The organism is Acinetobacter sp. SWAC5 (assembly GCF_003419885.1).
Lineage (GTDB): Bacteria > Pseudomonadota > Gammaproteobacteria > Pseudomonadales > Moraxellaceae > Acinetobacter > Acinetobacter cumulans.
Map to the genome: position 1 here is coordinate 172813 of NZ_QUWR01000001.1, position 57671 is coordinate 230483.

52 protein-coding genes, 1 tRNA gene and 1 pseudogene (1 of these 54 running past the window's edge) are annotated in these 57671 nt (G+C 40.5%); 30 read left to right on the plus strand and 24 right to left on the minus strand.

Translation table 11 applies throughout. The annotated features are described in order from the left end of the window. The first annotated feature begins 19 nt into the window (after positions 1 to 19). From mhpT to DYI81_RS00830, 10 genes are all read left to right on the plus strand, one after another. Positions 20 to 1237: a 3-(3-hydroxy-phenyl)propionate transporter MhpT gene (gene mhpT / locus DYI81_RS00785; protein WP_117006435.1), complete on the plus strand. Its 1218-nt coding sequence runs from the start codon at positions 20 to 22 to the stop codon at positions 1235 to 1237. Positions 1238 to 1307: 70 nt separating this feature from the next. Beyond that, entirely contained in the window at positions 1308 to 3377 is a 2070-nt protein-coding gene (locus DYI81_RS00790) for a 3-hydroxyacyl-CoA dehydrogenase NAD-binding domain-containing protein (RefSeq protein ID WP_171356283.1), read from the plus strand. 72 nt (positions 3378 to 3449) lie between these two features. Then, positions 3450 to 5105, plus strand: a complete 1656-nt coding sequence (locus tag DYI81_RS00795) for a long-chain-fatty-acid--CoA ligase (protein WP_117006437.1) — start codon at positions 3450 to 3452, stop codon at positions 5103 to 5105. After that, positions 5102 to 6892: an acyl-CoA dehydrogenase gene (locus DYI81_RS00800; RefSeq protein ID WP_117006438.1), complete on the plus strand. Its 1791-nt coding sequence runs from the start codon at positions 5102 to 5104 to the stop codon at positions 6890 to 6892. Before DYI81_RS00795 ends, DYI81_RS00800 begins: the two co-directional genes overlap by 4 nt. Positions 6893 to 6895: 3 nt before the next feature. Then, complete coding sequence (locus tag DYI81_RS00805) at positions 6896 to 7300, plus strand: PaaI family thioesterase (protein WP_117006439.1); 405 nt, start codon at positions 6896 to 6898, stop codon at positions 7298 to 7300. A gap of 214 nt (positions 7301 to 7514) precedes the next feature. Next, positions 7515 to 8777, plus strand: a complete 1263-nt coding sequence (locus DYI81_RS00810) for an OprD family outer membrane porin (protein ID WP_171356284.1) — start codon at positions 7515 to 7517, stop codon at positions 8775 to 8777. A gap of 376 nt (positions 8778 to 9153) precedes the next feature. Further along, positions 9154 to 11274: a TonB-dependent siderophore receptor gene (locus DYI81_RS00815; RefSeq protein WP_117006441.1), complete on the plus strand. Its 2121-nt coding sequence runs from the start codon at positions 9154 to 9156 to the stop codon at positions 11272 to 11274. A gap of 119 nt (positions 11275 to 11393) precedes the next feature. Next, positions 11394 to 11681, plus strand: a complete 288-nt coding sequence (locus DYI81_RS00820; protein WP_117006442.1) for a hypothetical protein — start codon at positions 11394 to 11396, stop codon at positions 11679 to 11681. Beyond that, positions 11647 to 11937: a hypothetical protein gene (locus DYI81_RS00825; protein WP_117006443.1), complete on the plus strand. Its 291-nt coding sequence runs from the start codon at positions 11647 to 11649 to the stop codon at positions 11935 to 11937. The genes DYI81_RS00820 and DYI81_RS00825 overlap by 35 nt, the downstream gene beginning before the upstream one ends. Before the next feature lie 6 nt (positions 11938 to 11943). Next, positions 11944 to 13557 carry a PepSY-associated TM helix domain-containing protein gene (locus DYI81_RS00830; protein WP_117006444.1) on the plus strand — a complete coding sequence of 538 codons (1614 nt, stop codon included), beginning with the start codon at positions 11944 to 11946 and terminating at the stop codon, positions 13555 to 13557. Between the two features lie 223 nt (positions 13558 to 13780). Here DYI81_RS00830 and DYI81_RS18265 read toward each other — a convergent pair whose 3' ends face one another. Both DYI81_RS18265 and DYI81_RS00840 read right to left on the minus strand, forming a co-directional pair. Then, positions 13781 to 14449 carry a guanosine-3',5'-bis(diphosphate) 3'-pyrophosphohydrolase gene (locus tag DYI81_RS18265; RefSeq protein WP_322898810.1) on the minus strand — a complete coding sequence of 223 codons (669 nt, stop codon included), beginning with the start codon at positions 14447 to 14449 and terminating at the stop codon, positions 13781 to 13783. A 754-nt stretch (positions 14450 to 15203) separates the two neighbouring features. After that, positions 15204 to 15398: a hypothetical protein gene (locus tag DYI81_RS00840; RefSeq protein WP_106984439.1), complete on the minus strand. Its 195-nt coding sequence runs from the start codon at positions 15396 to 15398 to the stop codon at positions 15204 to 15206. Between the two features lie 583 nt (positions 15399 to 15981). Here DYI81_RS00840 and sbmA point away from each other — a divergent pair. Then, entirely contained in the window at positions 15982 to 17178 is a 1197-nt protein-coding gene (sbmA, locus tag DYI81_RS00845) for a peptide antibiotic transporter SbmA (protein ID WP_106984440.1), read from the plus strand. A 136-nt stretch (positions 17179 to 17314) separates the two neighbouring features. Here sbmA and DYI81_RS00850 read toward each other — a convergent pair whose 3' ends face one another. After that, the gene (locus tag DYI81_RS00850; protein ID WP_240627316.1) at positions 17315 to 17809 is read right to left on the minus strand and encodes an IS630 family transposase; all 495 of its coding nucleotides are present in this window, start codon (positions 17807 to 17809) and stop codon (positions 17315 to 17317) included. A gap of 47 nt (positions 17810 to 17856) precedes the next feature. Then, a complete protein-coding gene (locus DYI81_RS00855; RefSeq protein WP_000122230.1) occupies positions 17857 to 18162 on the minus strand; it encodes an IS630 transposase-related protein in 306 nt (101 codons plus the stop codon). Positions 18163 to 18382: 220 nt separating this feature from the next. Between DYI81_RS00855 and DYI81_RS00865 the strand changes: the two genes are divergently transcribed. The 3 genes from DYI81_RS00865 to DYI81_RS00875 all read left to right on the plus strand — a co-directional run bounded on the left by DYI81_RS00865 (position 18383) and on the right by DYI81_RS00875 (position 20479). Continuing rightward, the gene (locus tag DYI81_RS00865; protein WP_117006447.1) at positions 18383 to 19336 is read left to right on the plus strand and encodes a hypothetical protein; all 954 of its coding nucleotides are present in this window, start codon (positions 18383 to 18385) and stop codon (positions 19334 to 19336) included. 89 nt (positions 19337 to 19425) lie between these two features. Continuing rightward, positions 19426 to 19941 (plus strand): hypothetical protein, encoded by a 516-nt coding sequence (locus DYI81_RS00870; RefSeq protein WP_117006448.1) that lies wholly within the window; start codon positions 19426 to 19428, stop codon positions 19939 to 19941. Positions 19942 to 20086: 145 nt separating this feature from the next. Further along, a complete protein-coding gene (locus DYI81_RS00875) occupies positions 20087 to 20479 on the plus strand; it encodes a lysozyme inhibitor LprI family protein (RefSeq protein ID WP_117006449.1) in 393 nt (130 codons plus the stop codon). A 242-nt stretch (positions 20480 to 20721) separates the two neighbouring features. Here DYI81_RS00875 and DYI81_RS18060 read toward each other — a convergent pair whose 3' ends face one another. Then, positions 20722 to 21093, minus strand: coding sequence for a hypothetical protein (locus DYI81_RS18060; RefSeq protein WP_240627318.1), 372 nt, complete (start codon positions 21091 to 21093; stop codon positions 20722 to 20724). Positions 21094 to 21118: 25 nt separating this feature from the next. Here DYI81_RS18060 and DYI81_RS18205 point away from each other — a divergent pair, with 25 nt between their 5' ends. Together DYI81_RS18205 and DYI81_RS00885 are read left to right on the plus strand one after the other, a co-directional pair. Then, positions 21119 to 21250, plus strand: a complete 132-nt coding sequence (locus DYI81_RS18205) for a hypothetical protein (RefSeq protein ID WP_276310157.1) — start codon at positions 21119 to 21121, stop codon at positions 21248 to 21250. A 433-nt stretch (positions 21251 to 21683) separates the two neighbouring features. Beyond that, positions 21684 to 22607 (plus strand): hypothetical protein, encoded by a 924-nt coding sequence (locus tag DYI81_RS00885; protein ID WP_117006450.1) that lies wholly within the window; start codon positions 21684 to 21686, stop codon positions 22605 to 22607. 47 nt (positions 22608 to 22654) lie between these two features. Here DYI81_RS00885 and gatB read toward each other — a convergent pair whose 3' ends face one another. The 3 genes from gatB to gatC are packed head-to-tail and all read right to left on the minus strand — an operon-like array spanning position 22655 to position 25975. After that, a complete protein-coding gene (gatB, locus tag DYI81_RS00890; RefSeq protein ID WP_117006451.1) occupies positions 22655 to 24130 on the minus strand; it encodes an Asp-tRNA(Asn)/Glu-tRNA(Gln) amidotransferase subunit GatB in 1476 nt (491 codons plus the stop codon). After that, positions 24130 to 25608, minus strand: coding sequence for an Asp-tRNA(Asn)/Glu-tRNA(Gln) amidotransferase subunit GatA (gene gatA / locus DYI81_RS00895; RefSeq protein ID WP_117006452.1), 1479 nt, complete (start codon positions 25606 to 25608; stop codon positions 24130 to 24132). The genes gatB and gatA overlap by 1 nt, the downstream gene beginning before the upstream one ends. A gap of 52 nt (positions 25609 to 25660) precedes the next feature. Continuing rightward, complete coding sequence (gatC, locus tag DYI81_RS00900; RefSeq protein ID WP_106984448.1) at positions 25661 to 25975, minus strand: Asp-tRNA(Asn)/Glu-tRNA(Gln) amidotransferase subunit GatC; 315 nt, start codon at positions 25973 to 25975, stop codon at positions 25661 to 25663. Between the two features lie 133 nt (positions 25976 to 26108). On the opposite strand from gatC, the gene DYI81_RS00905 reads away from it, so the two are divergent. The 6 genes from DYI81_RS00905 to DYI81_RS17895 all read left to right on the plus strand — a co-directional run bounded on the left by DYI81_RS00905 (position 26109) and on the right by DYI81_RS17895 (position 30870). Further along, the gene (locus tag DYI81_RS00905; RefSeq protein ID WP_106984553.1) at positions 26109 to 27155 is read left to right on the plus strand and encodes a rod shape-determining protein; all 1047 of its coding nucleotides are present in this window, start codon (positions 26109 to 26111) and stop codon (positions 27153 to 27155) included. 16 nt (positions 27156 to 27171) lie between these two features. Then, positions 27172 to 28029, plus strand: a complete 858-nt coding sequence (mreC, locus tag DYI81_RS00910) for a rod shape-determining protein MreC (RefSeq protein ID WP_117006453.1) — start codon at positions 27172 to 27174, stop codon at positions 28027 to 28029. Next, entirely contained in the window at positions 28016 to 28507 is a 492-nt protein-coding gene (gene mreD, locus DYI81_RS00915; protein WP_117006454.1) for a rod shape-determining protein MreD, read from the plus strand. Before mreC ends, mreD begins: the two co-directional genes overlap by 14 nt. Next, positions 28495 to 29061: a Maf family nucleotide pyrophosphatase gene (locus DYI81_RS00920; protein ID WP_117006455.1), complete on the plus strand. Its 567-nt coding sequence runs from the start codon at positions 28495 to 28497 to the stop codon at positions 29059 to 29061. Before mreD ends, DYI81_RS00920 begins: the two co-directional genes overlap by 13 nt. A gap of 38 nt (positions 29062 to 29099) precedes the next feature. Further along, positions 29100 to 30554 carry a ribonuclease G gene (rng, locus tag DYI81_RS00925; protein WP_117006456.1) on the plus strand — a complete coding sequence of 485 codons (1455 nt, stop codon included), beginning with the start codon at positions 29100 to 29102 and terminating at the stop codon, positions 30552 to 30554. Positions 30555 to 30696: 142 nt separating this feature from the next. Next, positions 30697 to 30870 carry a PA1571 family protein gene (locus DYI81_RS17895; RefSeq protein ID WP_165382474.1) on the plus strand — a complete coding sequence of 58 codons (174 nt, stop codon included), beginning with the start codon at positions 30697 to 30699 and terminating at the stop codon, positions 30868 to 30870. 119 nt (positions 30871 to 30989) lie between these two features. Here DYI81_RS17895 and DYI81_RS00930 read toward each other — a convergent pair whose 3' ends face one another. Together DYI81_RS00930 and DYI81_RS00935 are read right to left on the minus strand one after the other, a co-directional pair. Further along, positions 30990 to 32369, minus strand: coding sequence for a wax ester/triacylglycerol synthase family O-acyltransferase (locus DYI81_RS00930; protein WP_117006457.1), 1380 nt, complete (start codon positions 32367 to 32369; stop codon positions 30990 to 30992). A 167-nt stretch (positions 32370 to 32536) separates the two neighbouring features. Continuing rightward, on the minus strand, positions 32537 to 33271 hold the full coding sequence (locus DYI81_RS00935; protein WP_106984454.1) for a phosphoadenylyl-sulfate reductase: 735 nt from the start codon (positions 33269 to 33271) through the stop codon (positions 32537 to 32539). A gap of 211 nt (positions 33272 to 33482) precedes the next feature. Here DYI81_RS00935 and thrH point away from each other — a divergent pair, with 211 nt between their 5' ends. Beyond that, positions 33483 to 34100, plus strand: coding sequence for a bifunctional phosphoserine phosphatase/homoserine phosphotransferase ThrH (thrH, locus tag DYI81_RS00940; protein WP_106984455.1), 618 nt, complete (start codon positions 33483 to 33485; stop codon positions 34098 to 34100). Between the two features lie 85 nt (positions 34101 to 34185). On the opposite strand, the gene DYI81_RS00945 is transcribed toward thrH, so the two are convergent. From DYI81_RS00945 to DYI81_RS00960, 4 genes are all read right to left on the minus strand, one after another. Next, the gene (locus DYI81_RS00945; protein ID WP_117006458.1) at positions 34186 to 35316 is read right to left on the minus strand and encodes an outer membrane protein transport protein; all 1131 of its coding nucleotides are present in this window, start codon (positions 35314 to 35316) and stop codon (positions 34186 to 34188) included. 294 nt (positions 35317 to 35610) lie between these two features. Continuing rightward, positions 35611 to 36870: an outer membrane protein transport protein gene (locus DYI81_RS00950; RefSeq protein WP_117006459.1), complete on the minus strand. Its 1260-nt coding sequence runs from the start codon at positions 36868 to 36870 to the stop codon at positions 35611 to 35613. A 600-nt stretch (positions 36871 to 37470) separates the two neighbouring features. After that, positions 37471 to 37546, minus strand: a tRNA-Arg gene (locus DYI81_RS00955). Positions 37547 to 37632: 86 nt separating this feature from the next. Next, positions 37633 to 38988, minus strand: a complete 1356-nt coding sequence (locus DYI81_RS00960) for an amino acid permease (protein ID WP_117006460.1) — start codon at positions 38986 to 38988, stop codon at positions 37633 to 37635. A gap of 327 nt (positions 38989 to 39315) precedes the next feature. Between DYI81_RS00960 and prpF the strand changes: the two genes are divergently transcribed. Both prpF and DYI81_RS00970 read left to right on the plus strand, forming a co-directional pair. Continuing rightward, the gene (gene prpF, locus DYI81_RS00965; protein WP_117006461.1) at positions 39316 to 40506 is read left to right on the plus strand and encodes a 2-methylaconitate cis-trans isomerase PrpF; all 1191 of its coding nucleotides are present in this window, start codon (positions 39316 to 39318) and stop codon (positions 40504 to 40506) included. 372 nt (positions 40507 to 40878) lie between these two features. Beyond that, complete coding sequence (locus DYI81_RS00970) at positions 40879 to 41790, plus strand: farnesyl diphosphate synthase (RefSeq protein ID WP_117006522.1); 912 nt, start codon at positions 40879 to 40881, stop codon at positions 41788 to 41790. A 94-nt stretch (positions 41791 to 41884) separates the two neighbouring features. Here DYI81_RS00970 and putP read toward each other — a convergent pair. The 5 genes and pseudogenes from putP to DYI81_RS00995 form a co-directional block, all read right to left on the minus strand. Continuing rightward, a pseudogene (gene putP, locus DYI81_RS00975) lies at positions 41885 to 43370 on the minus strand (sodium/proline symporter PutP). A gap of 219 nt (positions 43371 to 43589) precedes the next feature. Beyond that, positions 43590 to 44444, minus strand: coding sequence for an SPFH domain-containing protein (locus DYI81_RS00980; RefSeq protein ID WP_106984461.1), 855 nt, complete (start codon positions 44442 to 44444; stop codon positions 43590 to 43592). A gap of 15 nt (positions 44445 to 44459) precedes the next feature. Continuing rightward, entirely contained in the window at positions 44460 to 44927 is a 468-nt protein-coding gene (locus DYI81_RS00985) for an NfeD family protein (protein ID WP_117006462.1), read from the minus strand. Positions 44928 to 45149: 222 nt separating this feature from the next. Beyond that, a complete protein-coding gene (locus tag DYI81_RS00990) occupies positions 45150 to 46067 on the minus strand; it encodes a patatin-like phospholipase family protein (RefSeq protein WP_117006463.1) in 918 nt (305 codons plus the stop codon). 83 nt (positions 46068 to 46150) lie between these two features. Next, entirely contained in the window at positions 46151 to 46777 is a 627-nt protein-coding gene (locus tag DYI81_RS00995; protein ID WP_117006464.1) for a 1-acyl-sn-glycerol-3-phosphate acyltransferase, read from the minus strand. A gap of 131 nt (positions 46778 to 46908) precedes the next feature. On the opposite strand from DYI81_RS00995, the gene DYI81_RS01000 reads away from it, so the two are divergent. From DYI81_RS01000 to DYI81_RS01015, 4 genes are all read left to right on the plus strand, one after another. Beyond that, the gene (locus DYI81_RS01000; RefSeq protein ID WP_117006465.1) at positions 46909 to 48162 is read left to right on the plus strand and encodes an MFS transporter; all 1254 of its coding nucleotides are present in this window, start codon (positions 46909 to 46911) and stop codon (positions 48160 to 48162) included. 183 nt (positions 48163 to 48345) lie between these two features. Then, positions 48346 to 50007, plus strand: coding sequence for a phosphoethanolamine--lipid A transferase (locus DYI81_RS01005; RefSeq protein WP_117006466.1), 1662 nt, complete (start codon positions 48346 to 48348; stop codon positions 50005 to 50007). A 13-nt stretch (positions 50008 to 50020) separates the two neighbouring features. Beyond that, positions 50021 to 50695 carry a response regulator transcription factor gene (locus DYI81_RS01010; RefSeq protein WP_106984467.1) on the plus strand — a complete coding sequence of 225 codons (675 nt, stop codon included), beginning with the start codon at positions 50021 to 50023 and terminating at the stop codon, positions 50693 to 50695. After that, the gene (locus DYI81_RS01015; protein WP_117006467.1) at positions 50696 to 52033 is read left to right on the plus strand and encodes an ATP-binding protein; all 1338 of its coding nucleotides are present in this window, start codon (positions 50696 to 50698) and stop codon (positions 52031 to 52033) included. 428 nt (positions 52034 to 52461) lie between these two features. On the opposite strand, the gene DYI81_RS01020 is transcribed toward DYI81_RS01015, so the two are convergent. Continuing rightward, positions 52462 to 53169 (minus strand): phosphatase PAP2 family protein, encoded by a 708-nt coding sequence (locus DYI81_RS01020; protein WP_106984469.1) that lies wholly within the window; start codon positions 53167 to 53169, stop codon positions 52462 to 52464. Positions 53170 to 53358: 189 nt separating this feature from the next. Here DYI81_RS01020 and DYI81_RS01025 point away from each other — a divergent pair, with 189 nt between their 5' ends. After that, complete coding sequence (locus DYI81_RS01025) at positions 53359 to 54066, plus strand: HAD family hydrolase (protein ID WP_117006523.1); 708 nt, start codon at positions 53359 to 53361, stop codon at positions 54064 to 54066. A gap of 201 nt (positions 54067 to 54267) precedes the next feature. Here DYI81_RS01025 and DYI81_RS01030 read toward each other — a convergent pair whose 3' ends face one another. The 4 genes from DYI81_RS01030 to DYI81_RS01045 all read right to left on the minus strand — a co-directional run. Next, positions 54268 to 55455 carry an ammonium transporter gene (locus DYI81_RS01030; protein ID WP_117006468.1) on the minus strand — a complete coding sequence of 396 codons (1188 nt, stop codon included), beginning with the start codon at positions 55453 to 55455 and terminating at the stop codon, positions 54268 to 54270. Positions 55456 to 55965: 510 nt separating this feature from the next. After that, the gene (locus DYI81_RS01035; protein WP_171356292.1) at positions 55966 to 56691 is read right to left on the minus strand and encodes an amino acid ABC transporter ATP-binding protein; all 726 of its coding nucleotides are present in this window, start codon (positions 56689 to 56691) and stop codon (positions 55966 to 55968) included. A gap of 14 nt (positions 56692 to 56705) precedes the next feature. After that, positions 56706 to 57389, minus strand: coding sequence for an ABC transporter permease subunit (locus tag DYI81_RS01040; protein WP_106984472.1), 684 nt, complete (start codon positions 57387 to 57389; stop codon positions 56706 to 56708). Beyond that, a protein-coding gene (locus DYI81_RS01045) for an amino acid ABC transporter permease (RefSeq protein ID WP_106984473.1) crosses the window boundary here: on the minus strand, positions 57389 to 57671 show its 3' end. The gene runs 461 nt beyond the window's last position; only the last 283 of its 744 coding nucleotides appear in the window; its start codon lies off the right edge, out of view — the gene reads right to left on this strand; it ends in the stop codon at positions 57389 to 57391. The genes DYI81_RS01040 and DYI81_RS01045 overlap by 1 nt, the downstream gene beginning before the upstream one ends.

The following is a 57671-nucleotide window of genomic DNA, read 5'->3' on the forward strand; positions in this document are numbered from 1 at the left end:
AACAAGAAGGGTACGTTGTATGGAACAACAACAAAATACACAGCGTAATGCTGTGATGACGATTTTAATCTGCTTTCTGATCGCCTTAATTGAGGGGATTGATTTGCAGTCTGCAGGTGTTGCTGCTGCAGGTGTTAGCGCACATTTTGGTTTAGATAAATCAAGTCTGGGCTTATTTTTTAGTGCTGCAATTTTAGGCTTATTGCCTGGTGGTTTAATTGGTGGTCGATTAGGGGACCGTATTGGCCGTAAAAAAGTGCTGATCATTGCTGTTGCATTATTTGGTTTATTTTCAATTCTCACCGCTTGGGTAACGTCATACTCAGGGCTGTTATTTGCACGCTTTATGACAGGCTTAGGGCTGGGCGCTGCATTGCCAAATTTAGTGGCATTGGCTTCTGAATCAGTGAGTGATAAAGCACGTGGACGTGCAATTTCATTGATGTATTGCGGTATGCCAATTGGTGGTATTGCAGTATCACTACTTGCGAGTACGCAATTGGCTGCAGACTGGAAAGTCATTTTTTATGTGGGTGGTGTTTTACCTTTGATGGTCATTCCGCTCATGATGGCATTCTTGCCTGAATCACGTGCATTTCTTGCAACGCAGCAAAGCGCTGATACCGCTCAGCAAAGCAAGTTCAGTGATTTGTTTAACCAGTATTTCCGCATGCCAACGATCCTACTTTGGGTGGGTTATTTCTTCACCATGATGGTGGTGTACATGCTACTGAACTGGTTGCCGTCATTACTTATGGAGCTCGGGTTCCAGAAAAAAGATGCAACCATGGTGCAAATGTTCTTCTCGGTCGGCGCTTTTGTCGGAACGATCGTACTGGGCTTGCTGGTTGACCATTGGAAAATGAAAAACGTCATTTTACTAATGTATAGCGGCATCATTTTAGGTTTGATCGCGCTGAACAGCTTTAGCACCGTAAATGCGATGTATTTTGCTGGTGCATTGGTGGGTTGTTTCACGATTGGTGGACAGATGGTGCTGTATGCATTAGGCAGTCAGGTTTATCCAACTCAAATGCGTGGTACAGGTGTAGGGACAGCAATGACTGTTGGTCGTTTTGGCGCGATGGCAGGTCCTGCAGTTGCGGGTCAATTCCTTGCAATGGGGAATGGCGCAACCGGTCTGATTGCGACCTGTATTCCGGGCATTATTATCGCAGCTGTTCTGATTCTGATCTTACTGGGCACAATGCAAAAACGTGCTCAAGTACAAGCATAAAACAATTTTGTAGTGCAAATTTTAACTGATTTGCACTGCATTTATTCAACTGAAAAAATGGAAGATGAGCATGGGTTCTGTAAATCACATTCTGATTGAAACACACGGCAATGTGGCTGTAGTGAATTTTCAAACTGAAAAATTAAATGTACTTTCACATACATTACGCTCAGATCTCTATCAGGCAATTGAGCAATTGTTAGCAGATGATCACGTTAAATCTATCGTCCTAGCAGGTTCAGCGAAAGTATTTAGCGCAGGTGCAGATATTGCAGAGTTCTCAGCTGGAACTCATCTTAACTTTCCATCATTACATGATTTAATTCATCAGATTTCAGATGCCCAAAAGCCGATTGTGGCTGCAGTTTCTGGTACTGCGTTGGGCGGTGGTTTAGAGTTAGCTTTGGCTTGTCAGCACCGTGTGGTACATGCAAAAGCACAACTGGCTTTGCCTGAAGTGCACTTGGGTTTATTACCAGGTGCGGCAGGTACACAACTGTTACCACGTTATATTGGTGCAGCATTGGCTTTAGACGCTATTTTAACAGCGAAACCTTTAAAACTCGCGACACTAACTGACTCAGCACTCATTGATGTATTGACGGAAACTGATGCTAAACAAGCAGCAGTTGAATTTGCTCAGACATTAACAACTTCGACACATATCAAGCATCAAAACTTAGAACTCACAGAAGAACTACAGGCCTTATTGCAAGCAAAACGTGATGCTTTAGGGAATAAGCCACAACATCTGGTGCAGCACGCTATTCTCTCAGCGGTTGAAGCTGCATTAACTTTAGACTTTGTCGCAGGTTTTGCCAAAGAACAGGCTTTGTTCCAAGAACTTACATCCTCGGATGTTTCTAAAAGCTTGCGTCATGCCTTTTTTGCAGAACGTGAAGCAAAGCATATTCCAGATTTAGACGTGGCGATACAAGCCAAAGCCATTGAGCGTGTAGCTGTGATTGGTGCAGGGACTATGGGCAGTGGTATTGCCATTTGTTTCTTGCAAGCAGGCTTTCCTGTGACCCTCATTGAAAATCAGCAAGCGGGATTAGACCGAGGTTTAGCATTGATTGCTAAACACTTTGCAGGACAAGTGGTTAAAGGTCGTTTGACTGAAGAAAAAGCCACAGCGATTCAAGCCAATCTTGCAACCAGCCTAGAATATTCTGCACTTGCAACGGTGGATTTAGCCGTGGAAGCGGTGTTTGAAGATTGGGATGTAAAAACTTCTGTGCTCAAGCACATGGATACCCATTTACCAGCACATGCGGTTTTGGCAAGTAATACCTCTACTTTGGATTTGAATCAACTTGCGGCGCAAACCTCTCGTCCTGAATCTGTGGTGGGCTTACATTTCTTTAGTCCTGCGCAAATTATGCCACTTCTCGAAATTGTCCGCACAGACAGCACAGACCAAGCCACTTTAAAAACGGCTTTAGAAATTGGCAAACGTCTGAAAAAAACCGCAGTGGTTGCAGGAGTGTGTGACGGCTTTATTGGCAACCGTATGTTAAATGCCTATTTGCGCATTGCAGGACTACTCATTGATGCAGGTGCATCGCCGTATCAAATTGACCGCGCTTTGGAAAATTGGGGTATGGCAATGGGGCCATTCCGCATGTGTGACATGGCAGGTAATGACATTGATTACATGATTCGTAAGCATCAGTTGAAGCTTAATCCAACGAAGAAATTCTCAGGCTTTGCCGACCAGTTATTTGAGCTGAAACGTTTTGGTCAAAAAACACAAAAAGGTTGGTATGACTATAGCCAAGGCAACCGCCGTGGGGATGTCGATGCTGAAGTCATTGCATTGATTGATGCCTACCGTGCAGAAAAAGGCATTCAAGCACAACAGTTTAGCGATGAAGAAATTGTCGCGCGTTGCATCTACGCCTTAGCCAATGAAGGCTTCCGTTTACTCGAAGAAGGAATTGCACTCCGCCAGTCAGATATTGATGTGGTGTATTTGGCAGGGTATGGCTTCCCGCGCTGGCGTGGTGGTCCAATGTTCTACGCGACAGAACAGGGTCTCGACACAATGAGTTTGAACATGCAGCAATTTGCTCAAGACCCAACAACAGATGCGTCTTTTTGGCAAGTACCCGCATTGTTAGCACAATCAGTAGCTTAATTCGCGACGTTATAAAAATATAAATTTGGTGACCCAGTTGGGCACATGACTGGGCACTCAGAGGGTTAAATCATGAGTACATTACATTTTGAACATTGGCCACGCCATCTTTCTAAAAACTTGTCGTATCCACAGACAGGTTTATATGAACATTTGGCCACCAATGCACAGCGCTATCCAGATAAAGTGGCAGTGAATTATTACGGTAGCCAAGTGAACTATGCAGAACTGAATGCACGCGTGGAACGTTTTGCGGGTTATCTACAAGCCCAAGCCAATGTTCTGGCGGGTGACCGTGTTGTGATCAGCATGCAAAACAGCGTGTCATTTATTATTGCCTATTATGCAATTTTGCGTTGTGACGCGGTGGTGGTGCCTGTCAATCCAATGAACAAAGCTTTGGAACTGGAATGGTATGTATCCGATACAGAGTCGAAAGTTGCTGTGGTCGGTTCTGAACTTGTGGCCGAGTTTGAAACTTTATTGGGTAAAACCTGTTTAGGAAAAATTATTGCGGCACGTTATGGTGATGATATTTTCACGCCGACCAACTTTGTAATACCTGAAACAGTGATTCAAGCACCTGCAGTTGCTGAAACTGAATATGTAACCGACATGCGAACTGCTTTACAGCATTCAGCAATTGAAACGCAAGCTGTTCGAGCAGGTGAGGATTTAGCCGTTATTTTATATACATCGGGTACAACAGCACATCCAAAGGGGTGCATGCTGAGTCATCGTGCTTTGGTTGCGCAAATTTTGACGCAAATCAATTGGAGCCCATGGAACAACACGGCAAAAGTATTGTCTGTCACGCCATTCTTCCATGTTACAGGCATGGTGAATGCCATGTGCTTGCCTATTTGGCTCGGTGCAACATCCTTCCTGATGACTCGTTGGGATCGCCTTTGTGCTGCACAAGTGGTCGATTTACATGGCCTAACACATTGGTGCTGTATTCCAACCATGGTGGTGGATCTGCTGGCAATGCCGGATGTGAATAAATTCAATTTTAAATCCTTTACCCACGTTTATGGCGGCGGTACAGGTATGCCACATGCGATTGCCCAAGACTTTGAAACACTTACAGGTATTGAGTTTATTGAAGGCTGGGGTATGACTGAAATGGCAGCCGGTGTGCATCTCAATCCTTATGGTCGTGGTAAGCGCCAATGCTTAGGTGTGCCACTGTTTGATGTGGATACCCGTGTGATTGACCCAGAAACAGGTGCAGAACTAGGCATTCGCCAAAATGGTGAAATTATTTCGACTAGCCCATGCTTATTTAGTGGGTATTGGAAAAATCCCGAAGCGACCGAAGCTTCTTTTATTGAACATGATGGCAAACGCTTCTTTAAAACAGGTGATGTTGGTTATTTCGATGAAGAAGGCTACTTCTTTATGGCTGACCGCTTAAAACGCATGATCAATGTGTCGGGCTACAAAGTTTGGCCATCTGAAGTCGAAAGCATTTTGTATCAAAACACCAAAGTTTTAGAAAACTGCATTATCCCATGCAATAAAAATGACCGTGGCGAAAGTGTAAAAGCCATTGTGGTGTTAAAAGCCAATCAAATGATGACTGAAGATGAATTAAGACAGTGGTGCCGAGACAATATGTCGGCCTACAAAGTGCCAAAAGTGGTGGAGTTCGCATCTGAACTGCCAAAAACGGCAAGCGGAAAAATTAACTGGCGTTTACTGCAAGACAAGGAAATGAGCGCATGAATAGCTACAAAGCCCCTCTCAATGATCTAAGCTTTATCTTTAATCATTTATTAGATCAAGAGCAATTGGCTCAGCTTCCGGGTTTAGAGGACTTAGGCGTAGATCTATATGAATCTATTTTGGATGAAGTAGGTAAATTTGCCACCAATGTACTGGATCCGATCAATGCCAGCGGTGACCGTGAAGGTTTAAAAATAGCTGATGGCGTGGTGACAACACCAAAAGGCTTTAAAGAAGCGTATGCGCAGTACACGCAAGCAGGCTGGAACAATATTTCCTTAGAGCCTGAATTTGGCGGACAAGGCTTACCTTATATTTTGTCGACTGCGGTCAATGAAATCATGATGTCTGCGAACAAATCATTTGTGATGTGTTCTGGTTTAACCATTGGCGCGATTGAAGCAATTAGCCATGCAGGTTCTGATGAGTTAAAGCAAAAGTACTTACCTAAGCTGGTTTCTGGCGAATGGGGCGGCACCATGAACCTGACTGAGCCGGGTGCAGGTTCAGATGTGGGTGCTTTAAAAACCAAAGCGATTGATCAAGGTGATGGGACATACCGTATTAGCGGTCAAAAAATCTTTATCACGTTTGGTGAGCATGACTTTACTGACAACATCATTCATTTAGTGTTGGCACGTTTGCCAGATGCACCTGAAGGCGTGCGCGGTATTTCATTGTTCCTTGTACCGAAGTTTTTAGTCAATGATGACGGTTCATTGGGCGAGCGTAACGATGTACGCTGCGTGTCGATTGAACATAAGTTGGGTATTCATGCCAGCCCAACCTGTGTGATGGCTTATGGCGATAATGAAGGCGCTTTGGGTTACCTCGTTGGCGAGAAAAACAAAGGCTTAATGGCGATGTTCGTGATGATGAACATGGCGCGTTTAACTGTAGGCATGGAAGGTGTTGCTTTAACAGAGCGTTCTTACCAAGCGGCTTTAGATTATGCGCGTGAACGTGTTCAAGGTGCGGATGTCGAAACAGGCAAACCAGTTGCCATTATTGAACATGCAGACGTGCGCCGTCAGTTGCTTAGCATGAAATCCAATGTTGAAGCGATGCGTGCATTGTCCTTGTTTATTGCACAAGCGCAGGACATTAGCTTCCGTCATACCGATGCAGACGTGCGTAAGCATAATCAAGGCTTGGTAGATTTACTGATTCCTGTATTTAAAGCATGGGCAACAGAAACAGCATTAAAAACCACAACCACAGGCATTCAAGTACATGGCGGTATCGGCTTTATTGAAGAAACTGGCGTGGCACAATACTTGCGTGATGCAGTCATCAGCGTGATTTATGAAGGCACAACTGCGATTCAAGCTGCGGACTTAGTTGGTCGTAAAGTGGTGAAAGACCAAGGCAAAAACTTAAGTGTGCTGATTGGCCTGATGAAAGAGACTTTGGCTCAAGTTCAAGCCAATGCTGAGCTTGCAGATGTGGCCAAAGCGTTTGCAGCTGCTATCGAGATTTTGTCTGAAAATAGCCAGCAAATAGCCGCTCAGTTCTTGCAATCGACTAAGCAAGCATTGTCTGTTTCTGTACCGTATCTAATGCTCGTGGGTAATGTCGTGGGTGCATGGCAATTGGCACAAAGTGCAGCCAAAGCTTCTGAATTGCTCGCAGCAGGCGACAGCAATATCAATTTCTTAAAAGGCAAAATTCAAACCGCGCGTTTCTATCACAGCATGGTATTACCAGAAATTCATGGTTTGGCGTACAGCGTAAAACATGCGGGGACTGCTGTGACCGCATTTGATAATGCTTACTTTGGTGAATAAGTCATGAGTTTTGATGTACAAGCTTTTTTAGATCAAATGCAAGCGCCACCGATCCACATCTTTTTGGGTGGAAAGGTGGAGCAGGTTGAGCATGAAAATGACTGGAAAGCCCGTATCAGCTACCAACCACGTGCTGAATTTGCCAACCCGATGGGGCATGTGCAAGGCGGCATGCTGTGTTCCATGCTGGACGATGCCATGGGTCTATTTGCGATTATTGCGCAAGAAGGCCAGCCATCGGCAACGGTCACCATGAATGTTTCATTCTTACGTCCATGCAATATTGCACCTGTTGAGGTGGAAGTTTACTTCGTGCGCCAAGGCCGCCGTATTTCAAATATTGAAAGTGTGGCTTATCAAAACGGTAAAGAAGTGGGTAAAGCCAGCGCTGCATTTACCCTCGTGTAATGGAGTTTTGGAGTATTCATTTTAATGGGTACTCCATTTTTTGCGCATCAGGATGATGTTTTATAGGGGTTCTATGGAGAGTTTAATGAAAAATTATAGCGCACGTTAATGCATTGCCGTGAGGCAGTTCTAACTTTATATCACTCATTTTTATCACTGTTTCTATTGATTATTCATCAATGGAATAGAGGTTTTTTGTCTTAGGGAAATGACAATGAAAACATTCGTACTATCTACTTTATGTATAGCAACAACATTACCAAGCTTGTGTTTTGCAGACTTTGTGAAAGACCGATCTGTCACATTGACGGCACGTAATTTTTATTTGGATCGTAATTTTACCGAGCCAAACGCAGCAGCACCTGCAGCCAAACAATGGGTGCAAGGTTTTATTTTAAATGCCAAATCAGGTTTTACCGAAGGCACGGTGGGTTTTGGTGTTGACCTCTATGCAGGGGTGGGCATTAACTTGTGGGGCGATAAAGACTATGCACCGGGTGTAGTGGGGCTTTCACCGCTCAAAGACAATGGCGATCCTGTAGATACATGGGCAGAAGCGAGCTTAACAGCCAAGGCAAAAATTTCTGAAACAGAAGTCAAAGTGGGTACTTTACAGCCGCTGAATCCAGTCATTGTCGGTTCGCCAGCCCGCTTATTGCCTCAGCAATACCGAGGTGTCGCGGTTGAATCAAAAGATGTAGACAACATTAAAATCGAAGCGGGTTATGTGAACCGCGTGAATCATCGTAACTCGACTGATTGGGAAAAGATTCGCTTATCAGGCGCTAATATGAAGTATAAGTCCGTCGAAACTGATGGCTTATATTATGTGGGTGGTTATTATTATTTAAGACCTGAAACAACCTTTGCTTTATATACTGCAAATTTAGTGGATGTGTATGATCAATATACATTTTGGGTACGCAATACACATCATTTTAATGAATGGGTAAATCTGTTTACCGACTTCCGTTATTTCCGTACGGTGGAATCAGGTGCAGAGCTGGCAGGTGAGGTCGATAGTCATCATGGCAATATGGTATTGGCCCTCGGCGTGGATAACCATAAATTTACCACGGGCTATATTCATAACTCAGGCGATACTGGTTTTCCATATTTAAGTGGTGGTGAGGCCAATACTTATATTGATGCGTGGGCAACGGACTTTTTAAATCCAAATGAAAAAGCATGGTCTGTGCGTTATGACTATGATTTTAAAAATCAGGTTCCCGGTTTAAAACTCATGACGCGCTATACCAAAGGCACAGACATTAAGCTTGAAAACCTAAAACCGGGCGAAACATTGGAAGAGCGAAAGTTTGGTATCGAGTTGAGCTATCAATTGCAAAGTACCAAATTAAAAGGCTTATTTATTCGTTTACGTCATGAAGATTATAAAAATGACTTTGGCCCTAAAGCGACATTCCAGCCAGCGAAAGAGCAACGTGTAAATATTGATTATACGTGGAAGTTTTAATTAATTTGAATTATCGAGAAGAATTGACGGGTACTTTAGAGTCTCCTCAATTCTTCGCTTTTGATCGAGCGATTATAATTAGTAATAATTTTTCTGCTGTTATAACTCCTTATGTTTTTTATTTAATTAAGTTTAAATAAATTAAATACTTATTGTATTTACTTAGCATATTAAGTAGCACTTAAGCACTGATTAAGTCGCGTTAAAACCTTAAGAATAAATTGATGTTGTTGCTTCAAAATCGCTTGCCATAAAGCTATATAAATAAAACTAAAATAAAATATTAAATAATAATGTAAATGAGAATTGTTATTATTATGATATAGTCACCTTTTGCGATTATTAAAATTTAAATTGTTGAATGAGGGGTTTGACTGTGGAACGTAAAATATTAATTTTAGCTTTGCTTGCTTGTCCGTGTTTTGTTGTGGCTGCAGAAGCTGAAAGCTTCTCCATGCCGACCATTGTGGTGAAAGCAGATTCACAAGAAACAGATGTGACGGGAAAGCTCAAAAGAAAGGCGACACTTAATATTTTGGGTGAAAAAGATATTTTAGATACGCCCTTTACGATTCGTAACTACAGCCAACAAGCCATAGAAGATGCACATGCACATACCATTATGGATGTGCTGAAAATTGATCCAAGTATTCGTACCACAACCAACAGTGGACATTTAAACGAAAACTTTAATATCCGAGGTTTTAATGTCAATTGGGATGATCTTAATTTAAACGGCGCTTATGGTATGGCACCATCTGGTCGAGTATCTACCGATATTTTAGGTTCAGTCACTGTTTTAAAAGGCCCTAATGCCTTAGTAGCTGGTATGGCACCGGGTGGTAGTGTGGGCGGTGTCGTTATTGCCAATACCAAGCGTGCAGATAAAGAATTGACTCGTGTTACAGCAAATTTTGAAGAAGAAGGATTTTATAAATCAGGCTTTGATGTTGCACGCCGATTTGGACAAGATCAAGAATTTGGTGCACGTTTAAGTGCCAATTATGGTCAGGGTGAACATGTTGTCGATGGTCTAGAAGATGAAACAGTTTCTGCTGTTTTAGGTCTTGATTGGACAACCGATAAAGCCAAAGTTAATTTTGACGCTTATTCTACGAAAGACAAACGTGAAGGTGGTTCACCAGCGATGGTCTCGTTTGCAAGTGGAGTTCCTGTACTTGATGCACCAGATGGCCGAACAAACCTTTTCCCTAAATTATTTGGTAATCAGTCTGCAACGCATGTTGGAGTTTCTGGGGAATATAAATTATTAGATAATCTAAAAGTGATTGCAGGCGTGGGAACGACTGAACAAAAGTATCAAGGGCATTTGTTTGGAACACGTGTCATCGTAAGTAATGAGCAAGGTGACGTGAAAAATGCGCAGTATTTCCACGTAAAAATGAATCAACGTAATACGGCTGCAAATTTAGGATTAGAAGGCGCATTTGATACTGGATTGGTTCAGCATGTTGTTGGTTTAAGAGCAGATTATCTACATAGAGATACAAAACAGCATGATGCTGCAAATTCAACTAAATTTGACACCAATTTGTATAATCCAAGTCAGTCAGGAGCTATGCCTGTTAATGCACCAGAGATGTACAATATTGGGGATAATACGTTCACCAGCTACTCTTTAACGGATCAAATCTCGTTATTAGATGAAAAGCTACAATTTATTTTGGGTTTACGTTATCAAGATGTAGATGTAAAAAATCCATTCAAAAATACCGAATACAAATCCGATAAGGTTTCTCCAAGTTTAGGCGTAGTGGTTAAACCTTGGGGTGAAGATATTTCTTTATATGCAAGTTATGTTGAAGGTCTTTCTCAAGGCAATACTGTTAACAGCACTATTGATGCCAATAATGGTAAAACTTTTGCACCTTTCGAGACAAAACAATATGAAGTGGGTGCAAAATATCAGCATGGTTCATGGCTACACACTTTAGCCGCTTATCAAATTGAGAAGCCAAGTACACTAACATCTCCATATTCTGATCCAAGTAATTCAACCATCACTCAGATTACAACGGATGGTGCTGAAACTACTTCTAAAGGCGTGGAATATGGCTTCTCAGGTAATGTGACGGATGATGTGATTATTTGGGGTAACCTTGCATATATTGATGTGAAATACACCAAAAATACCACGGCAAATATTGTAGGCAAAACAGTTGAAGGTCAGCCTGAGTTTACAGCAGGTCTGGGTGTGGAATACAAACTCCCTGTGGATGGTTTAAGTATCAATGCACGTGGCAACTATGTAGATAATCAATATCTAAATAATACCAATACCCTAGAGTTACCAGACTATGCCTTGCTTGATGTAGGTGCAAAATATAAAACCAATATTGGTGGTGTAGACACGACTTTCCGTGCCAATGTCGATAATGTGACGAATGAAAAATATTGGGCGGGTGTATTTAACAGCGGATACACAACTATTGGTTCAGGCCGTACCTATAAGCTTGGTGTAAGTTTCGACTTCTAATTTAAGCCTTTAGGGTTTATTAAAATTGGCATGAGACAGTCCCCTCAAGTGGCTGTCTCATGTCTATATCAACCCTTACTGTTTTGACATCACTCGTTCTCTCCATAGGGTTTAGATCCATGAAAATCCTTGCTGTCATTCTCTGTATGATGGGGTGCTTGTTATTGTATTTCAGCCATCGCCATCAAAACCTACTTCAGCAGACGCTGGGCAAACGTTATGTATATGTAGGTTTCTGCTTCATCATCATTTCGCTCATCTTTCTGTTGATGTCTGTTCCTAAGCTGGTTGCCGTGTATATGTGGCTCATGACGCTACTGGTGGCTTGGTCATTAATTCCTTTTGTGGCTTTATTTAAGAAAAATACTTCAAATGAAATTTCTCATTCAACAAAAAATCCAAGCTGATTGGTGGTCGAAAAGCTTTGCAGGCTGGGTTTTAGGTTTAAGCCTATCGATTGCAGGGGCATCTTTTATTACGATTTGGGGACTTCAGCATTTAGACAAAGCCTTAGCGCCACAACTGGGCATGTGGTCTGTACCTTGGCTGTATTTGCCTTTGGTATTTATTGCTTATTTCATTCCCAAAGGTTGGCAAGCTGTTCTAATTTTTAGCGTATTGAATTGTATAGCCTATGGCATTTTATTGGCGCTTCGAGGATAAATCATTGTGAAAGTTCGTACCGATATTATTCGCCATGCCAAAGAATTACATACATGGGTGGGTATTACATCTGGCATTTTATTATTCATCTGCTTTTTTGCGGGTGGGCTGAGCATGTTTCAACATGAAATCAGTCGATGGGCGACACCACCAGCGCAAAGCTTAAATACTATTGAAACGCATCAATACAATGAATTGGTTGAAAAAGTACAAGCACAGCATCCTGAAACTCTGAAAAGTTTTCAGTTGAATCTCGACTCTAAAGAGTTTCACTATGCGCCAATGCAATGGAAAGTCACAACTGAAGTCAAAAATGATGAGCATAGTATTGATCTGCATCAAAATGCGATGTTGGCAACTTTAGAACAAGATGGAATTTTGTATGTTGAGCAGGAAAACTTATCCAAGTTGGGTTGGCTCATTGAACAACTACATGAAACAGCAGGTATTCCAGGTTCTTTGGGCGATCATACCGTTGGTATGTATGTCATGGGCTTTGTTTCGGTTTTGTACTTTTTAGCTTTAATGACAGGTTTAATTGTACTGCTACCTACTTTGGTGAAAGATTATTTTGCCATTCGGGCAGGGAAAAATAAAAAGCGCTTTTGGCTTGATGCCCATAATGTTATTGGTATTACCAGTTTACCTTTTCATATTTTAATTTGCGTCACAGTCATTGCTTTTGCTTATCACGATGTTATTTATGGCGCGATTGGTGGCTTAGTCTCAAAAGATAAGCCTTTATCTGCACGTCCACCCGCAATGAAAGTGGTTGAACCTGTCGAGCCCTTAAATGTAGAAAAAATCTTTGCCAATATTCAGCGTCAAGCACCTGAATATCAAATTAGCTCCATCAGCTTTAACAATTTGGATAAACCAGAGAAAGCTTCGGCACGTGTCAACTTATACAGCTCAGAGCAAATGCTGCGTGGCGATCGCTTTGATGTAATGATGTTTAATCCTTATCAAACTCAGCCGTATAGAACCAATAATTTAAATACGCATGCCACCGCGATGGATCAAGTGATTCGCTCTATGTTTAGTTTGCACTTTGGTAATTATGGTGGCGACTTGACCCGTTGGCTGTATTTTATCTTTGGAATCGGCGGGGCATTTTTATTTTATTCAGGCAATATTTTATGGATTGAGTCGCGGATTAAACGTCAAAAAAATCCACAACTTGCTCCAGTACAACAACGTAAAGATGTGCGCTTTATTGCAAATTTAAGCATTGGTGCATGTTTGGGTTGTGTGTTTGCAGTTGTGGTTAGTATGGCGATTGGGCGCTGGGGCAGTTTAGCGAATTTAGGCTTAGAAAGTATGAACCATCTGCTGGTCTATAGTTATTACCTGATCTTTATTTTCAGCCTAATATATAGTTTTATGGTGGGCGCGGCCAAAGCATTACCTGAGTTGTTATTGGCTATTGCTGTAGTTTTAAGCTTAGTTGCACCTGTAAGTTTTATAATTAGTTTGATCGCTTCAACCCCTATGACTTTATGGTGGATTGATCTAATCGCTATCGTGTTTGCATTGGCATTCTTACGCTTCTATCAACAAGCCAAGATACGACAATACAACGCGGAGGTAGGTGCGATTTGGTCTAAAACGTCGCTGTAATTAGATCAAGCGCTTGCGGATGAGCCGTGAGCGCCCACACAATTGTGAGCATTAAAGAATCGTTACATACCTGTATTTTTATCATCATCCCTTTCTAAATGGTTTGAATGTATATGCTCATACATGCAGTTGAATCAAACTGATTTGAAAGGGAGGGTGGGTATTATTTGGCAGTTGATTTTAAGCGCCTGATTTAAACTTTTTTATGCTTTGGCACTAAGGCTTATGGCTCAAGTATAGCCACCTGAAATTGCTCAAATATCCGTTTAAATACGGCATGGTAATGTGCATCCACAAATTGACCATCGAAAAATACGCGATCCGTACAATGAATTAATACTAAAAAATAAGACAGTTCAGCAGGCTGTTGATGACGCTTACACCAGCTTAAATACTGTGAGGCATCTTCAAATAAAATCCACCATTCTTGAGCTAAGTAGGGAACAGTCTGATCAAACATCAAATTTAACAAATATTGATAGTTTTGTGCTCGTGTTGAATAGTGAAAAGCAGGGTAGTCCGTGCTTGGCTTCAAAGCTTGAATACAACCATAAATTTGATCTGCTTCGAGTAATTGAGCTTTCACAATGTTGTATTGTGCGAGTCGGGCAAGGTCTTTGGCTTGAATCGTGCCTAAGCGTGATAAGTTCATATTGTCGGCCAGATCGGCCAGTTTTACTTTACATGCCAAAGCATTTTGCTTGGTTCTTTGTACTGCTGTAAAACGGTTCTCATGTGGCTGTTTGGTAAGTGCAAGTAGTGCCTGCAAAATTTCAGGTTCAAAGCCCAATTCAATCAGGTCATTGGTACGGACTGAAGTATCTTCTAATAAGTCATGCATGATGGCGACGGTTTTAGCCTGAGTGCCTTCAACTTGATGCATCACTCGCATTGGATGCTCAATATAAGGTTGGCCCGCTTTATCTACTTGAGTCGCATGGTGTTGTTTTGCCAGTGTAATGGCCAGTTCTAAACTAGAAATATCATCACTCCTGCGTGAGATTCACAAAATAAGTTGTTGCTTGATATGGCTGTTATTCGGTGGTTTTTTAAAAAAAATTAAGCAGATGAAACTTTATAGTTTGAATAAGAGAAAAGCAGAACTTTGTGCTCTCTATTACTAGCAACAGATTGCTTTATATGCATATTTTAACAGATGGGTTTTATTTTTAAAGCGTGAAGCGACATAGCTTGACGTTTTTATTATTCCCTTGGCCATGGATCAAAGCATATCCATGAAAATGATCTGCTACAGATCATTTGGTGTAATGATGTCAGATAGCGTTTTAGATTTTAAAGAAAATAATAATGATAGAAATAAGAATGTGTCGATGTGAAAGTTTAGACCAATACAAAAAATATAGGCCTGCCAAAATATGGTAATAAGTCATCTGCTTTAATCTTATTTCGCAGTATATACGAAAACTAGATGAATCTTGACTGAGTGATTAATTCTCTAAATCACGCAAAATAACTTGATGTATAACTGGAATGGGTTACTAGACAGTAGGGAGAGCAGATAAATCTGTTTAATTCAATCACGAGTTAGATGGTTTTTAGAATGTGGGTAAAACGCTGAATGCTGTACCTGAGTGTGTGGAGCTTTGGGGGAAGCTCAGGAAAAGATACAGCAATACAGTTTTAATTTAAATTTCGCGCCAAATCGTGTTTTGGTCTTTCATTGAAATGGTGAAGTTAAAGTTCGAATCATCAGATACCAATAGGCCTTCAGGTGTATGCATGATCACTTTAAGTACTGTACCTGATTCAAAAATCATTGGGTTACAGTTTTCTTTTTTAAGTGTCACAGGTTTAAGCAATTCAATGACAAGGTTTTCCATATATACCTCCCCGAGTGGTGTTGTATTTTTAATAAGCATAACATAATTTTTATTATTTAACCATTTTTGTAAATATTGAGCGATAGTTCAATAAAATAAAACAGCTTAATAATTTGGTCATACTTTAATACATAATTGTGATCATTCTTGAGTTATATTTTAAACAATGATTTTATAAAAATATTTTTAGAATTTAATAATTTTTGCTATTTTATAGGGGTTATAAAAATAATCGTTGTAGGCGTTTAAATATAATCAAAGAGGCTAGTTTTTAGGTTGCCCATAGCGAAACGAGCTGAGCGAAACCAGATTGTTAGACCAAGAGAAGTAAAAAAGGCTTGAATTGAACTGTAGGAAAATAGTTTACTTTGTACTGCTTGCAATGGATGTCTGTTTTTACTTGTAGGGATTGGCTAGATTTATTGGGATATGTAGTCACAAGCAAATACGATGGAACTGAAAATAGACTTAATTTTTACAAACGAATCATCAAAATACTGAAATTATCATAATAAAAATTTGATTAAAGCTTTATGATCAGCCCCTATGCTAAGAGCAATAATAAAAGGAAATTTATTCGCTTATGTTCAAGTCTTTTTTTCCAAATCCAAAATGGTTTTTTGGATCGCTTATTCTGTGGTTTGTCATCAATTTAGCCCTTTGGTATAGCGGTGGCGAAAGCTGGGGAAGTTATCTTGGTTTTGCAGAAGGTTATGCCACCGCAGAGCTTCCAATTGGAATTAGTCGTTTTTGGACAGCCTCATTTTTATGGTTTTATTTATGGTTTTTTATCTCCACTGCGCTATTTGCGCTGTTTTGGAAGTGGAAATCAAATAATCCTTGGCAGGCTTGGTCTGTTTGGGGATCGGCGTTTATCTTGTTTAACATCTGGTTTGGTGTGCAAATGAGTGTTGTGGTCAATGCATGGTATAACCCATTTTATGACCTGATTCAAAAAATGCTCAGTAGTGGTGGAGGTGATGTTAATCAGCTCTATAGTGGCGTATTGACTTTTTTATATGTTGCGATGGTGTATGTGACCACAGCTGTATTTAATCTATTCTTTGTAAGTCATTATGTATTCCGCTGGCGTACTGCAATGAATGATTATTACACAGCACATTGGGAACAGTTACGCCATATTGAAGGGGCATCACAGCGTATTCAAGAAGACACCATGCGTTTTGCCAAAACTGTTGAAAGTTTAGGGGTAAGCTTGGTTGAAGCACTCATGACCCTGTTGGCTTTTTTACCCGTATTGCTGAGTTTATCTTCACATGTGAAAGCATTACCTATTGTAGGTGAAATACCCTACGCCTTAGTGTGGGCTGCGATTTCGTGGGCAGTATTAGGTACAGTCATTTTAATGTTAGTGGGTTATAAACTGCCTGGCCTTGAGTTTAATAATCAGAAAGTCGAAGCGGCTTACCGTAAAGAATTGGTTTATGGTGAAGACTATGAAAACCGTGCCGATCCACAAACGCTGAAAGAGCTTTTTAGTAAAGTACGCTTTAACTATTTCAGATTATATTTCCATTATGCTTATTTTAATTTAGTGCGTATTTGGTATATGCAGTTAGATAATCTCTATGGTTTATTCGTGTTGTTTCCAAGTATTGCTGCGGGTGCGATTACTTTGGGTTTAATGATGCAGATTAGTAATGTATTTGGCAAAGTACGCGAATCGTTTCAATATTTAATTTCATCGTGGCCCACGATTATTGAATTATTGTCTATTTATAAGCGTTTAAAAGCATTTGAATCGACACTCGATAAATAAGCTTAATTGATTGCATGATAAATTTAGCCTGCTTTACGCGGGATTTTTTTTGAAACGATCTGTTCTAGCTTAAGGTTGGTCGTAAAACGTATACGCAGCAAATGTAGGTCGGCATGTAGAGGATTGAATGTTATAGTCAAACTACTTTATTATTCATACAGGATTCGAAAAAAACTCGAAATAACTCATCGACTGAGTCGATCAACCATTCTTTACGCTTATGTTTAACCCATGCCCACATCTGTTCTATAGGATTTAAATCAGGGCTGTATGCAGGAAGCCAAAGAATTTTATGCCCTTGTTGTTCCAATAATTCCTGAATATCTGCTCTTTTATGAAATGCTGCATTATCCATAACCACTACACTATTTTCAGGTAATGCTGGTATCAGGAATTGCTCAATCCAAAAATGAAAAACATCTGAATTGATTTTGCAATCAAATAAACCGACTGAAAATAAATCCCCTTTATGGATTGCTCCAATGGCATTGGTCTGATTCTTTAATTGCCAATTATATTGCCCTAAACAGGGTACTCCTTTTCGTGAATAGCCATGAGGTCTATAATCATGTGACTTAAAACCACTTTCATCCAGATAAATAATCGGGTGGTTTTTTTCTAATTCCTTCACTTGCTGAATAAATTTATCCCTAAGCCTTGTATCTGCTTTAGGATGGCTTAACGTCTTTTTTTAACTGTAATATTTAAGCGCTTTAATGCAGCACCAATAGATGAAACACCACAATTAAAACGTGCAGCACGTTCATATTGATAAGCATCAGGATACTTTTCAACATCTTCACGTAAAGCATCATCGTTAATTTTAGAAGGTTTACGTACACGAGTTTTTTTAATCTCTATACGTTTCTTCCATTCAACAATGGTATTTTTATTAATTTCAAATTGTGCAGCTACCGCTCGAATAGAATAACCTTCCTCAAGCTTAGCTAAAATTTTACGTCTAAAATGTTCTGAATAACTCATTGCACCATTGTATTGGTTTTATAATGATTTGACTATAATTGAAAAGTTTGAACAGAAGCGTTAGCCAAGTCTATTTTTGTGCTAAAAAGCGTAGGTTATGTCGCTTTTTGGGAATAAAAACAGTACGCCGTTCATATAAAAATAACTTTTAAAACAAATACTTATGATTGAATTTTTAGGCTACTTCGTTTAAATTTAGCGTTCCATCATAAGTGAGTAGATGGCTGTGAAAGCTAAAGCTTTGGTAGTGATTGGTAGTGCAAGTATGCTACTGCATGGTTGCGCCACGATGAATTCTTTGGGAGCAGACCCAATGACGCGTTATACATCTGCAGAGCAGTTTATTACGCAAAATCGTTTAAGCGATCAAGACTACGTATATGCATGGGGACGTGCCAATAAGCAGGCCGAGCCACAATCACTCATACCCCGTGCACAGCTGGCAAAGTATTGCCATGCCAATGGTGGGCATTTTACGCTATTGCACAAAAGTAATTTGGCCAATATCAAAAATACTAAAACTAAAACCAGCTTGAACAATGAGCCTAATGTAAAACAGGCAATTGGTGCGTATCAATGCCAGCAGAGTAATAGCTGGATTGTGTCGATTGAACCTACGGCGGATGTACGTTCAACGCAATATCCCGATGCACGCGCTATTCGCTTAAATGTACAGCTCATGAGTGCCAGCGAAGCCAGACAATTTTATAAAAATACCGGGCTCAGCATAGCCAATACTAAAAAAACACCAGTAGCAACACCCAAAGCCATCGCTACAAAAGCGAGTTTGGTAAAAGAAACGAAGGAAGTTAAAGAGCCAGCAGAGAAAAAGGAAACCCCTGTAGTAGAACCAATCAGAGCGAGTGTTATTGACAGTTCACAGCAACAGCAGATGAAGCTATATGTGGTTGCACGCCGTGATATTAACAGTGGTAAAAATTTAAATAACGCATGTAACAATGCACAGTTGGCTTATAACTATGGCAAACAACAAGGTACCGATGGTACTCGTATTTATACTGAATCTGGCATGTTGGTGGCGCGTTGCTTAACCAGTATTTCAAGCTATAACTCGCGCTTTCCAAATGCTAAGGGACAAGCCAAACGTGTACTACAAAACCTTGCTACGAATTATAATCATGCAGGGGCAAAGCACATGCTGAGTCAAATGTAAGAGACTTGCTTTAAATATTTACAAGAGTAATAACAGCCTAGTTCTGCCAATGTGGTACAACTAGGCTGTTTTCGTTTTGGAGTAAGCACATGGCATTGGTGGTAAATCAAAAAATTAATAAACGCTCTGGTTTAATTTGCTCGGCTATTATGGCCTTTACTATGCTGACGGGCATGCAAGTGGCGAATGCAGGGCAAACTGTAGACCAGTTGAGTCAGTGCTTAGTGAAGTCCACCACAGCTGCAGATAAAACTGCGGTATTGCAATGGACTTTTGTGGCGTTGTCGGCGCATCCAGAATTAAAAAAATTTAGTAATGTGAATGAAGAACAGCGTACACAGTTAGATAAAAACTTAGCGCAAACTTTGCAACGAATTTTAACTGAGCAATGCTCTACGCAAACACAAGCGGTGATTAAAGCTGAAGGCCTTCAGGCGGTAGGTGAAAGTTTTCAGGAGTTAGGCAGTATTACGGGTGAAGAAATTTTAAAAAACCCTGAAGTGAAAGATCAGCTAAAAGGTGTAGTACGTTATATCGATTTAAATAAATTGGTAACGACTTTTTTAACACCTGAATTGTTTAATAAGTTAGGCGTGATCCGTTAAGTTTACTGCTAAAGCTTAATCTGATTGATGATCTAGTGAGCCACAGTATTTTGAACTGAGTTTGAAATGCTGTGGTGCCTAAGTTTATATAAAGGCTTTAAGCCTATAAATATTTCAAAATAAAATGAAAAGAATAGAGAGCGCTATGTTCAAGAAAATCATGTTTTCGTTGCTATGTGTTTTTGGTTTTATGCAAATGGCGCAGGCAGGTGAGCGTAATCTAAGCAAGCAATTTAATGGCTGTATGGACAAAGCTGGCGGTGTGACCACAAGCATGGTGGAGTGCATTGTAGCAGAAACAAAAAGGCAAGATGTGCGCTTGAATAAGGCTTATAAAAATTTGATGAATACCTTAAGCACAACACGTAAAAAAGAATTGCAAAATACACAGCGTTTATGGATGAAGTATCGGGATGCGAACTGTAAGTTTTATTATGATCCGAATGGCGGTTCAATTGTACGTGTGACTAGTGCAGGCTGTTTTATGGATATGACAGCGGAAAGGGCAGATGAGTTGGAGAATTTTTTAAAGTATTAATATTACCTCTCCTTTGCGGAATTGGGATTTAAAACTCGCTCACATTAATAATTTTTTAAAACATCTTCCTAGCCTTCACTTGCGCTGCAATTTAAAGCAGTGCTTTAAATCTTGCTAAGGAGAGGGAGCTAATAAAACCTCTCCCTAACCCTCTCCTAGAAGGAGAGGGAATTTCACGTATCTAAGAAATTACGTGACACTCTTTCGCCCATTGGGATGAGAAGCATTTTCGCAAGGGGGAATCACAGTAAATCAGGATACAACTTTTCATAGTCTAGGTTTGGGTCATGTGTTACTTTCAGCTTGCCTTTCGATCCCGTCACATAGCTATTGATTTCTTTAAGCGGCTTTTCATGCCAACCAATATTGAATGCACAAAACGTATTTTCTTTTTTAAAGAATTCGAGACGACTGTACGGCAAGTGATTGTGAATCCAGTATGCAATCTGTTTCCAATTATTTGGATCTTTTTCAATTAAAGTTATGAGTGAAGGAATAACGATACAAGCCGTTGCACCATAGCCATTAGTATCGGGATAGTCCCAAATATGACTGGCAAAGTTTTTTTCGTTGCTTGCACAGTTATGCCCTTTTTCATTGCCAAGTTGGTTCACGCTTGGTGAGCGATAAGCGGAGCGAATGGCGATACGTCCAAACTTATCTTGTAGTGGTTCAAGCAGTTGTTGGCAGAGTTCTGTGCCTGTACGGATGGCAATATTAGGATGGTCGGGGATGTTGGGTACACCGTACCAGTTTGCGATTTCACTATAGAGAAAGACTTTGACAGTTGAACGCGACCTAAGTCTTCGAGTTTGGCGAGAGAGGATACTTTTTTAAATGTCATGTTGTTTTTAGTGTGAAGTGTTTGAATTGATTTTATAATTAAATTCATGAAAATTAAATGATTTACCTCTCCCTAATCCTCTCTTTAAAAGAGAGGGGATTTCTTTTACAGAATCCATAACGGTATTAAATTAGTAATGGAAGCTCCTTCTCCCACTGGGAGAAGGCGGGGAATGAGGGTAGAAGTCACGCATAAAAAAAGACTTTGAAAATTGGATACGTCCCAAGTCTTAGAGTTTGGCGATAGACGATACTTTTTTGCTCTTCATATTTTTAGGATCATTTATATTTCTCTCAGTTATAAAAGAATTAATCATTTATATATTTTTAGGGTTTAAATATTTAATAAGAGGAGAGTTTCATGACATCAGTTGCAGTTTGGTTGAATAAAGAAGAGAACTCGTCAGATGTATGGGCTACTGCAGATAGTAGAATTACTCATCAAAATTCAGATGGAGGGATAGTAAGAAGTTTAGAGATTTTTCCTAAAATCTACGAACTTGAATTAAAAGTTACATTAGATCCAATGCGTATCAAATATGAGCGTGCTCATAGTCTAGGTATGGCTATAGCAGGTAACGTTCTACTAAGTATGGCTGTTAAAAATACTGCTGAATACTTATTTAAACACTTAAGTTTGATAGATTCACTAACTACTATCTTGGAACCAACTAACCTGAAACAAAAACTACCGCCAATCACTCATGTTGTTTATTTAATAAATAATATTGCTAAACAAGTAATGTATTCTCATGTAAAAAATACTGGCAATAGAAAAGAAAAATTTGAAATTTGTATTTTTGGATTTTGTCCTATTGAGGAAACTTATCAGGCTCATAATATCGTTTGTCAGACATTATCTGATACTGAATACAATGCATTGTCAGAAGATTTTGAGTGTTTCGATAATTTTATCGAAAGAACGATTTTTGATTTAGATTCAGAAGAACTGCAATATATTTTACTTGGTGATCGCAAGGATAATATTAATCAATTAATACAGCATGAGATACAAATACAACGATCAGAAAACCAATCTATTTATCGTACTCCGATGCGAGTTATGCAAAAAATTGTCGATGGTGAAGAATATTTTACTACTATTGGAAGTTATGCTCAGCATGCTATAGCGAATAAATATTTTGTTAGAGTTGGGGGTGGAGTTACTCCTGAAACAGGAATTTCATATTTTGGTTATCGTTTAGGTGGAGTAGATCATCAGGGAAATTATACAATGCCATTAATGGGGGAATGTATTATTACACCTCCGGCAATGTGTTTTTAATACAAAAACCCGCTCTAAAGCGGGTTTTCTTTTAGAAAATAATTAGATTAACCAATCAATTTCTTCATCAATTCATTCACTTGCGCAGGGTTAGCTTTACCTTTCGCTGCTTTCATCACTTGACCAACTAGACCGTTGAAAGCTTTCTCTTTACCAGATTTAAACTCTTCAACCATCTTTTCGTTAGCAGCAAGCACATCTTTAATAATCGCTTCAATTGCGCCTGTATCAGTTTCCTGTTTCAAGCCTTTTTCCGCAATAATCTCGTCTGCAGTTTTGCCTTCTTCCCACATAAAGCCGAATACTTGCTTCGCAATCTTACCGTTAATCGTGTTATCCACAATACGTGCAATCATGCCGCCAAGTTTTTCTGCTGTTACAGGAGCATCTGCTAGTTCTAGGCTCGCTTTGTTTAAAGCACCAGAGAATTCGCCCATCACCCAGTTCGCAGCCACTTTACCTTGCGCAGCACCGCCAGCAGCTTTTACTACGTCTTCGTAAAACTCTGACATTTCACGAGTAAGCGTAAGCACGTGAGCATCGTACTCAGTCACGCCAAAGTCAGCGACAAAACGTTCACGACGTGCCGCAGGCAACTCAGGAAGGGCAGCACGTGCTGCTTCAATTTGCGCATCTGCAATGATCACAGGCAACAAGTCAGGGTCTGGGAAGTAGCGATAATCGTTCGCTTCTTCTTTCGAGCGCATTGAACGCGTTTCCATCTTCACCGGGTCAAACAAACGTGTTTCCTGATCAATGGTGCCATCCCATTCCAAAATTTCCATTTGACGTTCAATTTCAACATTGATCGCTTGTTCAATGAAACGGAATGAGTTCAGGTTTTTCAATTCACAACGTGTACCGAAAGGTTGCCCCGGACGACGTAATGACACGTTACAGTCAGCACGGAATGAGCCTTCTGCCATATTACCGTCAGAAATACCTAACCAACGTACAAGCGTGTGAATCGCTTTGATGTAAGCAACCGCTTCTTCAACCGAACGCATATCGGGTTCAGATACGATTTCAAGCAAAGGCGTGCCTGCACGGTTGAGGTCAATACCTGACATGCCTTCAAACTGATCGTGAATCGACTTACCAGCATCTTCTTCAAGGTGTGCACGGGTTACACCAATGCGTTTGGTCGTGCCATCTTCAAGTTGGATGTCGATATGACCCAAACCGACAATTGGGTTGTCCATCTGGCTAATTTGGTAGCCTTTAGGCGAGTCAGGGTAGAAGTAGTTTTTACGTGCAAAGACAGAAGCTTGATCGATATAAGCATCAATCCCTAAACCGAAGCGAATCGCTAAATCTACCACTTCTTTATTTAAAACAGGCAGTACACCCGGCATGGCTAAATCAACAAGGCTGGCTTGTGTATTTGGGTCTTGACCAAACTCGGTGGATGAACCTGAGAAGATTTTAGAATTGGTTGCAAGTTGCGTGTGAATCTCAATACCAATCACGACTTCCCAACCATCAATCAGGTTTGATTTTGGTTTAGCAGTATTCTTCGCCATTATGCGTTCTCCTCAGCAATTGCAGCGCGTTGAGTATGCCAATTGGTCGCTTGTTGATACTGATGTACCACAGATAGCAGTTGTGATTCAGACCAGTAATTGCCAATTAATTGTAAACCCACAGGCAAGTGATCTTGGTCAAAACCAACAGGCGCACTAATTGCAGGTAAGCCCGCCAAGTTCACCGCGATGGTGTAAATATCGCCCAAATACATTTCAACAGGGTCTAAAGACGCGCCAATTTTATATGCAGTGGTTGGTGCAGTCGGTGCAGCAATTACATCTACCTGTTCAAAGGCTTTTAAGAAGTCTTGCTGAATTAAACGACGTACTTTTTGCGCTTTCACGTAGTAGGCATCGTAATAACCTGCAGAAAGGGCATAAGTACCAATCAAGATACGACGTTGTACTTCTGCACCAAAACCTTCAGAACGTGAGCGTTTGTAGAGGTCTAAAATATCTTGCGGATTTTCTGCACGGTAGCCATAACGCACACCATCGTAACGTGAAAGGTTAGATGATGCTTCTGCAGGCGCAATCAGGTAGTAAGTTGGCACGTAGCTTTCAGTCATGTTGAGGTCAATTTCAACAAGAACTGCGCCCAATTCTTCTAATTTTTTCAGTGATTCTTCAACACGTGCTTTAACTGCGGCATCTAAACCAGCCACATTGAAGTATTGTTTTGGAATACCAATACGTAAGCCTTTAACAGAAGTACCGTTAAGGTTCGCCACGTAGTTGTCGATGTCTTTTTCAACCGAAGTTGAATCTTTCGCATCATGACCTGCCATCACATTCATCAAATATGCACAGTCTTCAGCCGAACGCGCCATTGGGCCGCCTTGGTCTAAAGATGATGCGTATGCGATCATACCGAAGCGTGATACACGACCGTAAGTTGGTTTAAGACCAGTCAAACCACAGAAAGATGCAGGCTGACGGATTGAACCGCCTGTGTCTGTACCTGTGGCAAACGGTGCGAGGTCAGCTGCTACAGCCGCTGCAGAACCACCAGATGATCCCCCTGGTACATGGCTTAAGTTCCATGGGTTAGCAGTTGCGCCGTAGTATGAGTTTTCAGAGGTTGAACCCATGGCGAATTCGTCCATGTTCACTTTACCTAAAGTGACAAGGCCCGCAGCTTTACCTTTCGCTACAACGGTTGCGTCGTAAGGAGAGATAAAATTATCCAGCATTTTAGAACCAGCTGTGGTTTTAATGCCTTGGGTACAAAAGATGTCTTTGTGCGCAATTGGAACACCAGTCAAAACAGATGCAGTGCCCGCTTTGATGGTAGCATCAGCAGCATCGGCTTGAGCAAGTGCTTGTTCCGCAGTGACGGTCACGTATGATTTGACTTGAGCATCGATTTTTTCAATGCGTTTTAAATAATGTTCGGTCAATTCGCGTGAAGAAAATTTAGCGCCCGCCAAACCTTCAGACAATTCACGAATTGATAAGCGATGTAAATCTGTCATGAGAAATATTTCTTTACGTTTAATTTGAAACAATAGTGCGTTTGATCGGAAATTACTCAATTACGCGAGGTACAAGGTACAAGCCTTCTTGCACGCTTGGCGCAACTGCTTGATATTCATCGCGATGATTGCTTTCTGATACCACGTCTTGACGTAATGGTTGTGGATGATCAAATGGGCTCTTTAATGGTTCAACACCATCTGTATTGATACCTTTTAAGGTGTCCATCATGCCTAAAATTTTATTTAAACTTTGAGCATATTCAGCAGATTGCGTGTCATCTAGCGACAATCGAGCCAGATGGGCAATCGATGAAACTGTTTGTGCATTGAGATCTGCAGAATGCTGTGCATCCGTTGTAGACATAACATTACCTAATCAGTATTAAAAAAATTCAAAATATCGAGGCTTATAATAAGCGATTGACTTGTTCAAATCATCACATTTAGTTAAAGTTGCCACCTTGCGTCCATATAAAAGTTTAACTGAGAACGTCCCCGTGATTCTAAAACGACTAATTGGCTTGTTTTCGCCTGATCTAGCCATTGATTTAGGTACTGCAAATACACTTATTTATGCGCCAGGACGAGGCATTATATTAAATGAACCCACGGTTGTGGCTATTCGTCACAGTGGTTCACAAAAAATCGTTGCCGCAGTAGGTCTTGACGCGAAACAAATGCTAGGTCGTACACCAGCCAACATTTCTGCTATCCGTCCAATGAAAGATGGTGTGATTGCAGACTTTGAAGTGACTGAAACCATGCTGAACCAATTTATTGGCAAAGTGCATGAAAAACGTCTCTTCCCACCAGCGCCACGTGTTGTGGTATGTGTGCCATGCAAATCAACTTTGGTTGAACGTCGTGCTATTCGTGAAGCCGTGTATAACGCTGGCGCACGTGACGTACGTTTAATTGAAGAGCCAATGGCGGCTGCAATTGGTGCGGGCATGCCTGTAGAGCAAGCATGTGGTTCTATGGTGGTTGATGTGGGTGGTGGTACAACTGAAATTGCGATTATTTCGCTACAAGGTTGTGTATATGCAGATTCACTCCGTATCGGTGGTGATGTATTTGATGAGCAAATCATTAACTACGTGCGTAAAGCGCATGGTTGTGTGATTGGTGAAACCACTGCTGAAAATATTAAAAAAGAAGTGGGTATGGCATTGCCTGATGAAGGCCAAAAACCACTTGAGATTGAAGTTCGTGGCCGTAACTTGGCAGAGGGTGTACCTCGTGCGATTACAGTAACATCGGATGAAGTTACTCAAGCGATTTCTGATCCATTACAAAGCATTGTTTCAGCAGTAAAATCTGCTTTGGAACAAACGCCACCAGAGCTGTCTTCAGACATCGCTGAGCGCGGTATTGTGCTTACAGGTGGTGGTGCATTACTACGTAACCTAGACAAACTTCTTGCGAAAGAAACGGGCTTGCCTGTGGTGGTTGCTGAAGATCCTCTAACTTGTGTCACTCGTGGTGGTGGAAAAGTTCTAGATTTCTTTGATAATCCAAATCACGACATGTTATTTGTAGGCTAAGAAAAGGACTGGGCGGGTGCAAACTCAACTGTTTTCTAGACAACCGCCATCTTTTCGCTCATTTATCATTGCGGTAATTACGTGCTTGGTTGTGCTGTTCTTTGACTGGCGCATGCCACACGTAATTCAACCGGCCAGAGACGTCTTGTACGCGGCATATAATCCTATTTATGCCATGGCAAGCTATCCAGTGTTATCGCGAGAATGGCTCAACCAGCAAACCAAATCAGAAGCACAACTGCGCCGTGAAAACACTGCTATGCAGGCAGAGCTATTGCAGGCACAAGTGCGCTTGCAAAAGCTTTCTGAGCTTTCTGCAGAAAATACACGCTTGCGTGGTTTACTCGATACACCGCTTATTATTGATGGGCGTATGGAGATTGCAGAAGTGATTGGTACAGATGCTGACCCTCTACGTCATATTATTGTGATTAACCGCGGTTCAACCAGTCAACTGCGCGTTGGCCAAACCGTGCTTGATGATAAGGGCGTGATGGGGCAAATTATCAATGTCTATCCGCATAGTAGTCGTGTGATGTTGCTCTCTGATAAAGAACATTCTTTATCGGTACGGCTTGAACATACGGGTATGCGTGCAATTGTTACGGGTACAGGCGATTTAGGCCATTTAAAAATGGAATATGTACCAACCAGTGCCAACATCAAAGTAGGTGAAAAAGTGTATAGCTCAGGCTTAGGCACACATTTTCCAGCGGGCTATTTGGTGGGGACAGTGGCAAAAGTGAGCCGTCATAATTCAGGCGAGTTTGCTAAAATTGATGTGATACCTGCAGCCCAATTGGCAGGCGGACATCACGTTGTGGTTTTATTTTCAGATTCTTTAGCGATGGAGCAACCGAATGCTGATCGCTAAACAAAGTCCAAAAGTACAACGCGATCCTTTAATGGCCATTATTTTTTCGGTCATTTTAGGGTCGATTCTGATGGTATACCCTTTATCTTATGAGATCACGGGGTGGCGACCATTATTCATGTTGTTAATCATGCTCTTTTGGGTATTGTGTCAACCTACATGGTGTGGTATTTGGTTCGCTTTTGGCACAGGTTTATTTGCAGATTTACTTTTAGATTCCCCATTGGGGATGAATGCACTAAGTTTTGTACTTATTGCCTTTCTTTCACGGTTTTTAACCCGTGAACGCCGTGTACTGACGTTTAGCAATTTATGGATTATTAGTGCTTTGGCTGTTTTAGCGCACTTAACCATTGTTTGGCTGACGCAGGTCATGAGTGGTGTTCACTTTTCATTTGCGCGCCATTGGCAACCTTTGCTTACCAGCATTTTGTTTTGGCCTGTCATTTATTATTTTCTACATAAATGGCGCATCTAGTTCTTGCCTCAAGCTCGCCACGGCGCCGTGAATTGCTCACACAGCTCGGGCTTGCGTTCGATATTTTTAGCCCAGACATCGACGAGTCGGTTCGAGCACATGAACATGTTGCAGACTACGTCGAGCGTCTGTCGCTTCAAAAAGCTGAAGCTGTCCAAGCGCATTTTCCTGATTCCGTGATTATTGCTGCCGATACCAGTTTAGGGGTAGACGGTATAATTTTAGGCAAGCCTATATCTAAGCAACACGCATTTGAAATGTGGCAACAGATTTCTGGCCGCACCCATGATGTGTATTCTGGCGTTTGTGTACGTACAAAAGATAAAATTTACAGTATAGTAGTGCGTACACAGGTTGAATTTCAAACACTTACTGTGCAAGATATGGAAGACTATTGGGCAACGGTTGAACCTGTTGGCAAGGCGGGAGCCTATGCGATACAGGGAATAGCTGCGCGCTATATTCCCCGCATTGAAGGAAGCTATTCCAATGTGGTTGGCTTACCTTTGCACGAGACAGTAGAGTTATTAAAGACAGTTAAGGTACTAAATTAACTGCAATACAGAATTTTTATAATGTTTTGAGTCTTATTATGTCTGACGAATTGTTGATTAACGTCACACCGATGGAATGTCGTGTGGCTTTAATTGAAAATGGCACCGTCAATGAGCTATTTGTTGAGCGCACTGTTAAACGTGGATTGGTGGGCAATATTTATAAGGGAAAAGTGGTGCGTGTGCTTCCGGGTATGCAAGCTGCTTTTGTTGATATTGGTCTCTCACGTACAGCTTTTTTGCATATCAATGATATGGTTTGGCCACGTAATCAACCCACACCCAATGTCTTTGAATTACTCCAACCTGGGCAGATCCTGACGGTTCAAGTCATGAAAGATATGCTCGGTACCAAAGGCGCACGATTAAGCACAGACCTATCTATTCCTTCTCGCTACTTGGTCATGATGCCTTTTGGTAGTCATACAGGTGTATCACAGCGCATTGAGTCTGAAGAGGAGCGTGATCGCTTACGTGGCATTATCGAGCGTATTCAAGCCGAGCATAAGCTTCCTGGTTCAGTTATTGTGAGAACGGCAGCGGATGGTATTGAAGAAGCAGCCATTGCACAAGACATGGCTTATTTGGCCAAGCTGTGGGAATACATACAACGTAAGCAAAAAAGTATTGCAGTTCCATCGCTAATTTTTGAAGAGCTACCTTTACCACAGCGTGTTATACGTGATTTGGCCAACGAAAACACCGCTAAAATTCATGTCGATTCACGAGAAATTCACGGCAAACTCAAAGAGTTTGTAGACGTTTTTGTACCGAATATGCGCGATAGCCTCATGCACTATCCAGGTGAGCGTCCAATTTTCGACTTGTATAATGTTGAAGAAGATATTCAAAAAGCCTTACAGACGCGTGTGGCTTTAAAGTCGGGCGGTTATCTGATGATTGACCAGACCGAAGCAATGACCACCATTGATGTAAATACAGGCTCTTATGTCGGTGGTCGTTCACTGGAAGATACTGTTTTTAAAACCAATATGGAAGCAACACAAGTGATCGCCCGTCAATTAAGACTGCGTAACTTAGGTGGCATTATTATTATTGATTTTATTGACATGCAAGAAGCACAGCATCGTGAACAGGTGATGAGCCAGTTTGAAAAAATGCTCGAACGTGATCATGCCAAAACCAAAATTACCCAAGTCTCTGAACTGGGTTTGGTGGAAATGACACGTAAGCGCACACGTGAGTCATTAGAGCACTTGTTGTGTGAGTCCTGCCCAACTTGTCAGGGACGCGGTTATGTGAAAACTGCAGAGACAGTATGTTATGAAATATTTCGAGAAATCTTACGATATGCGCGTGCTTTTGAATCGCAAGGTGGCTTTACCGTGGTTGCACACCCGTCAGTGATTGACCGATTGTTAACAGCCGAAGCACCTGCAGTGGCCGATTTAGAGCACTTTATTAGTCGTGTAATCAAGTTTCAGGTGGAAAATCTGTATACGCAAGAGCAATACGATATCATTCTGAGTTGAAATTGTAACAGAATATCGTTAAACACTTGTTACATCTGAAATTTTACTTTTAATCTCAGATTTACAATACTAGACACATCGAATAGCCAAAGCCATTTCTCAATTGAGAGAGGGGAAATGGTTTAGCAAAGTGAGGTGTGTGATGGGTGTAAGTAAAGCAGTGATTGAAACGGGCTTAAAACATGTACTGGATGCAAAAAATATGCATACGGCTTACATCGTAGATGAGCGTGGTAATGAAGTACAAATTACAGCATCTATGATTCGTTCAGCTTGTCATGAATTATTAAAACAGTGTAGACACATTAAAAAATAAGGGGCATATAGAGCCCCTTATTTTTTTGTCATTTTGAAGTCTCAACCCTCAAGCTGAGGGGGAGTGAGATGATTTAAATTTGATTGCTAAGTTCTTTTAATGCGATCAGATTGGAGAATCTAACTGACCGCTTGCAACTTTGGGTGATTGGCATTCACAATTGCTTCAAAGGTTTGAATCTCATCTTCTAAATGGGTAAGTAAGTTCTGCATTTTAGGTAATGCATTACGACAAGCAGTTAAACCCACTTCCAATTTATCCATATAACTGGTCATTGTAATGTTCAGCGCTTGGCCATCCAAAATAATAGAAGCAGGATACAAGGCTTCTAAACGTGCACCATTCCAATACAAAGGCTCTTGAGGGCCTGGCACATTTGAAATAACAAGGTTAAACGCTTGACGTTTGGGCATAAGGCCAGACGCAATATTTAAGCCAGCAGCACCATAAATAAACGCACTATAGTTTAAAATTTGATTCGCATTCATGCGTTTAAAGCGTTGTTTGGCATTCAGCACACTGCGACGCACTATTTTTAAACGCTCTAGTGGATCATCTTTATGCGTACCCAAATTCGCTAAAATCATGGTGATACGGTTTGATGTTTCTGAGTCATCATCACGAATAGAAGCAGGGACCATAGCGATCAATGGTTTTTTCGGAAGTGCATTTTGATGAATTAAATATTCACGCAGTGCGCCTGAACAAATCGCCAGTACGGTATCGTTAATCGTCACACCCAATGCATTGGAAATATGACGCAAACGCGAAAACTCAAATGATTGTGCGGCAAAACGACGTGAAGAGCTGACACGCTGATTTAAAATAGAGCTCGGCGCTTGGAAGCTAGACACGTAGTCAGGATTGCGTCCCATGTCTTTCATGATGGTTTGAGACAGCTCGTAGGCAACACGTGGTGTGGCTTGTAGCTGGCTTTTTAGACCATCTAAAATACTTTTTGCCCGGCTGACTTTGGGCTGTTTTAAGCGTTTTGCACGCGGGCCTTCAACACACCAAGGCGGTACAATACTTTTAGTTGTTGGATCATGCGCAAGAGATTTTTGTACCAGACGCATACCTGCGATACCATCCACCATGGCGTGGTGAATCTTGAAATACATGGCAAAGCGGTTGCCTTCAATTCCTTCAATAATATGGCAGGTCCATAAAGGTTTAGCACGGTCGATGAGTGCGCTATGTTCTTGTGAGATATAAGTAAGTAATTCACGAATTCGACCAGGCTGTGGTAAGGCAATATGGCGAAAATGATGATCTAAATCAAATTCTTCATCTTCATCCCAAAAGAACCCATTCAATTTGTTATTAAAAGGTGGAATGGGAATCGACTTTGAGTTTCGAATATCTGAGACTAAATCTTGAATAAAAGATGCGACTGCGTTGTCTGGAATTTGAAATAAAAATAGACCGCCCACGTGCATGGGTTGTTGCCGTTTTTCCAAAGATAGAAAAATAAAGTCAATTGGGTGTAATGGACGCATAGGGGTGATTGCCTCATTGCAATATCTATGGGAACTCTTGTCTGAGTTACCTTGTTAGAATTATATGATTTCTTATGCAGTATAACGGGTTTAGCTTAAAAAAAAATGAAATTCTGTGCATTTATAAGGTGAAAAAAACCACTGCATGGGCAGTGGTTTTGATGGGCTTATTTTTTCATATTGCCTGCATGCAAACCGCATTCTTTATGCGTGGCATCTTCCCACCACCAACGACCTTCACGTTCGTGTTGGTTTGGAAGTACGGGGCGAGTGCAAGGCTCACAACCAATGGAGGTGAAGCCACGTTCATGCAATGGATTGTATGGAATTTCCATGAGACGGATATAATTCCAAACATCTGCGCTAGACCAGTTAGCTAATGGGTTATATTTGATGAGTTGCTTGCCAGGACCTGAAAAACCAGGGTCGGCTTGAACCACAGGAATTTCATTACGCGTACCTGGACTTTGGTCTTTACGTTGACCTGTAATCCAACCATCCAAAGTTGCTAGTTTTTTACGTAGTGGCTGTACTTTACGAATACCACAGCATTCTTTGTGGTCATCTTGATAAAAACTGAAAAAGCCTTTTTCGGACACAAGTTTTTGTACAGCTTCAGACTCTGGGAAGCAAATTTCAATATCAATTTTATAGTGTTTGCGCACGGTATCTAAAAATTGATAGGTCTCTGGGTGTAAGCGACCAGTATCTAGGCTAAAGACACGAAAAGGAATACCTAAATTAGATGCAAGATCAATAAGAACAACATCTTCTGCACCAGAAAAAGAAATCGCAATTTCGCCTTGTTGGCTCAGTGCAAGTTTCATAATTTCAGACGGAGATTTGTCTGCATATTCAGATGCAAGTGCATCTACAAGATTAATACTTGGGATTGTAGTCATGTGTGTCCTGGCAATAGGCTTGGAAACGGCAAACCTATATTAATTTATTTCACATCTATTTTAATAGAAATGCTAAAGATGACTTATTAATAAAAATTAGATTGATATGAAAAAAATAGAATTAATAAAGCTGAGCGTTCATATATAAACATCGGCTATGATAGATACAACTTTTAATAACTTTTTACAACACTGACATTTGGGAGAACCCATGGAAATCGTATGTCTAGATCTTGAGGGCGTGTTAGTTCCAGAAATTTGGATTAACTTTGCAAAAAAAACAGGGATTAAGGAGCTTGAGGCGACCACACGTGATATCCCAGACTACGATGTGCTAATGACACAACGTTTAAACATTCTTAAACAACATGGTTTAGGTTTAAACGACATTCAAGCGGTTATTGCAGATATGGGGCCATTTGAAGGTGCGAAAGAGTTTGTAGAATGGGTGCGTACGCATTTTCAACTCATTATTCTTTCTGACACATTCTATGAATTTGCTCATCCATTAATGAAACAATTGGGATGGCCAACGATTTTCTGTCATAAATTAGAAACTGACGAAAATGGCATGATCACTGCGTATAAACTGCGTCAGCCTGATCAAAAACGTAAAGCAGTACAAGCATTACATGGTTTGAACTTCCGTGTGATTGCGGCTGGTGACTCTTATAATGATACGACGATGCTAGGCGAAGCAGACAAAGGTTTCTTGTTTGATGCACCTGCAAACGTTATTGCAGAATTCCCGCAATTCCCACCAATTCATGGTTATGCAGCATTAAAACAAGCGATTCGTGAAGCATCGGTACGTGATATTCCTGAATAATCAAATGTGATTGTGAATTTAGCAATCAATAAGAGAAGGGCGCCAATGGCGCCCTTTCTTGTTTAATCCTAATTTGTAATGTCAATTAGAAGCGGTAACCAATTTTTAGACCGTATGCGATAGCATTGTTATCTGAAAAGCTACCTACATTTGGTGTAGTACCTGTTTTAGCTGTTGCATCACCTAGCCACATATATCGAATGCCAGCGTGAATGAAATAGTTTTCTTCAGGGCTATATTGACCACCTAAACCTACACCCCAATGCCCTTCGGTTGGTCCAAGTGTGGTTACAGGATTGCCAGCGCCTGTGTCATAGCTTACAAGTGCTGAACCTGCCCATTTTTCATTAAACTTACGACCTACACCAACATTCGCAGACCATTGATCTTTCGAGTAATCAAGAAGGTTTGCACCGCCAGAAGCTGTTTGTAAGTGTTTTGGAGTAATAGCAAATTGGCTCCATTCAACCCATCGAATATTAGCAAAGGCAATTGTATTAGCTGCAATACCAGTTTGAAGGTCAAGATTGACAGACTGAGGGGTTGTTGCATTGATTGGATTTGTAACCGTATTTAGACCTGTAAGCAATGATTTTTCTTTTGATGTAGCTTCATGCTCTATTTCTGAACGATAGGTTAATGCTGCTTTTAGTGCAATATCTGGAATTGAGTATGCGAAGCCTGCAACCCATCCCCATGCCTCTTGTGTGTCTATGTCAAGATTATAATTTAAGCCACCATACACTTTACCACGTAAGCGTACATTTGCTTCCACTGTTTGCCATGCTGGACCAGCATAGATATTCCAGTTTTCATTTGGTTGATAACCAATAAGAGCTGTAATATTTTCTGTTTTAACAGTTACAGCAGTACCTTCGTTATTTTGCTCAAAAATTTGATTTTCAATGCTGTATTGTGCATCTGCACCAAAAGGTTGGTCATATAATAAACCGAGCGAAATTTTATCTGTTAGTTGTACTTTTACTGCTGCACTAGGGAAGTAGTAGTCTTCCGCCATATCTGAGACATTACTTTTAAGAAAATTATCTTGCCCTTTAACGGTTGGGTCGATAACTGTAATCCCAGCTTCAGCATAATTTCCATTTTGCAAAAAGGCAGAAATAGATTGACCAGAGCGATCTAAACCAGCAGCAAAGATTGATGATGTTGGTAAAGCCGTGAGTAAAATAGCAAGGCTAAGGCGATTTAGTTTCATACATTTCCCTGTTTGTAACTTTTCATAGAAGTTCAATGAGGGAAAAGTAACACATAAAAAAAATGAGTAAATACTCAGATTTGCTCTAAAAATGAACTTATGCATGCATAGAAAAGGGTTGTCTAGAGTAAAAATACTATTTATGTGAACTTATCTAAATGATTTTGAATAAAAAAATAGAGTAATTATTTTAATTTTTAGCGTATGGAGGGTGGTGAACTGTTTGCTTATAGTTTGATCAATTAGAAGTTAAACGACTGCAGCGGACTGCAGTCATTTAAGAAATCGGCTGAATTAGAAGCGGTAGCCCATTTTTAGACCGTATGCCCAAGCATTGTTGTCTTCAAATTTAGCAACTGTAGCTGGCGTATTAAATTGAGCACCAGATTGTGCATCAGCATCGCCTAGCCAGAAGTATTTCACACCACCCGCAATAAAGTAGTTAGGTGCAGGGCTGAACTGTAAACCTAGACCAACGTTCCAGTAACCTTCTGTTGGGCCAAGAGTAGAAACTGGGTTGCCCGCACCAGTGTCATAACCTACAGACACGTTACCAGCCCATTTTTCATCAAACTTACGGCCAACACCTACAGTTGCAGAAATTTGATCATCAGAATATGCAACTAAGTCAAAACCATTAGTCTGACCCGCAACTAAGCCTGCTTTACTTAGAGCGGTAGCTAATTGTCCAAATTTATTAGGACGAATTGCAAAATCTTTCCAGTTGACCCAGCGTACATTTGCAAATGCAACTGTATCAGCCATGATACCAGTTTGGAAATCAAGGTTTACAGATTGCGGTGTAGTGATTTGAGTTGAACCATCTGTATATCCTGGAATAAGCGCAGCTGGTAAACCAATAACTGCTGGATTTACAATTGTTTCCTGAACATTCATGTTATGTTCAATTTCAGATCTATACGTAACAGAAGCTTTTAATGCAATTTCAGGAATTTGATATGCAAAACCAGCTAACCAACCAGCTGCTGAATCTTCTTTGATTTTTGCATCGTAAGCTGTAATAGCTGAAGCAGGTGCTGCTGTAGCACCATTGTATCCACCGAATACGCTGTAAGCTGCGCCACGTAATTTAACATTGCCTTTTACTGTTTGATAAACACCACCACCGTAGAAATTCCAGTTTTCTGTTGGTTGAAAACCGAAAATCGCGGAAATATTTTGTGTATCAACTTCAACACTTGTATTTCCTTGATATGGATTTGTAAAAGCAACTGACTGAGTATATTCAGCATCAGCGCCAAAAGGTTGGTCGTAAAGTAAACCAAAAGAAAAATTATCAGTTAACTGGAGCTTCAAAGCCGCACTTGGAAAATAATAGTCTCCAGCCATATCACCAGTGTTTTGACTACCTAATGTTGCATTCGTAGTACCAGAAACATTTGGATCAAGTACAGAAATACCTGCTTCGAAATAGTTGCCAGGTTGTAAAAAAGCTGAGATTGATTGGCCAGAACGGTCTAATGCTGCTGCAAATGCGCCCGCAGTTGGTAATGTTGCAAGTAATACTGCTGTTGATAGCATTTTCAATTTCATTCTTCATCTTTCCTTGAGGTGAAAATTCGTTCGGTTACTGCATTTTTATAAGTGACGATTGTTATATTTTATGGAGGATTTTCCTGCTTTTATGTTGCCTGGCTGTTTACTCCATGTAACAAAAATAGCATAAATTAAATAAGAGTAAATGCTCTAGAAATAAAAAAATGAATAATTTGTGATCTATTAGAGTTAATATTCTAAAATTTTAAAATACGGTTAAATTAAGCTGTTGTTATATAAAAATAAAGATGAATTTTGGAAATTTAATTTTTATTTAGTTGGTTGAAATATTAACTGTTTTTATTGTGTTGTATGTCACATAAATAAAGGCTCATGTTTTGTTAAGTGTTACATCTTTATTATGAGAAAAATAAATACAGTGATGACCTTAGCTAATTTTATTGAAAATTTAGTCCTCTAACGTTTGCTTTGAGCTGAAATAGATTGGACCTGAAGACATTGTGCTGAGAACTGAAAAATAAGCACAATCGTGTACACATTTAGAAATGAATGCGAATTGATTTTGAGTTGTACTTGTTTTACTTGGCAAAAGTGTAATTTGAAGTGAAATGGCTTAATGATTATAAAAAGACAGGATGGTGCGCTCTGCGGGACTTGAACCCACGCCGGTCGCTTAGGAGGCAACTGCTCTATCCAGTTAAGCTAAGAGCGCAAGGGCGACTTAATTTACTCTAATTTGAGATAAAAAAAAAGTTATTGCCGAAACAATAACTTTTTATTTTAAATCAATGTTGTAATTTATGCTTTTGATTTATTAAGTGATTTAAATAAACCAAACATAACCAGAATCCAAACTGGAATCATGTATACAGACTCTTTAAATCCTTGCGTCCACATAATGTAAAGAATAGTTGCAATAAACAATAAAACTACAAAGTTACTTACTGGAGCCCAAAGTGCAGGGAATTTGGTTTTTTCACCTATTTTTTTCATGTGTTGCATAAATTTGAAATGAGTCAATGAAATCATTGCCCAGTTCAATACCAGCGCACCCACAACAATATAAATTAAGTGACCTAAGGCATCTTCTGGTACGAAGTAGTTTAAAAGTACGCAACCAAAAATGAGCAGTGCAGAGAACAATACTGCTGGAATTGGCACGCCTTGGCGGTTTACTTTTAAGAATACTTTTGGCGCATTTCCTTGTTGTGCTAAACCAAATAACATACGGCTATTGGCATACATACCACTGTTATATACAGAAAGCGCGGCAGTTAAAATAATAAAGTTTAGTAAATGTGCAGCCCAGTTAATGCCCAGTTGACTAAAAATCATTACGAATGGACTTTTATCCAGACCACCTAAATCTAATTGATTCCATGGCACTAAAGACAAAAGAATAGTCAATGAGCCTACATAGAAAATCAGAATTCGGAAAACGACTTGGTTGATCGCTTTAGGAATGGTTTTTTCTGGGTTTTCTGCTTCAGCTGCAGCCATCCCGATCAGCTCAATACCGCCAAAGGCAAACATTAAGAATGCCAGCATGTAGAAGAGGCCATCAAATCCATTCGGGAAGAAACCACCGTGACTCCATAAATTAGAGAACGATGCAGTAGAGCCAGCATCTGCTGTCATAAGCAGGTACAAGCCGAATAGAATCATCGAAACGACAGCAGTAACTTTGACAATCGAGAGCCAAAATTCAGATTCGCCATAAAATTTTACATTGCCGAGATTGACCAGAGTAATCACAATGAAAAAGAATAAAACTGAAGCCCATGCAGGAATATGAGGCCACCAATAGTTAATATATTTAGCGACAGCAGTAAGCTCAGTCATGGCAACTAGGACGTACAAAATCCAATAGTTCCAACCTGCTAAAAAGCCTGGAAATTTCCCCCAGTATTTGTTTGCAAAATGACTGAAAGATCCCGCAACAGGTTCATGAACAATCATTTCCCCGAGTTGGCGCATAATTAAAAATGCAATCAGGCCGCCAATGGCATAGCCTAAAATAATAGAAGGTCCTGCAGACTGAATGACTTGGGCTGAACCCAAGAATAGGCCTGTACCGATCGCTCCGCCCATCGCGATGAGCTGGATATGACGGTTCTTTAAGCCGCGCTGCAGTTGTGAAGATTCGTTATTCAAAGTACTCACCCGACAATGGAGTAAGTGAAAGATTGTAATAGATTGAGAAGAAATAGCCTAGTAGCTCAAAATCTATAAAAAATATTTATCAATCGAATTGAAATTATTTAATTTGATTTTTCATATTAAAAATATATGAATCAATATATTAATTTTATTTGTTTAGAAGTGGTTATTAGAAATGTATAAGATTTGAAAATACAAATGCTGTTTTTTTATACTTAAGTCATGAGTTAGATAAAAGATTGACAAAAAAAGGTATGATTCTGAGTGCTCAAATAACGCTATTTGACTCAACAAATGATAAATATGAAGGACTGAATAAAAATGAGTTATGCACCGCAAATCCGTATTCCTGCAACTTATATGCGTGGTGGGACCAGTAAAGGTGTATTTTTTAAGCAAGATGACTTGCCAGAGGCTGCACAACACGCAGGATATATTCGAGATCAAATTCTATTACGTGTGATTGGCAGTCCAGATCCATACGCTAAACAAATTGATGGTATGGGCGGTGCAACTTCAAGTACCAGTAAAACGGTAATTTTATCTAAAAGTACACAACCAGATCATGATGTTGATTATTTATTTGGTCAGGTAGCTATTGATAAAGCCTTTGTCGATTGGAGTGGAAACTGCGGTAATTTAACTGCAGCTGTGGGGGCGTTTGCTATTTCAAATGGTTTGGTAGATAGCACACGTATTCCAAACGAGGGCATCTGTACAGTTCGTATTTGGCAGGCCAATATTCAAAAAACCATTATTGCGCATGTCCCAATGCATGATGGTCAGGTACAAGAGTCTGGGGACTTTGAACTTGATGGTGTGACTTTTCCAGCAGCTGAAGTGCAAATCGAATTTTTAGACCCTGCAGATGATGGTGAAGACGGTGGTGCTATGTTCCCAACGGGCAATGTCGTTGACGAGTTTGAAGTTCCAGACATTGGCACTTTTGAAGCGACGTTTATTAATGCGGGCATTCCCACGATTTTTATGAAAGCTGAAGCATTAGGTTATATTGGGACTGAATTACAAGACGATATAAACAGCGATGCCAATGCACTGGCTAAATTTGAGAAAATCCGTGCGTATGGTGCCAAATTTATGGGCTTGATTCAGGATGTATCAGAAGCAGCACAACGTCAGCATACCCCAAAAATCGCTTTTGTTTCAGCGCCTAAAGCTTATGTATCTTCAAGCGGTAAACAGCTTGAAACTGGCGATACAGATTTATTGGTTCGTGCACTATCAATGGGTAAATTACACCATGCCATGATGGGAACAGCAGCTGTTGCCATTGGTACGGCAGCTGCTGTACCAGGAACTTTAGTGAATTTGGCAGCAGGCGGTGGTGAACGTGAGGCTGTACGCTTTGGACATCCTTCAGGCACACTCCGTGTGGGTGCTCAGGCCGAATTGGTCGAAGGGCAGTGGGTGGTGAAAAAAGCAGTAATGAGCCGTAGTGCTCGTGTATTAATGGAAGGTTGGGTACGTATTCCTGCGGAAACCATCGCTTAAGTTGAATCATTAATATTTTTTAATCTCTAAAAGCCCTTGTATGTTTCAAGTACAGGGGCTTTTTTAATGTAAACAAGCGTGGCAATAGTTTTTATTGTTCAGTTAGGCTTGGAATGAATTTGAAAAGCATAAGCTTATATAAAAATAAAGCGAGCTTTAGCGGTTAGCATATTGAGGTTTAATGATTTGAATCACACGCTTTGATGCGATCATGGACGGTTAAATGCTAATTTAGCTGCAAGAAACATCAAGTTGCATAGAGAATAGCCCCAGAAAGCAGTATGATGCTGGCAACCAGATGCGATGCTTTGGCGCGACGACGTGCTGAACAGCATTTTAAAATAAAAGCTTAATCAGGTAATCGAGGTGAATGTGTCAACCTTAACTGACATTTCTGTGCATCCACTTAGTGAAGCACAGCAGCGAATTCAGCAGGATTTGTTAACAGCCTTAGATGCTTTTGCAATTCCAGAGCCTTTAAAAAGTGCAGTCCATCATGCGGTGATGTTGGGTGGCAAGCGTGTACGTCCAGCACTATGTTATGCAACAGCAGCGATTCAGCCGAATGCCAATGCTGCAGCAGTACGTCGTGCTGCGGTTGCCATAGAATTTATCCATTGCTATTCCTTGGCACATGATGATTTGCCTTGTATGGACAATGACCTATTACGTCGTGGCCAACCGACATGTCACGTGGCTTATGGTGAAGATACTGCATTGCTCGCTGGTGATATTTTACAATCAATGGCCTTTGAGATTTTGGGAAGTCGTTTGTTTGATCAAGGTCCTGCGGTTGAAGCCAGTATTGTGTTAAAGCAAATGCAAATACTTGCAACAGCTTCATCTAAAATGGTGAATGGGCAGGTGCTTGATTTACAGGCTGAAGGCAAACATGTTGATCAGCAAGCCTTGGAAAATATTCATACCAATAAAACAGGTGCACTTATTTCTGCTGCAGTTTTGATGGCGGCAGTGACGATTTTTGAAGGCACAGATATTGCCATTCCAAAGTTACGCGAGTTTGCCCAAGCCATTGGTTTAGCCTTTCAAGTGCAGGACGATATTTTAGATATTACTTCAGACACTGCAATATTAGGTAAAACCGCTGGTAAAGATCAGCAAGTGGATAAATCGACTTATCCTGCATTGATGGGGCTTGAAGCGGCACAGGCTTATGCATTGGAGTTGCATCATCAAGCAATGAATGCCTTGGCGCATTTTGATGAATCACAAGTTGCTGAACTGACCAACATTATGCAGTTTTTACTGACACGTAAAGCATAGGTCTGTATATCTAGTATGTAAAACTGATAGTTGAACAGCAATAAAAAAGAGGACATTCAGTCCTCTTTTTTATTGCACTACTTCAAGACTGTATTTATACGCTGTCTTTATAAAGCTGATCGGCTTGTTCAAAACGATCTGTGACATCTTTAGATGGAGCTTTGCCCATTAAGCTCACCACAACAATTGCGATTAATGAACAAATGAAGCCTGGAACAATTTCGTATAGGCCTGTATCACCCCATACATTTTTCCATACAATGACCATGACAGCACCCACAACCATGCCTGCAAGCGCGCCATTTAAGGTCATGCGTTTCCAGAACAGTGACAAAATAATTAGCGGGCCGAAAGCTGCACCAAAACCTGCCCAAGCGTATGCAACTAAACCTAAGACTTTAGATTCAGGATTACCTGCCATATAAATAGCCAATAGGGCAATTGCCAATACCATCAAGCGACCTACCCAAACCAGTTCTTTTTGAGAAGCATTTTTGCGCAGGAAGGCTTTATAAAAGTCTTCAGTTAAAGTACTTGAACATACTAAAAGCTGGCAACTTAAAGTACTCATCACAGCGGCTAAAATGGCTGCCAATACAATACCAGCAACCCAAGGGTTAAACAGAATTTTAGTGAGTTCCATAAATACTGTTTCAGGGTTGGTATTGACCACCGCAGCCAATTCAGGATGCTGTTGGAAATAAGCAATACCAAAGAAACCTGCTGCAACAGCACCACCAAGGCATAAAATCATCCAAGTCATGCCAATACGACGTGCATTTGGAATCGATTTTACAGAGTCTGCAGCCATGAAGCGGACTAGAATATGGGGTTGACCAAAATAGCCTAAGCCCCAAGCCAATAATGAAATAATGGCAACAAAACTTAAATTACCCAAGACATCTGTTGCATGTGGGCGTGCAGCATCCAGTGCAATACTAATTTGGCTCAAGTCTGAGAATGATAAAATTACAACCAATGGCGTGAGCAAGAGGGCAAAAATCATCAGCCCCGCTTGAATGGTGTCGGTCCAGCTCACCGCAAGGAAACCACCAATAATAACTGATGGTTGCAACAGCGCTAATCCATAAGGCCGTGCTATAAGAAATACCAAACATGCTTTCAAATAATCGAGCACCTGCCACCATGCCTGAAGCACAGTAAATAGCGAAAAAAATTAAAATGACAAAGGCCGAAACAATGCGCAAAATCTTCTTTTGGTCATTAAAGCGATTAGAGAAGTAATCTGGCAAGGTGAGGGCATTGTTTTGAACTTCTGTATGCACACGCAAGCGACCAGCCACTAAAAGCCAATTCAGCCAAGCACCAATAATGAGGCCAATGGCAATCCACATTTCAGATAGGCCAGAAAGATAGATAGCACCGGGTAGGCCCATGAGTAACCAACCACTCATGTCTGATGCACCCGCAGATAGCGCTGTGACAAAACTGCCTAAACGACGGCCACCTAAAATATAATCTGAGAAGTTGCTGGTCGCACGATAAGCCATCAGGCCAATCGCAATCATGGCGACAATATAAAAAAGAAACGTGATTAAGGTGGGGTCGAGGGAGCTCATACGATATCCGTTTTTTGAGTTGCGTAGTGCTTGGGAGGATGAAATAACAATAGGTAATTTCACAAGTCAAAAAGCTGTTGCTTGTGATGAACCCATATAAATAATTTCAAAAATAATGTGAAATTTAACCATAAATTAACGAAACATACAGAAATTTATAGTCAGAAATAAAAATAGACAGCATGAAAGCTGTCTATTGGATTAAAAATATTCAAAGTTTTATTGGCCGCGACCCATGATGCCACGAATGGTACTCATGACGTCCGCAGGTAAAACCACGGTTTTGGCATTATTGGATTTTGCCATATCTTGCATTGCTTTAACGTATTGTTCACCCAATAAATAAGCCACTGGAATTTCTTTTTCGCCTACCGCTGAAGTGACCAATTCAATTGCTTTTTGCGATGCTTGTGCCAAGACAACTTGCGCTTCTGCGTCACGGCGTGATGCTTCTAAACGACCATCTGCTTCTAAAATAGCAGCTTGTTTTTCACCATCGGCTTTGGTTACTGTCGCACGACGTTGACGTTCGGCAGCTGCTTGTTCTTCCATTGCAGCTTGCATGGTGTGTGATGGTTTAATATCTTGAATTTCAACTGTTTTAAGGGTAATACCCCAATCAGCGATGTCATCAGAGATACTGGCTTTTAGGCGTGCTTTAATATGATCACGTGAAGACAGGGCATCGTCTAAATCCATTTCGCCAACAATTGAACGCAATGATGTTTGTACGAGGTTTTGGATTGCCCAAGAGTAGTTTTCAATACCATACACCGCATTTACTGGTGTTGTAATATTAATATAAGCCACGGCATTCATGACCAATACGGCGTTGTCTCGGGTAATGACTTCTTGAGAAGGAATATCTAATACGATGTCTTTGGTGGTGACTTTATAAGCCACTTCATCAATGTAGGGAATGACAAAGTTAAGGCCAGGTTCAAGTACGGTATGGTATTTACCCAAACGCTGTACGATCCATTTATAGCCTTGAGGGACAATACGGACACCTTTAAAAATCGTAATGGCAACAAAGGCCAAAAAGGCTAAAACAACAATAGTAGCTCCGCTCATTCAAATACTCTCTTGTTAGTTGTCGTTATAACTGTGTGCTTGCACGATCAAATCATTCCCCATAATGTCAATGACACGCACGCGGTCACCCACTTGTACTTCAGAGCGAGATCGGCATATCCATTCAGCATTGCCCAATACGGGAATCGGAAAGCGAACTTTAATTTGTCCTAATTCTAGGTTGGTTTGAATGACCATACCAACTTGACCAACGGTTGCTTCACGAGAAAGGCCGGCTTTGGTTTTGTCTTTTGAAAGTGGTTTAATGAATTTAAACCATGCAATGGTGCAAAGAATGGAGAGAATGATCCAAGTCACGAGTTGAGTTGTTGTGCTCAACATTGGAAACAGAAAATATAAAATACCCACCATGATTGCGCCAATACCAAACCAGAGGGCGGCGAAAGCTGGAAGGATTAATTCTGAAATGATCAGTAGAAAGCCTAAAACAAACCAGTACCAAGGTTCTAAAATAAATTCCATACCGCTACTCGTGTCGTTGTCAAAGATCGTGGGTGTGTATTGATATCAATGTAACAGATGAAAAAGTTTTTGAGTATAAATAAAATTTATTTTTGTATTTTATACAAACATACCAACTGCTCGATTTTGAGCAACTTATAGCATTTTATTCTATGCAGAAAAATGAACTATACCATAGCGCTAAATTGGTTGAATCAGCGCTATGGTATATGGGGCTTATGCTTAGATTTTGGCCACGGGTGCAGGCTTAAAGGCTGCAGGTGATGCTTTAAAGTCGCTCACTAATTTTTGAATCGCTCGGATTTTTAATTGAGTGGCTTTTTCGCCTTCCAAGATCGTTTCATTACTGGCTTTTAGATCTAAAGTCCCAATGTGGCCCACTTTAGGCTGAATCACAATGTTGGCCTGTTGAAGCTCTTCATTAATACTTTGCTGTCCCATAATATTAATGGTTTGATCCAGTACGCCAAACATATTCATGGCTTTCGTGCCATCAGGGCGCGCTGAAATATCCACAGCAATGACGATGTCTGCACCCATATTTTTTGCAGTTTTTACAGGAATTGGACTGATTAAACCACCATCAACATATTTTTGCCCACCAATGAGTGCAGGTACAAATACATTGGGAATACTACATGAGGCACGCACTGCCTGACCTGCATTGCCTTTAATAAACTCCGCTTTACGGCCTGTATCTAAACGTGTAGCAACGGCAGCAAAGCGAATGGGAAACTGTTCAATCGGTTTATTGGCTACATTTTTGTTGACGTAGTCTTGTAGCTTTTGTCCCAATAAAAAGCCTTGGCGGTTGAGCGTCAAGTCTCGAATGTCGGACTCTTTAAAGCCAAGTGCAATTTGTTGTAATTGATAGGGGCTTTTACCACTGGCATAGAGGCTGCCCACAAAGCTACCTGCACTGGTACCTGTCACAATTTTTGGTTTAATGCCATGAGATTCAAGTACTTTGAGTACCCCAATATGTGCAAAACCTTTTGCACCACCGCCACCTAAAGCAACAGCAATAACGGGTTCACGTGCTTTGAGGGTTGTGGTTTGAACGGGTGTTTGTGTGGCTTTGTCACAGCCAGCAAAACTGAGAGCTAAAACGCTCAATAGGGAATATTTTAGTAGTTTCATTATCTGGAACAATCAAGAAAAGTTTAGCAAAGTCGCATCAGTATTGAGCTGTATGATATCTCATCAAAAAATACAACATTTTGCTAGGGCTTTTTCCAATGCTTTTGTAACGGCTTGGCTAGCCAGTCAGGGTTTTTAGGTGAAAAATGGCCTTCATAGCACTGTAGAATTTCAGCTAAATCTTGTTCGAAATTGCCTGTTGTGTGATAGGCGCCTAAGCATCGGATGGCTTTGTTTTCATAATCGAATGCAAACATCACAATAGGGATCTGTGCTTCATGTGCGATGTAATAAAAGCCACTACGAATTTTTTCAGCACGCTTTCTTGTGCCTTCGGGTGCCATGGCAATCCAAATTTTTTCTTGTGCTTGGATGATCTCAACAATTTGTTGAGTTAGCCCACTGGCGTGTTGGCGTTCTACTGGAATTACACCAATCCAATTTAAAATAGGCTTCAGAGGGGTTTTAAATAAAGTATTTTTACCAAACACTGTGACTCGAATGCCTAAGCCAAGTAAAGCGAGAAAGGCATACCATGCATCAAGATTTGATGTATGTGGAGAAACAATGGCCATGGCTTTGGGGAAGTTTGGGAATTCTCCAGTAAAGCGCCAGCCTTGTGCCAAAAATAAACGCTTAAAGACAGATTGACTCCATGCAGTGCCACGTGAGGGCACAGAATTAGGTAAATGAGGAAAGTCTTGTGTCATAGAAGTCATGCACTTTTACTTGGCGATAAGGTTAATATAGGCGCTGTAAATAAGAACTGCATTGGCAAAAATGAGCAGTTCAATTGCATATAAAAGAGTTAGCTTAACCAATTGAATAATGGGGAAATGCAATGCTGCAAATGCGGAACATTTATGTGTTGTTATTTTCTCTATATTGGGCGCAAGGTTTACCTGTCGGTTTTATGACGCATGCATTGCCTGTGATTTTACGTGCGCAGGGTGTGTCTTTGGCACATATTGGTGGTTTTGGCCTATTAATGTTGCCTTGGTCAATTAAAGTATTTTGGGCACCTTGGATTGATCGAATTGGACATCATAAACATGGGCATTATCGCTCATGGATTTTACCCTTGCAGGGCATGAGCATTGCAATTTTAATCCTGTTGTCTTTTATGCCTATACAGGCCTTGGATCAGCCTTTATACCTCATGGCGCTATTTGTTGCTCTTCTGAGTATGAATATGGTGGGTGCTACGCAAGATGTTGCAACAGATGGCTTAGCCGTGAGTTTACTTAAATCAGAACAACAACATTGGGGCAATATGTTTCAAGTGGTTGGGTCGCGTTTGGGCTTTATTATAGGGGGGGGAGCCATACTATGGGCTTTAGATTGGTTAGATTGGCAAAGCACCTTTTTAGCCTTGGCTGTATTGGTTTTTTTCAATAGTTTACCTATTCTTTTTTTTAAAGAGCCTGTACGTCAAGTTACCACACCATCCACTCAGCAAGCTTTTCACTGGCAGTCTGTACGTGATTATTTAACTTATTTTGTAGGTCAGTCACACATGTGGTGGTGGTTGATGGTGCTACTGAGTTTTAAAATTGCGGATGGCTTGGCGGGGCCCTTGCTAAAACCACTGATGGTGGATTTGGGCTTAAGTTATAGTCAAATTGGCATTTATGTCACCATGCTGGGTGCCTTGGCCGCGTTGTTGGGAGCTGGATTGGCAGGCTTACTGCTGAAATATATTGGGCGCTTTCAAGCTTTATGGCTGTTTTCAGTGCTCAAGGTTTTCAGCTTGGGTGCTTATGCATGGCTGGCGTGGCAGTACCAAAATCAGGTGCTGGTGCATCCGTGGCTCATTTATACCATTAATGCTGTAGAAGACATGCTTGCATCGATGTTGTTGGTGGTCATGCTGACCTTGGTGATGCAATATAGTCGTAAACCTATGGCTGGCACAGATTTTACTTTTCAGGTAAGTGTTATGGCGACTGTCAACGGTGGGTTATATATTGTCAGTGGCATCATTGCAGATCAGTTGGGGTATGCGCTGTATTTAAGCATGATTTGTGTTGTTGCCTTATTGAGTATTATTCCGATGATAATTTGGCATAAAGAAAGTCAAAAAAATATTGCTTAAACTGAGCTGAATTCAGCGTTCAAACTGTAGTTTGAAAAGCAGTTGTTTGAATAATAATTATTTTTAACTCATTGAAAACATAATTTAAATAATGGATTTAAGAATAAATTAAGCTTGTTAAGCATTGATTAAGTTAGCGCGATTAATTTAGCTTCATTCGTAAAATATTTGAAGAAATTTTGCATGTTTGAATCATTGAAAAGAAAATGGAAAACATTCACTACAATGCCAGTTTCACGCTTTAACTTATTGGTGAGTGTTTGGTTGGCCTTCGCCCTCAATATTGGGTTTTATCAAAAATTGCATCAACTTACGCCGTATCAAGGGATGAAGTCGTGGCTATTTTTGATCGCATCTGTATTGGTGGTGACTGCACTGTATAACATCTTATTGCAACTTTTGCAGTGGCGTTGGACTGCAAAGGCAGTTGCATTAATTTTACTATTTATTGGTGGTTTTAGTGCCTACTTTGTGTGCAGTTTGGGTGTTGTGATTTCGCCAGATCAGATTCAAAATGCCATGCAGACGGATCCACAAGAAGTTAAAGGCTTAATGTCTATACGCTTGTTGCTTTGGAGCATATTTATGGTGGCCTTACCAATGTTGGTTGTGGCCTGTATTCCACTTAAAGTTGAAACCAAATCTAAAGTATTGATCAAAAAAGGCGTGCATCTTATTGCATCCTTTGCAGTGCTGGCAGCAATGCTTTTTGTATTCTATGTAGATTATGCTGCGATTTTCCGTCAACACCGCGATTTAAAAGGCATGATCTCGCCACAAAATGCCATCGCTGCAGGTTTTTCATATTTTCATCATCAAGCGCCAAAAGAAAATTTGCCTTTGGTGAAATATGGTGAAGATGCGCATTTGGTAGAGAAAACTGCGCAAGGCAAAAAGCCAAAACTAATGGTATTGGTGGTGGGCGAAACAGCACGTGCTGAGAGTTTTTCTTTAAACGGTTATGCAAAAAATACCAACCCTGAGCTGTCTAAATTAGACGTAATAAACTTTAGTCAGGTAAGCTCATGTGGTACGGCAACTGCAGTTTCGGTACCGTGTATGTTCTCTGGTATGCCTCGTAGTGACTATGATGAAAACTTAGCAAACCACCGTGAAGGCTTATTGGATATTGCACAGCGTGCTGGATATAAAGTGACATGGATTGATAACAACTCAGGTTGTAAAGGGACGTGTACCCGTGTTGAGCAAGTTGAGATTTCGCCAGAATTGAAGAAAAAATGGTGTACACCAGAAGGTGAATGTTATGACCAAATTTTAGTAGATGCGTTGAATCAATATATCGAAAAAATTCCAGCGGATGATCAAACACCACGCTTGATTGTATTACACCAAGTCGGCAGTCATGGGCCTGCATACTACGCCCGTGCAACGCCAGAATTTCAAAAATTTAAACCCACTTGCGATACCAATGCCATTCAGGGTTGTACACAAGACGCTTTAATCAATAGTTATGATAATAGTATTGTTTATACAGATCATATCTTGAGTGAAGTGATTCAGTCATTAAAAGCCAATAGCAAGTATCAAACAGGTTTCTGGTATTTATCGGATCATGGTGAATCAACTGGTGAATATGGGATGTACTTACATGGTGCGCCGTATGCGATGGCACCATCACAACAGACGCATGTTCCGATGATTATGTGGTTTTCTCCAGAATGGAGAGCCCATCAAGCGGCCAATGTAAGCTGTTTAAGCCAACAAAAATCCAAAGTGTTGAGTCAAGATAATTTATTCCCAAGTCTCTTGAGTATATTGGGTGTACAAACTCAAGTGATTGATGCAAAAAATGATATGCTACAAAATTGTAAGCCTGCTGCTTAAGTGAGTTGATGCCATGACAAAAATTTTAATCATTGAAGACGACTTTATGATTGCTGAGTCTACTCAGACTTTATTGAAGTATCAGGGCTTTGAAGTAGAGTGGGTAAATAACGGAATTGATGGCTTAAAACTCTTACAGCAAAGTGAATTTGATGCTGTATTGCTAGATTTAGGTTTGCCTTTGATGGATGGTATGCAAGTGCTTAAGCAGATTCGTCAAATTCAGCCGAATTTACCAGTCCTGATTATTTCTGCACGTGATCAATTACAACAACGTGTTGATGGTTTAAATCAGGGGGCAGATGATTATTTAATTAAACCTTATGAGTTTGATGAACTGATTGCCCGTATTCATGCATTGCTACGCCGTAGTGGAAAAGAGCAACAGGCCAATCAGCAACACATTTTAACCTATGGTGAGTTGGTGCTCGATGTCGAACAGCATTTGGCTAAATACAAGGGGCAGTATATTGATCTGTCAAATCGTGAGTGGGCCATTTTAATTCCACTGGTGACACATCCGAATAAGATTTTTTCTAAAACCAATTTAGAGGACAAACTGTATGATTTTGATAGTGAAATCAGCAGTAATACCATTGAAGTATATGTACATCACTTAAGAAATAAATTGGGCAAAGATTTTATTCGTACCATTCGTGGTTTGGGTTATCGCTTAGGACAACTCTAAATGGCGTTCAGCACACACAGTTTTGCAAATTCACTAAAGACTAAACTGATTCTTTACATGTCTTTTTTCAGTCTTATTGTAGGCTGTGTGTTGATGATGTCGGCTTATAAAATTTCTTTGGAAGAAACCAATGAAATTTTAGATCAACAAATGAAAAATTTGGCGGAGCGAGTGGTTCGGCACGGTTTAGAGCCAACCAGAAATGATTTTGAGCCAACACAGCGTTATGCTGAGCAAGATCTATTTGTTGATGTGTGGTCTTATAAGGATCGCACAAAAAATCAACAACATAGTGATATTTTGGTGCATTCGGTACCGAAGGCTGGTTTTTATCGCCACAAGAATGCCGACGATGTTTGGTATACCTATGTATTGCCTCAAAAAGACTATCAAATTCAGGTCAGTCAGCAACAATCAGTCCGCCAAGATCTCGCTTTAGAATTGGCTGGCAGTATGCTGATTCCGTATTTGGTGCTCATGCCTTTTGTGATTTGGGGTTTGAGTTGGATGATTAGCCGCATTTTACAGCCTTTAGATGACTTTAAAGCAGAACTGGCACAGCGTAACTCCAAAGATTTACAGCCAATTTTGGCAAGAGATTATCCTGTTGAAATTATTCCAACCATTGAAGAAATGAACCATCTGTTCGAGCGTATTAGTTTGTCTCAGCAAGAGCAACGCCAGTTTATTGCAGATGCGGCGCATGAGCTTAGGACTCCGATTACTGCATTGAGTTTACAAATGCAGGTGTTATTACAAGAGTTTCCAGAACATGCCGATTTACAACGCTTAAACTTAGGATTAGTTCGTATTCAGCATTTGGTGACGCAGTTATTAAATTTAGCCAAACAAGATGCCTCTATTGAAGATCTTGAACGTTTACAGGATTTTGATGTTTCAACGACAGCAGTCAATTGTGTAGAGCAACTTATTCACTTGGCGATGCAAAAAAATCTGGACTTAGGTATGGAGCAGAGTGAAGCATTGAAACTGCATAGCCAAAAGTCTGCTGTGCATTCCATTATTTATAACCTGATTGATAATGCCATTAAATATACGCCCAATAATGGCGTGATTAATGTTTCGGTCTATCCAAAAGACGATCATGCCATGATTGTGGTAGAGGACAGTGGACCTGGGATTGACCCTCAATTACATGAACATATTTTAAAGCGATTTTATCGAGTGCATCATCATCAAGAGGTGGGTAGTGGTTTAGGGCTATCCATTGTAGATAAAGCCGTGCAACGGATTCATGGACAACTGAGCTTTGGTACAAGTGAAAGCTTGGGCGGGTTGAAGGTCAGTATTGAATTGCCACTATCGCCAAAAGCATAAAAATTAACTTCACCGCGCTTGAATCTGTGTGGTGTTCTTTTTATTTGAGTATGTAATATTTAGAGATTTATCTTGTTTAAATGAAACATTTACAAAAGCCTATGCAATATTGTATGGGCTTTTTTTTTGCGCTGTATCATCCGTTCTGTACTCAACGTAAACGATAAAGTGTATTTCAACCAATTGGACAAAGTTAAATACAAGGATATTGAATGAGCTGTATATCTCATTCATAAATTAGCCATGTCAAATATGAGAAAAAACGAGTAGATGTAGGATGTTGAGTAAACGCTAATAGATGACAAATGTTGATGCCCTAAGGCATTTTTAGTCTGAAGTATTGTGTAAAAGAGCAGGGATGTTCGTACTGGCATGTGTAGAACTGCAAAAATTAAATCACAGATTGATGATTTAAGCTCAGATTGTGATTAAAGCACCAATTGCGTGTTATGAGGTTCTAAGAACACGGATTGCTTTTTGCATAGATAGAAAATGACGTAACACAGCATATTGGTACAATAGCAGATCCATAAAGTCCATAAGTTATGACTCATGAAGTGTGCACCACGCATCATTTGCGCCCAGCCCATGCTAAGGCCTAAGACGAGCCCTGCAAGCAAATAAAAATAAGCACGTTTAGGCTGTGAAATATGATAAAGGAAATAACCCGTTATAAAAGAAAAACCGAGTGAGGCATGACCACCGGGGAAGCAATGACCAGACATTGCAGAAAAGTCCCAAAAGAAACCATCTGTATCTGGAATGGTCATGGACCAAGGGCAGGCATGACTGGATTGAGACTTTAAGATGCTCACTACAATAGTGCAGAGCATAGAGACCCAAAATAAGTAACCTAGTTCTGTGCGGCGAGGTTTTAAACGTTCAACTTTAAACGATGCAATCCAAGCAAAAAATATGAAAACATAAACGACAATTAAAATGTCTTTAATGTACTTGTGATTTAATTTAGCTAAGTACCAATTGTCTCTTAATAAAAACTGTCCAGACTCACTAATCCAAGGATGAATCAAGCTTAAATCAAGATCTCCGCCCACAGGAATCACAGTTTGTAGTAAACCGAAACTAATTAATAAGATTCCAATATGAAAGAGAATGAATTTGGGATGATTTTGCATACTTAGCTAAATAGTTTTCCTTTTGAGCTATTAAGGCAAAAACAGCTTAACTAAAACTTAAAGATGGATATTTTAGTCAGATCTTTAGTCAACGTCTTGCAATGCTTAGCACAGAACCAGCAAAACGCCTTTAACGGTCTGTGCTACATTGCCTATTCATTTCAATTTGTTCGTGTAGGCCAGTTTGCCATGTCCATTCGCGCAGTGATCTTTGACTTAGACAATACCTTAACGCATCGTGATTTAAGCATCGTGGCCTATAGTCAGTTTTTAGCGCAGCATTATGCCCATCATTTAATTGCACCTGATCTGGCACAGATCAAGCACATCATCAATTCAATTGATCGGGGCGGTTATCCAATTGCTGCAGATTTAACCCATCCAAGTATTGGTGCTTCTGTGGCCTATGCACTGCAACAACAATTAATTTGGCACCAGCCAGTTGATTTTGATGAATTGACACAATGCTGGTTCCGTTTTTTTGGTGCACATGCTGTTGCCATGCCCGGGGCACACGAACTATTAAGTCAACTTAAAGCGCAAGGCTTTCAATTGGCTGTAGTGTCAAATGGGGGCCATACAACCCGTTTAAATATTTTAAAAGGCCTTGGCTTTGAAGCGTATTTTGATGTGATTGTGAGCTCAGAATTGGCAGGTGTAGCAAAACCAAATATACAGATTTTTAACTACACCCGTGAGCAATTGGGCTTAGATGCAAGGCAATGTTTATTTGTAGGTGATCATCCCATCAATGATGTTTTTGGGGCAGAACAAGCGGGCATGCATGCCGTTTTATTAGAAGGCTTTCATGATGATGTGAACAGAGTCGCGACTGAGCGACGCATTCAAAACTTGGCACAAGTCTGGCAATATTTAGAGCCCTTATCTTTGGCTTAATATTGCCCACACTTTTTAAACAGTCATTGGAATAGTGATTTAAATAGCAATTTACACAGCTATTTTTATAAGCATGATGCATGCGACGCTGTGTTGCAAAGTTAAAAATGCGAACAATGATGAGATAAAAAAATTGGATAATCCTAAAGAGTCATGGATTATCCAATTGAAGGTTAAATGATTCTCCGAAGCTGTGTTGACTTAGAACATATTATCTTCTGAGTTTGCGGTAATACGGTGAATCGATAGATCGGCACCGCGGAATTCTTCTTCTTGGCTTAGACGGATGCCCATAATTGCTTTAAGTGCGCCGTATACACAGAAGCCACCAGCCAAGGCAATAATAACAGCAAAGAATGTGCCAAAGATTTGTGAAAGCATGGATACGCCACCGAGGCCGCCTAGCCATTTTTGCCCAAATAAACCGACAGCAAGACCACCAAAGGCACCGCATACACCATGTAATGGCCAAACACCCAATACATCGTCAATTTTTAGTTTGTTTTGTGTGTAGGTAAATAATTTAACAAAAATCACTCCAGCCACCATACCAATAAACAGTGCACCAACAGGGTGAACAATATCTGAGCCTGCACAGATGGCCACCAAACCTGCCAATGGGCCATTGTGTAAGAAGCCTGGGTCATTGTCGCCAACCAAATGGGCTGCAAATGTACCGCCAACCATTGCCATGAGTGAGTTAATCGCAACGAGACCTGAAATGGCATCTAAACGTTGAGCACTCATTACGTTAAAACCAAACCAACCGACAATTAAAATCCAAGAACCCAGCGCTAAAAATGGAATTGAAGATGGTGGGTGTGCACTGATACGGCCATCTTTTTTATAACGACCATAACGAGGCCCAAGTAAAATAACCGCAGCAAAAGCAATCCAGCCACCCATTGCATGCACCACGACAGAACCTGCAAAGTCATGAAAGCCTGCGCCAAAAGTTTGAGCTAACCATGCTTGAATACCTAGATTGCCATTCCATGCAATACCTTCAAAAAATGGATAGACCAAGGCCACTAAAATAAGCGTTGCAATGGCTTGAGAGCGCATTTTCGCACGCTCGGCTATTCCACCTGAAACAATCGCTGGAATTGCAGCTGCAAAGGTGAGGAGAAAGAAGCAGCGCATGAGGTTATAGCCGTGATCAGCAGCTAAGGTTGTTCCAGTATGGAAAAAATGCTGACCATAAGCGATGTAATAACCGACAAAAAAGTATGCAATGGCTGAAATTGCAAAGTCAGAGAGAATTTTACTTAAAGCATTTACTTGGTTTTTATGGCGAACAGTTCCGAGTTCTAAAAAAGCAAAGCCTGCATGCATTGCAAGCACTAAAACAGCACCAAGGAGGAGAAATAATAAATCTATATTTTGCATGTAGTGCTCCAATATAGTGCGGTATGTCACAAAAAGAAGTTCAGTATAGCGAGGTAGTATTTTTGGAACAGGGGGGGGAAGCAAGGGAAATTTTGATTAATAAATTTCAAAAACTTACAAGACTCGATATAAAGCAAATTAACACAATATGCACTATGTTGGTGCGATTTTAAATGATTTTAAAGTCAGATTAATACAATAAATATGAATGGCTTATATATAATTTTAATGTATTTTTATTTAAATGAATTGCAATAGTGCATGTTTGGCACAGGGCAAGTTCTATAGAAAATCTGTAATTTTTATCTCAGTAGGTTGAGTTTAAGTTTTAATTGAGCTTAGATTAAATAGATTAAAAAGAAGCGTTAATGAAATGATCATGTGGTTCATTTTTAAGTAATCATTAAAAAACACTCTAAAGTCTGAGGTTTAAAATAGCACGACAGTCAGAAATTATCTGACTGTCGTGGCTTAGTGTTAAAGCTCTGCAGATGAATGGAATGTTTAAAATTAGTGCAAAATTTTGTTTAAGAATTGCTGTGCACGTTCACCTCTTGGTGCATTAAAGAATTCATCTTTACTGCAATCTTCCACAATTTTCCCCTGATCCATAAAAATAATGCGGTCTGCAACTTGGCGGGCAAAGCCCATTTCATGCGTGACACACATCATAGTCATGCCTTCCTTGGCTAAACCGACCATCACATCTAGTACTTCATTAATCATTTCAGGATCGAGTGCAGAGGTGGGCTCATCAAAGAGCATGGCAATTGGGTCCATGCTAAGCGCGCGGGCAATCGCAACACGTTGCTGCTGACCACCAGAGAGTTGTGCTGGAAATTTTTCTGCATGTGCACTCAGGCCAACACGCTCTAAATAGGCAAGGCCTTTCTTTTTTGCTTCTTCTTCAGAGCGCCCTAGCACCTTGACTTGAGCAATGGTGAGGTTTTCTGTAATGGATAAATGTGGAAACAACTCAAAATGCTGAAACACCATCCCGACACGGCTACGTAGTTTACTTAAGTCGGTTTTGGGGTCATGAATACCAATCCCATCGACAGAAATTTCACCTTGCTGAAAAGGTTCAAGCCCGTTGACGGTTTTAATCAGGGTGGATTTGCCAGAACCTGAAGGGCCACAGACCACCACCACTTCACCTTGTTTAATTTGCGTGGTGCAATCGGTTAGTACTTGAAATTCTTTATACCATTTACTGACATTTTGGAGGTCAATCATTACTTTTTGTTCACTCATACAGTTAACCTCCGTTGTAATTTTTTCACTGCATAGGTTGCAAGCATGCTGATGGTGAAGTACACCAAGCCAGCGAATAGAATGTATTGGGTCAGTAACGACATGAGGTCACCACGGACGTAGTTGGTGCGGAAAAAGTCTAATAGTCCAATGGCATACACCATGGTGGAGTCTTGAAACAAAATAATGGTCTGTTGCAACAGGAGGGGCGTCATTTTACGGAAGGCTTGCGGCAAAATAATCAATCGCATAGTTTGCGGGTAAGTCATGCCCAGTGCATAAGCAGCAGATGTCTGACCTTTAGGAATAGACTGAATGCCAGCACGGACAATTTCCGAAAAATAAGCTGCTTCAAACAGCATGAAGGCCACAATGCTCGATACCAGCGCTGTATCAATGGTGAGGTAATTACCTGTGATCCCGGTATAAATAAACGGGACAGCAAAATAAAACCACATAAGTACCAGCAGGAGTGGAATGGAGCGGAATAAATTGACGTAGCCTTTAGCAAACCAATTGAATGCTTTAATGGAAGACAGTCGCATGAGTGCAAGTAGGGTGCCAATGATAACCCCACCAATGGCTGCACTAACCACTACTTTTAAGGTAATGCTGAGCCCATGCCAAAGCGCAGGCCAAGACTGTTGTAAATCTTGTGTAAATGCAGTGAGCCATTCCATTATTTATCTCCTGCGATTAAACCTGGAACACGCAAGCGTTTTTCCAGAAAGTTCATAAATCCAATCAGGCAGATATTAATCAAAATAAATGCAATGGTAACGTAGGTGTATATTTCAATCGTATTTTGCGTGTATTCACTGATGGTTTTCATCTGCGAGATAATTTCTGCAACACCCACTAAAGATGCAACAGAGGTATTTTTAACGCAGTTGGTCAATTCAGAACTCAGCGGGGGCAAAATGGTACGAAATGACTGTGGCAAAATCACGTAGCGGTATAAT

What these genes read in the sequence shown, in the direction of transcription:
- DYI81_RS00870 (WP_117006448.1), top strand. Translation starts at nt 19,426, where the DNA reads ATGGCATTGGTGGTAAATCAAAAAATTAATAAACGCTCTGGTTTAATT.
- DYI81_RS00855 (WP_000122230.1), bottom strand. Translation starts at nt 18,162, where the DNA reads ATGAGTTATTCAGAACATTTTAGACGTAAAATTTTAGCTAAGCTTGAG.
- DYI81_RS00930 (WP_117006457.1), bottom strand. Translation starts at nt 32,369, where the DNA reads ATGCGTCCATTACACCCAATTGACTTTATTTTTCTATCTTTGGAAAAA.
- DYI81_RS01035 (WP_171356292.1), bottom strand. Translation starts at nt 56,691, where the DNA reads ATGATTGACCTCCAAAATGTCAGTAAATGGTATAAAGAATTTCAAGTA.
- DYI81_RS00985 (WP_117006462.1), bottom strand. Translation starts at nt 44,927, where the DNA reads ATGGAATTTATTTTAGAACCTTGGTACTGGTTTGTTTTAGGCTTTCTA.
- DYI81_RS00885 (WP_117006450.1), top strand. Translation starts at nt 21,684, where the DNA reads ATGACATCAGTTGCAGTTTGGTTGAATAAAGAAGAGAACTCGTCAGAT.
- DYI81_RS00865 (WP_117006447.1), top strand. Translation starts at nt 18,383, where the DNA reads ATGGCTGTGAAAGCTAAAGCTTTGGTAGTGATTGGTAGTGCAAGTATG.
- DYI81_RS00795 (WP_117006437.1), top strand. Translation starts at nt 3,450, where the DNA reads ATGAGTACATTACATTTTGAACATTGGCCACGCCATCTTTCTAAAAAC.
- DYI81_RS00935 (WP_106984454.1), bottom strand. Translation starts at nt 33,271, where the DNA reads ATGACTACAATCCCAAGTATTAATCTTGTAGATGCACTTGCATCTGAA.
- DYI81_RS00980 (WP_106984461.1), bottom strand. Translation starts at nt 44,444, where the DNA reads ATGAGCGGAGCTACTATTGTTGTTTTAGCCTTTTTGGCCTTTGTTGCC.
- DYI81_RS00805 (WP_117006439.1), top strand. Translation starts at nt 6,896, where the DNA reads ATGAGTTTTGATGTACAAGCTTTTTTAGATCAAATGCAAGCGCCACCG.
- DYI81_RS18265 (WP_322898810.1), bottom strand. Translation starts at nt 14,449, where the DNA reads ATGCGAGTGATGCATCAAGTTGAAGGCACTCAGGCTAAAACCGTCGCC.
- DYI81_RS00945 (WP_117006458.1), bottom strand. Translation starts at nt 35,316, where the DNA reads ATGAAACTAAATCGCCTTAGCCTTGCTATTTTACTCACGGCTTTACCA.
- DYI81_RS01010 (WP_106984467.1), top strand. Translation starts at nt 50,021, where the DNA reads ATGACAAAAATTTTAATCATTGAAGACGACTTTATGATTGCTGAGTCT.
- DYI81_RS00825 (WP_117006443.1), top strand. Translation starts at nt 11,647, where the DNA reads ATGAAATTTCTCATTCAACAAAAAATCCAAGCTGATTGGTGGTCGAAA.
- DYI81_RS00995 (WP_117006464.1), bottom strand. Translation starts at nt 46,777, where the DNA reads ATGACACAAGACTTTCCTCATTTACCTAATTCTGTGCCCTCACGTGGC.
- DYI81_RS00810 (WP_171356284.1), top strand. Translation starts at nt 7,515, where the DNA reads ATGAAAACATTCGTACTATCTACTTTATGTATAGCAACAACATTACCA.
- gatB (WP_117006451.1), bottom strand. Translation starts at nt 24,130, where the DNA reads ATGGCGAAGAATACTGCTAAACCAAAATCAAACCTGATTGATGGTTGG.
- mhpT (WP_117006435.1), top strand. Translation starts at nt 20, where the DNA reads ATGGAACAACAACAAAATACACAGCGTAATGCTGTGATGACGATTTTA.
- DYI81_RS00800 (WP_117006438.1), top strand. Translation starts at nt 5,102, where the DNA reads ATGAATAGCTACAAAGCCCCTCTCAATGATCTAAGCTTTATCTTTAAT.
- DYI81_RS01015 (WP_117006467.1), top strand. Translation starts at nt 50,696, where the DNA reads ATGGCGTTCAGCACACACAGTTTTGCAAATTCACTAAAGACTAAACTG.
- DYI81_RS01025 (WP_117006523.1), top strand. Translation starts at nt 53,359, where the DNA reads ATGTCCATTCGCGCAGTGATCTTTGACTTAGACAATACCTTAACGCAT.
- DYI81_RS01030 (WP_117006468.1), bottom strand. Translation starts at nt 55,455, where the DNA reads ATGCAAAATATAGATTTATTATTTCTCCTCCTTGGTGCTGTTTTAGTG.
- DYI81_RS00790 (WP_171356283.1), top strand. Translation starts at nt 1,308, where the DNA reads ATGGGTTCTGTAAATCACATTCTGATTGAAACACACGGCAATGTGGCT.
- DYI81_RS01020 (WP_106984469.1), bottom strand. Translation starts at nt 53,169, where the DNA reads ATGCAAAATCATCCCAAATTCATTCTCTTTCATATTGGAATCTTATTA.
- DYI81_RS00920 (WP_117006455.1), top strand. Translation starts at nt 28,495, where the DNA reads ATGGCGCATCTAGTTCTTGCCTCAAGCTCGCCACGGCGCCGTGAATTG.
- gatA (WP_117006452.1), bottom strand. Translation starts at nt 25,608, where the DNA reads ATGACAGATTTACATCGCTTATCAATTCGTGAATTGTCTGAAGGTTTG.
- gatC (WP_106984448.1), bottom strand. Translation starts at nt 25,975, where the DNA reads ATGTCTACAACGGATGCACAGCATTCTGCAGATCTCAATGCACAAACA.
- DYI81_RS00875 (WP_117006449.1), top strand. Translation starts at nt 20,087, where the DNA reads ATGTTCAAGAAAATCATGTTTTCGTTGCTATGTGTTTTTGGTTTTATG.
- sbmA (WP_106984440.1), top strand. Translation starts at nt 15,982, where the DNA reads ATGTTCAAGTCTTTTTTTCCAAATCCAAAATGGTTTTTTGGATCGCTT.
- DYI81_RS01000 (WP_117006465.1), top strand. Translation starts at nt 46,909, where the DNA reads ATGCTGCAAATGCGGAACATTTATGTGTTGTTATTTTCTCTATATTGG.
- DYI81_RS00820 (WP_117006442.1), top strand. Translation starts at nt 11,394, where the DNA reads ATGAAAATCCTTGCTGTCATTCTCTGTATGATGGGGTGCTTGTTATTG.
- DYI81_RS00990 (WP_117006463.1), bottom strand. Translation starts at nt 46,067, where the DNA reads ATGAAACTACTAAAATATTCCCTATTGAGCGTTTTAGCTCTCAGTTTT.
- thrH (WP_106984455.1), top strand. Translation starts at nt 33,483, where the DNA reads ATGGAAATCGTATGTCTAGATCTTGAGGGCGTGTTAGTTCCAGAAATT.
- prpF (WP_117006461.1), top strand. Translation starts at nt 39,316, where the DNA reads ATGAGTTATGCACCGCAAATCCGTATTCCTGCAACTTATATGCGTGGT.
- DYI81_RS17895 (WP_165382474.1), top strand. Translation starts at nt 30,697, where the DNA reads ATGGGTGTAAGTAAAGCAGTGATTGAAACGGGCTTAAAACATGTACTG.
- DYI81_RS00840 (WP_106984439.1), bottom strand. Translation starts at nt 15,398, where the DNA reads ATGGAAAACCTTGTCATTGAATTGCTTAAACCTGTGACACTTAAAAAA.
- DYI81_RS01005 (WP_117006466.1), top strand. Translation starts at nt 48,346, where the DNA reads ATGTTTGAATCATTGAAAAGAAAATGGAAAACATTCACTACAATGCCA.
- rng (WP_117006456.1), top strand. Translation starts at nt 29,100, where the DNA reads ATGTCTGACGAATTGTTGATTAACGTCACACCGATGGAATGTCGTGTG.
- DYI81_RS00950 (WP_117006459.1), bottom strand. Translation starts at nt 36,870, where the DNA reads ATGAAATTGAAAATGCTATCAACAGCAGTATTACTTGCAACATTACCA.
- DYI81_RS01040 (WP_106984472.1), bottom strand. Translation starts at nt 57,389, where the DNA reads ATGGAATGGCTCACTGCATTTACACAAGATTTACAACAGTCTTGGCCT.
- DYI81_RS18205 (WP_276310157.1), top strand. Translation starts at nt 21,119, where the DNA reads ATGGCGATACGTCCAAACTTATCTTGTAGTGGTTCAAGCAGTTGTTGG.
- mreD (WP_117006454.1), top strand. Translation starts at nt 28,016, where the DNA reads ATGCTGATCGCTAAACAAAGTCCAAAAGTACAACGCGATCCTTTAATG.